Consider the following 47,339-nt stretch of genomic DNA (forward strand, 5'->3'; position numbering starts at 1 on the left):
CTGCAGTGGCACGCTTAGACGGGCACGGCCACGAGTCCCGCCTCTCGCGGCTCCAAGTGATTCACGGCGGTACGACCGACGGTATCAGACGGACTCGGGCGTCCGGTGGACCTCGAGGTCGACCTCGCGTGGCTCGCCTTCGAGGTCCGCGACGATCCGCTCGACGATGCGTTCTGCCTCCTCCTCGACCTTCGGCTTGACCTTCTCGATCACCCAGCCCAGCGAGACGAACGCCGGGAGGTCGATCGCACTCGAACTGGCCGAGTCGGGGTCGAACCCGATGTGGAGGTAGACCCGCGAGGCGGTCTCCTCGCCTTCGGGGGCCTCCTCGGGCACCTCCTCGACGCGCCAGTGGCCGCGGGCGTGGATGTCCTTGACCAGTCGCCAGTCGATCCGCGTGGGGGGATCGACCTCCGTGACCTCCGAACGCGCGGTGTACGAGAGCTTCCACCACTCGAGTCGGAGGTCGTACTCGGTGCCGGGCGAGCCGTCGCCGTGCTGGCGGACCTCCGTGAGGTACTTCGAGTAGTTCGCGTACCGGGGAAAGTCGATGAGGAACTCGTAGACCTCCTCGGGCGGCAGGTAGACGACCGTGCTCAGTTCGACTTCGTCCACGGGGTGGGTTGCGACGACCGCGCCCTAAGTGTTTGGATACGGGGTGGCTCGGCGACCGAATACGGGCGGCTGACGGAGTTATGCCCTCGGACGGCGTACGTTCTCGACATGAGTACGGGAGAACTCGAGCCGTTTCACGGGATTCAGGTGCCGGGCGTCTGTTTCGAGTCGGGCCACTGCGTCTGGCTGCTTCGCTTCACCGAGACGCCGACGGATCTACCTAGCTACACCGAGGTGTGGCTGATCACGCCCGACGGCGGGACGACGCTGTTCGTCGACCCCGAGGAGGCCGCCGCGACGGTCGAGGAGTACCACGCGTTCGACGAGGTGCGCGGGGCGGAGATCGACGTCGCGCTCCCCGATCAGGAGACGATTCGGGTTACGGTGGCCGGCGACACCGACCTCGAGTTCGACCTCACACACGAGCTAACGCCGCGGGCGCGCGCCCTGAGCGCGATGCTGAACGCGACGCCCGAGCGGGTCGCCCGGAGCCGGATCGGGGCCGCCGTCGGCACGGCGACGCTGAACACGCTGTTGCCCGCCAACGGGCTTCGCGTGGCCGGCACGACCGACACGGGGCGGCGCTACCGGAACGAACCGGTGCGGGTGACGCTCGGTACCGACGCCTCGGCGACCCTCGACGGGGAGGACCTCGGGGGGCTCGCCCCACCCACTCGGCCGATTGCGTTCGGCGACCTCCACGTTCCCGACCGGCCGGTCGTCACGTTCGGCGATCTCTTCCTCGAATATCCGGTGAAGTGACGCCTCCAGACCGGGGCGGTCTGGGCATCGGCGATAGACACCCTTACGGCCGGGTCCCTGCTCCCGTTCGACATGGAACCGGACACGGACGCGGATGCGGACGTACTGATCGTCGGCGGTGGGGTCGCCGGACTCACGGCGGGGACCTTCACCGCCCGCGCCGGACTGGAGACGCTGGTCGTCACGGCGGGCGAGTCGATCCTGCGGCGTAATGCCCACCTCGAGAACTACCCCGGGTTCCCCGCGGGCGTCGACTCGCGGCTGTTCGTCGACATGACGCGCGCGCAGGCGGAACGCGCGGGCTGTGGGTTCGTAGACGGGGAGGTCACGCAGGTCACGCACGCCAACGGGAACGAGGAGGGCTTCGAGGTCGCGACCGCCGGGGGCGACGTGCATCGAGCAGCGCGGGTGATCGCCGCCTCGTGGTCGGATTCGAGCTACCTCGAATCGCTCGACGTGGACCTCGATCGCCGGGGGAGCAAGCAGTACATCGGTATCGACGACGAGGGCCGCACCGCGGTCGAGGGTCTGTATGCCGCCGGGCGGATCGCCCGCCGGTACCACCAGGCGGTGATCGCGGCGGGCCACGGCGCGGAGGTCGCCCTGACGCTGATCCACGATTCCGACCTGCATTTCTACAACGACTGGGTCGTTCCGGAGGGGTATTTCACCGACCGGGGTCGGGAGGTCCCGCCGGGCTGTGAGGAGATCGACGCCGAGGAACGCGAGCGCCGGGCGGCCGAGAGCCGCGAGGCCATGCGCGAGTGGTTCGCGGAGCCACACGGGGACGAGCCGACGCCGCATCCGAGCCTCGTGGAAGAGTGATCGCGGTCCTCAGGGAAGCGTCTCGCAGGCCACGCCGTCGCCGTCAGCGTCGAGCCGGTGTGGATCGCTCGGATCGTCGTCGTAGACGGCCTGGGCCTGTGCCTGCGTCTCGAAGTCCGAACAGTCGAGGTCGCCGTCGGTCCCGGCGGGTGGACTCTCGTTCCCACTCCCGTCGTCCGCGGGCGGGTCGTCCGTCGAGCCCTCGAAGCCCCACAGGCCGACCCCTTCGCGCTGGGCGTCGGCCTCGGCGCCCTTGAAGGCGGGGCGCTCGGAGAACTGCGAGTCGTACATCCGGGCGAGGCCCTCGTCGATCAGCGCGCGGTTGAACGAGTCCCCGTCGTCGGTGTAGACGTAGACGAGCAGCCGACCGAACGATCCGCGCCGGTCGGCCTCGGGGTCGACCGCGATGCGGACCTCCTTCCCGTCGAGTTCATCGGTGGCGTACGCCGTCGCGCGGTCGCCCCACTCGGCGAGCCAGTCCGCTCCAGCAGTGGTGTCGGGAATCCCCTCGAAGTCGTCGGGATCGCTCTGACCGTATGTCTCGGGGGTGTCGACCCCGAGCAGCCTGATGGTGTCGACCTCGCCGTTCGGGAACGTGACCTCCATCGTGTCGCCGTCGATCACCCGATCGACCGTGACAATCCACTCCGTGCCGTCGGCCGGCCCGCGTGTGGACGCCGGCTCGTCGGTCCCGTCGCCATCGGAATCGTCCGAGTCGCTCGATGGACCGTCCCCATCGTCCTCCGATCCGGCGTCCGAGGACCCATCCGTCGAGTCGTCGGAGTCGGACCCGCTCGACGGGTCGCTCCCCGCGTCGTCCTCGGGCGCGTCCGACTCCGTCCCGTCAGAGTCGTTTCCATCGCTGGTGCTATCGCCGTCGTCCCCGTTGGAGTCGTCCGCCTCGTCGGACGTATCGGAGGCCGGTTCGTCCGAGTCGGCCGAACCGGAGTCGTCCGGCGGATCCGTGCCGTTCGAGTCGTCGCTCCCCTCGGGGTCGGACTCGTCGTCGCCGTCGTCAGCCCCGTCCTCGCCGCCTCCGCCGTCGGTCCCTTCGGGGTCGCCGTCCCCGCTTTCGACCGGTTCGCCGTCTCCGGGACCGGGGTCGTCGGTTCCGACACCGGCACAGCCGGCGAGCACGACGACGAGACAGAGGACGGCGATGCTACAGAGTCGACGCGAACGTCCGCTCATGCACGTTCCTCGTCGATCCGTTATGTGAGTGTTTGGACTGGTACGATCTAGCTAGGTTATTTGGGCGCTGGACCGCCGGCGATCCCGGAGCGACCGGCTACGTTTAACCCCTCGGGTCGAAAAGGGCGGATAGATGCTCTCGGGAGTGAACGTCGCGCTCGGAATCACGGGGTCGATCGCCGCGGTCAAGACGGTGGAGATCGCCCACGAACTGCGCCGGCGCGGTGCGAACGTCAGAGGGGTGATGAGCGAGAGCGCACGGGGGATCGTCCACCCCTGGAGCGTCGAGTTCGCCACCGACGAGGAGGTGGTCACGGAGATCACGGGGCGAGTCGAACACGTCGACCTCTGTGGCTGGGAGGGGTGGGCCGACGTGCTGTTGATCGCGCCGGCGACGGCGAACACGGTGGGGAAGATCGCGGGCGCGATCGACGACACGCCCGTCACGACCTGTGCGACGACCGCCCTCGGGGCGGACCTGCCGGTCGTGATCGCCCCCGCGATGCACGAACCGATGTACGACCACCCAGGGGTGCTCGATTCGATCGAGCGCGTCGAGGGGTGGGGCGTCGAGTTCGTTTCACCGCGCATCGAGGAGGGCAAGGCGAAGATCGCCGCCGCCGACGCCATCGCGCTCGCGACCGCGCGGGCGGCGACGCCCTCGGCGCTCGCGGGCGAGCACGTCGTCGTGACGGCCGGAGCGACCGCCGAATCGGTCGACCCCGTGCGCGTGTTGACCAACCGCTCGTCGGGCAAGACCGGGCGGGCGGTCGCGCGGGCCTGCTACGTCGCCGGCGCGGACGTGACGCTGATCCACGCGCTCGTCGGCCCCCACCCGGTGACCGCGGGCGAGGAGGCGGACCCGGCGACCTACGCCGAGTTCGTGAGCGTCGAGAGCAGCGCCGAACTCTCGGAGGCGGCACTCGCGGCCGCCGCGGACGCCGACGCGTACGTCTCGGTCGCGGCGATCAGCGACTACACCGTCGAACCCGAGGAGGAGAAGATCCGCTCGGGCGAGGACGTCTCGCTCGACCTGCTCCCGAGCCCGAAGGTGGTCGACGCCGTCCGGGAGGCCAATCCGGACCTCCCGATCGTCGGGTTCAAGACCGAGACGGGCGGCGACGACGATGCGATGGTCGAGGCCGCACGCGCGATCGCCGAGCGCGTCGGCATGAGCTTCGTCGTCGCCAACGACGCGAGCGTGATGGGCGCGGAGGAGACGCGCACCCTGTTCGTCGACGGCGAGGTCACCGAACGCGTCGGGACGAAGGCGGAGATCGGCGAGGCGGTCGCGGCCGAACTCGGCGACCGGATCGGCGGAACCGCCACGCGACACGAGGAATAACGAAATCGTTTTCCTTGGCCTACCGTTTGATTCGGGTAGCATGGACCCCAGCTATGAGTAGGGACAGTCCACCACAGGGAGGGGCCGTTCGTGGCGACTGAGCGGGTTCTCGTGCCGGTCGAGCGATCCCTGACGCTCAGGCGGACCGTCGGCTACGCCGTCGAATCGGCGCGCACGGCCGAGGGAAGCGTCGAACTCCACTTCGTCGTCGCGGTGACCGACGACGAGCGGACGCCGGGCGGCCGCGAGTCGATCGAGGCGGCCGAGTCGCTGCTGGATCGGGTCCGCGCCTGGACCGACGAGGACCTCGGGGAGGAGCGGGTGCCCGTCGAGACGGCCGTCGTCGGGACCGATCGGTACCTGTTCAGCCCGCGGGACTACGCCGACCGCCTCGCGGAGTACGTCCGGGAGCACGACGTCGACCGCGTGCTGATCGACCCGGAGTACCGCCCCGGGTCCAGCGCGCCGATGCTCCGCCCGCTCGAACACCGCCTCCGGGAACACGGCATCGCGTACGAGGAGGCCCCGGTCGAGCCGAGGACGCGCCGTGGACGGCTCGTCACGCCCGGCGGCGCGAGCCGGTTCGTCGCGCTGTTCGCCCTCTCCTTTGGCTTCTATCTCCTCATGGGCGATCCGACCTACTGGTTCGACCTCGTAACGGGGGCGACCACGGGACTGATCGTCGCGTTCACCCTCGATCACGTGGCGTTCTCGCGTCCGCCGTCGGTCCGCCGGACGCCCCGGCGCGCGCTCCGGTTCGCCGTCTACGTCCCGTACCTCCTGTTCGAGATCGTCAAGGCGAACGTGGCGGTCTCGCTCGTGATCCTGCGGCCGTCGATGCCGATCCAGCCGCGGCTGACCCGCGTTCGGTCGGCCGTCCGCGGCGGCCTCCCGCTGACGACGCTCGCCAACAGCATCACGCTCACGCCGGGGACGCTGACCGTCCGGGCGGACGACCGGGACCTCGTGGTCCACACCCTGATCACGGACGCCCGCGAGGACCTCTTCGACGGAGGGCTCGAACGCGCGGTTCGCTTCGTCTTCTACGGGCGTAGCGCCGCCGGGATCCCCAGCCCCGAGGAGCGCGGCGACACCGAGATCATCGGGGGGAACGACTCGTGAGCCTCGTCGAGGACGTCTTCATCTGGGGGGCCGTCGCGTTCGTCGTTCTCGCGATCGCGATGCTCTATCGCGCCGTCAAGGGCCCGACGATGCAGGACCGCGTGCTCGCGGTGAACGTCCTGGGGACGAACACCGTGGTGATCCTCGCGCTGCTCGCGGTCGGGCTCGACGAGCCGTGGTTCCTCGACATCGCGCTGGTGTACGCGCTGCTCAACTTCCTGATGTCGATCGCCATCTCGAAGTTCACCGTCGAGCGCGGGGGGATCATATGATCGAGACCCTGCGGGTGGGGCTGATCGTCGTCCTCGTCGCCGGCGGCGTCTTCTTCACGTTCGTCTCGGCGATGGGCGTGTTGCGCCTGCCGGACGTCTACGCGCGCGCCCACACCGCCTCCCAGACGGACACGCTGGGGGCCGGACTGGCGCTCGCGGCGGTCGCGCTCGGGTTGGGCTGGCAGTCGGCGACGGTCTTCACCGTCCTGCTGTTGATCTTCATCTTCATCACCAACCCGACGGCGGCCCACGCGATCGCACGGGCGGCCTACGAGTCGGGGATCGAACCCTGGACGGAGGAGGAGCGATGATCACGCCGATCGAGGCGACGCTGCTGGCGTTCGTCCTGGCGACGGCGCTGGCGACGGCGCTGTTCTGCGACGTGCTCTCGTCGATCATCGTCTTCGCCGCCTACAGCCTGGGGATGGCGCTCGTCTACACCTACCTCCTCGCGCCCGACGTGGCGCTCACCGAGGCGGCGATCGGCGCGGGCGTGACGACGATCCTCCTCCTGTTGACGATCGCCAAGACGGTGCGCCCGCCGACGGACGCGCTGTTCGAGTCGGTACACGTCCCCGGCGCCGTCGTTATGGGGGCGTTCGCGCTCGTCCTCGGGGCGGCGGTCCTGCCCGCGATGCCCGCGATCGGTGCGGAGAGCGCGCCGGTGTGGGCGAACCCCGAGGTCACCCAGTACTACCTCGAGAACACCTACGCCGAGACCGGCGTTCAGAACTCCGTCGCGGCGGTGCTGGCCGCCTACCGGGGGTTCGATACGTTCGGCGAGGCGGTCGTCGTCTTCGGGGCCGCCGTCGCCGTCCTGTTGGTCCTCGACCGGGAGGTGTTCGCGTGAGTTCACTCGCGGCGAAGCCGCTCCCTACTCACACTCGCCACCGGAGGTGGCTCGCGTGAGTAGCGACGACTCCTACGTCGAGAGCCAGGTGATCATGACGACGGTGAAGGTCGTCACGCCGTTCGTCCTGACCTACGGCCTCTTTATCACGTTCCACGGGGCCGACGCGCCCGGCGGGGGCTTTCAGGGCGGGGCGGTCATCGGGACGGTGGTCCTCATGATCGCCTTCGCGTTCGGGATCGAACCCACCCGCGAGTGGCTCAGCAACGCCGCGGTCGTCGGGCTGATCGCCGGCGGCGTCGTCGCGTTCGGGGCGATCGGGCTGGCGTCGATGGCGCTCGGCGGTGCCTTCCTCCAGTACGACCTGCTGCCGATCCACCACCCGGTTCGCTACGGCATCGAGGGCGTCGAGATCCTCGGGATCGCCGCGATCGTCTCGGGGACCGTGATCGGGCTGTTCTTCGTCACGGCCGCCGGCTTCACCGCCGAGACGCTCGCGCGACCCGAGCGCTCGCGGGTCGGGACGGACCAGCAACGGGGCGAGACGGGGGGCGAGGAGTGATGCTCGAACTGCTCGCCACCCGATACGCCTACGTCGTCTTCATCGTCCTGCTGTCGGTGGGGCTGTACATGGTGATCGCGAGTCAGAACCTCGTGAAGAAGGTCATCGGGGTCAACCTCTTTCAGACCGCGATCTTCCTGTTTTTCGTCGCCGCGGCCTACGTCGAGGGTGGCTCCGCACCGGTGGTGCCGAAGGACCCCGCGGGCCCGACCGGGCTGCTGGTCAGCCCGCTGCCCCACGTGATCGTGCTGACCGCCATCGTCGTCGGGGTCGCGCTCACCGCCGTCGGGTTGGCGCTCATCATCCGGATCTACACCGAGTACGGCACGCTCCGCGAGGACGTTCTCCGGGAGGTGCGTGCGGATGATTGAGGGCGTCCCCGCCCTGCTGGTCGTCGTCCCGATCCTCGCGGCGACCCTGCCGCTCTTCCTCGGGGTGCGCTACGACCGGGCGGGCTGGTCGATCGGCGCGCTGACGACGACGGCGCTGTTCGCGCTGGCGCTGTGGCTCGCCGTCGGCGTCTACACGGGCGGGACGGTGATCCACCAGCTCGGCGGCTTCCCCCGCCCGATCGGGATCGAACTCGTCGCCGACCGGCTCTCGGCGCTCGTGGTCGTGCTCGTGGCCGGAATTTCGGCCGGCGTCCTCGCGTACACCCGCCGGGGCGGCCCACGGGGCAACAGCTTCTACAGCGCCTACCTCCTGCTCGTGGGCGGGCTGCTCGGCCTCTCGCTGACGGGCGACGTCTTCAACATGTTCGTCTTCCTCGAGATCACGGGGCTGACGACGTACGCGCTGATCGCCAAGGGGAACTCGGGAGAGTCGGCCGTCGCCGCGCTCAAGTACCTCATCATCGGGACCGTCGGGGCCTCGCTGTACCTGATCGGCGTGGGCTTTCTCTTCCTCGCGACGGGCACCCTGAACATGATCGATCTGGCGACGGCGATCCCCGCCGCCGAGGGCGGGTACGCGAACCCGCTGGTCCTCGCGGCGTTCGCGTTCGTCTTCGTCGGCTTCGCGATCAAGGTCGCGCTCTTTCCCCTCCATACGTGGCAGCCCGACGCCTACCAGCGCGCGCCCGACGGCGTGACGCCGATGATCTCGGCGCTCGTCTCGACCGTCTCGGCGTACGCGCTGTTCCGGCTGCTCTACACCGTGTTCACCGTCGAGTTCCTCGTGGCGACCCCCTACGTCACCGAGATCGTCGTCGCGTTCGGCTCGGTCAGCGTGCTCGCGGGGACCACCCTCGCGGTGATCCAGACGGAGATCAAGCGAACGCTCGCGTACTCGTCGGTCTCGCAGTTCGGCCTCGTGGTGCTGGCGTACGGGCTCGCGAACGAGACGGCGCTGATCGGCGCGATCGTCCACCTGCTGGGTCACGCGATCATGAAGGGCGGGCTGTTTCTCGCCTTCGGCGTCGTCGCCGCCAAAACGGGCGCCCGAACCGTCGACGAGTACGCCGGCCTCGCCGACCGCGCCCCGGTCGCGGCGGGCACGTTCGCGGTGCTCGGCCTCGCGCTGGTCGGCGTCCCGCCGTCGATCGGCTTCGTCGGAAAGTGGTTCATCGCCGTCGGCGCGGTCGAGGCGGGGATCTGGCCCGTCGCGGGCGTGGTCTTCCTGAGCACGATGCTGACGCTCGCGTACGTCGCACGCCTGTTGGAGAAGATGTACTTCACGCCCTCGCCCGCGCGGGGCGCGTACACGCCCGAGAGCCCGCTCGCGACCGACGGGGGCGGGGACGACACGGCCGATCCGGCCCCGAACGCGGTCTCCGCGGGGATGCTCGGCGTGGCGGTGCTCGCGGCGCTGCTGGCCGTCGCGCTCGGCTTCGCCGGGGGCGTCTTCCAGTCGATGCTCGGTCCGTTCGTAGAGGTGGTTCTCAATGGTTGACGTAGCTAGCATCAGACCGCTCGCGGCCGTCCTCGTCTCGTTTCTCGCGGCGGGGGCGATCGTCGCGTCGTATCGCTACCCCAACGTCCGAGATGGCTGGTCGGTGATCGCCGCGCTGGCGAAGTTCGGGATCGTCGCCAGCATGCTTCCCGGCGTGATGGACGGGCGGATCTACGTCTGGAGCCTCGGGACGTTCGTCCCCGGCGTCGAGTTCGCGCTCAGAGCAGATCCCTTGGGAATGTTCTTCGCCCTGCTCGCGTCGTTCCTCTGGATCTTCACCGCCTTCTACGCGACGGGCTACATGCGCGGGCTCGACGAGCCCAATCAAACGAGGTTCTTCGCCGCGTTCGCGATGAGCCTCTCGACCGCGCTCGGCATCGCCTTCGCGCAAAACCTCGTGACGATCTTCGTCTTCTACGAACTGCTGTCGATCGCGACCTACCCGCTGGTCGCGCACGACGAGGACGCGGAGGCCCGCATCGCCGGCCGGAAGTACCTCGCGTACACCTTCTTCGGCGGCGGCGTGTTCGTGCTCGCGGGCACGGTGCTGGTCTTTCAGATGGCCGGCACCGTCGACTTCGCGGCGGGCGGCATCCCCGCACTGGCCGAAGCCGCGAGCGCGGACCCGTGGTTCGCCCGCCTCGCGTTCGGCCTGCTGGTCGCCGGCTTCGGCGTGAAGGCGGCGCTCATGCCGATCCACTCGTGGCTCGCCGACGCGATGGTCGCGCCGACGCCCGTCTCGGGGCTGTTGCACGCGGTGGCGGTCGTCAAAAGCGGCGCGTTCGGCATCGCGCGCGTGATCCTCGACGTCTACGGGCCCGACGTCGTCGCGGACCTCGGGGTCCACATCCCGCTTGCGATCGTCGCCGCGTTCACGCTCACGGCGGCCTCGATCATCGCGCTGCGAAAAGATCACTTGAAACGCCGGCTCGCCTACTCGACGACCGCACAGCTCTCGTACATCGTGCTGGGGCTCTCGATGCTCCACCCGTACGCGATCCTCGGCGGGCTGTTTCACATCCCGGCCCACGCGTTCGGGAAGCTCACCCTCTTCTTCTGCGCGGGGGCGATCCACGTCGAGACCCACACCGACTACATCAGCGAGATGGCCGGCATCGGCAAGCGGATGCCGTTCACGATGGCCGCCTTCACCGTGGGCGCGGCCGGGATGGCCGGCATCCCGCTGATCGCGGGCTTCGTCAGCAAGTACTACATGCTGATCGGGGGGCTCGGCGCCGGGGGCATCGGCGTGATCGGCGCCGAGGGCGCGACGATGAGCCCGCTGATGGGGACGATATTCTCGGGCTCGCTGATCCTGAGCGGCCTCCTGAACATCGCGTACTTCTGGCCGATCGTCTACACCGCCTACTTCGAGAGCGAGAACCGCCACGACGCCAAGCCCCTCCTCGAGTTCCCGATGGGCGGGAAACCCGAGTCCTACGGCGTCACGGTGGGGCGGTTGACCGACGGGGGTGAGCGGATCGAGGACCCCGAACACGAAAACGGCTACGCTGTCGATCGGTTCCCGAGTGATCACGCGGCGGAGGACCACGAACCCGACGAGCACGACGAGCACGACGACCACACGGACCACGGCGGCGGGCCGCCCGCCGAGGGCTGGGAGCGCCGGACGCCCTGGACGGAAAGCACCTGGCTGATGCTGGCCCCCATCGCCGTCATCGCGACCGGCGCGGTCGTCCTCGGGGTCGTTCCGGGGTACGCGGTGTTCTTCGAACTGGCCGGCTACATCGTCGAGGAGGTCACCGGGGTGGTGGTGCCATGAGCCCCGTCGACCTGCTCACGAGCGTCCCGCCCGTGGTTCCGATCGTTCTGGCGGCCCTCGTCGTGGCGGTCGTCCCCCGTACGGCGGGCTACGCCGTCGGCGCGCTCGCGACGATCTACCTGTTCGCCGTCTCGCTGCTCACGCCGCCCGGGGAGTACCTCTCGGTGCTCTTTTTGGGCTTCGACGCCCAGCTGTTCGTCGCCGACGACTTCTCCCGGCTGCTGGGACTGGGCTTCGGCTTCCTGGGGACCGCCGCGGTGGCGTACGCCGCCTCGAGCGACCTCCCGCGGACGACGCTGGCGTTCGTCCTCTCGTACATCGCCTCGGTGGCGGGCGTGATCTTCGCGGGCGACTGGCTCACCCTCCTCTTTTTCTGGGAGCTGATGGCCGTCACGAGTACGGTCGTCGTCTGGGCCTACGGCGGCGACGCCGTCCGGGCGGGCTTCCGGTACGCCATCGCACACGGCACCGGGGGCGTGCTGTTGATCTGGGCGGTCGCCTGGCACTACGTCGAGACGGGCAGTCTCGCGCTCGAGGGTGGCATCGCCCCCGGCGCGCCCGCGTTGCTCGCGGTTCTCGGGATCGGCATCAACTGTGCCTTCATCGGGCTGCACACCTGGCTGCCCGACACCTACAAGCGCCCCCACATCGCCGCCTCGGTGTTCCTCTCGGTGTTCACCACGAAGAGTTCGGCGTACGTCCTCTATCAGGCGTTCCCCGACGGCCACCTCTACATCGCCTACATGGGCGGGCTGATGGCAGTCTACGGCGCGACCTTCGCGCTGCTCCAACACGACATGCGCGCGCTGCTGTCCTACCACATCCAGGCCCAGCTGGGCTACATCGTCGCGGGAATCGGGATCGGCAGCGCCATCGGGATCGCCGGCGCGATGGCCCACCTGTTCAACAACGTCCTGTTCAAGGCGCTGCTGTTCATGGCCGTCGGCGTCATCATCTATCGAACGGGAGAGGAGGACCTCTACGAACTGGGCGGGCTGTGGCGCGAGATGCCACTGACGGCGCTCGGCTACCTGTTCGGGGCGCTCTCGATCACGGCGATCCCGGGCTTCAACGGGTTCATCAGCAAGGGGATGATCCTCGACGCCGCCGATCCGCACTACTACGGCGCGCCCGAGTACGAGGCGCTGTACTGGCTGCTCATGGCCGGGGCGGTCGGCACCCTGCTGTCGTTCATCAAACTGGGCTACTACGCCTTCCTCCACGGGCCGGCGACGACCGACGTGAGGGACGCCAAACCCGGCCAGACGGTGGGGATGCTCTCGGTCGGTCTCGTCTGTCTCGGGGTCGGGGTCTTCTGGCCGGCGTTCGTCGACATCCTGCCGTTCTCGTCGGGGCTCGATCTGCACCCCTACAGTCCGGGCCACCTGACCGACTCCGCGTTGCTGGTGGCCGTCTCGGTGGTCGGCTTCGCGATCATCAGAAAACCCCTCTCGGCGCTCGGACACGTCCCCGACGTCGACCGGGTCCTCAACCCGCTGGTCTTCTACACCGGCCGGGTGAGCGTGCTCGCGATCACGGGGGCGTTCGCCGCGGTCGATCGAGTAGGGGTGGCGTTCGTCCGCGGGTGCTACTGGGTCGGCAACAACCCCGTGCTGGCGGTCGGGCGCGTCACCCGGCGGCTCCCGGCGTGGCTCGTCGGCGAACGAAGCCCCGCCAACGGGGGTTCGAGGGCGTCCTCGGACCGCCGATTCGACGGCGGCGAGGGCGTCGAACCCTCGCGGCTCTACCTGCGAACGACCATCGGCGGGACGATCATGCTGATCGTGCTGGCGCTCACGGTCGTGCTGTTCGTGCTGGTCTTCCTCTAGAGCCTCTTTGTTCTCGGGTTTCCTCGCTCCTGTTAGTCGCTCGCCCACCTCTCCTCGAAAAAGACCGACACGGCTCCGCCGCGCCAATCCGTTTCCCGCAACTGGCCGCCCCCCACTACCGCTTCCCGGCGCTTTATCCTTCACCGGATCGACAGTGGGTCCAATGCCAACGGAGCCACCCGCCGAGGGCGACACCCACACCCACGAGCGCACGTTCACCCCCGAGGACGTCCGGCGCTTCGGGGAGCTATCGGGCGACACCCAGCCCATCCACACCGATCCCGACGAGGAGGGGCGGCTGGTCGTTCAAGGGCTGCTGACGGCGACCATACCTACAAAAATCGGCGGCGACCTGGAGTTCCTCGCGCGGACGATGGAGTACGACTTCCGGCGGCCGGTCTACACGGGCGAGCGGATCACCTGCGAGTGGACGACCGAGTCGGTCGAAGAGCGCGAGGACCGCTACGAGGCGAGCGGGACGGCGGTCTGTCGCAACGAGGAGGGTACGATGGTGATGTCCGGGTACTTCGAGGGGCTGGTCTGGAAGTAGGCGGGACGGATCGGCAGGTTTTACTGGCGGATCGAGTAGATACGACATGGATCAGTTGCGCCGGTCGCTGCAGGAGGCGCCGATCATCGAGAAGGACGGCTACCACTACTTCGTCCACCCGATCAGCGACGGGGTGCCGATGCTCGAACCGAGCCTCCTGCGCGAGATCGTCATCAGGATCATCCGCAAGGCGAGCCTCGAGGACGTCGACAAGATCGTCACGCCCGCGGCGATGGGCATCCACATCTCGACGGCCGTCTCGCTGATGACCGACATTCCCCTCGTCGTGATCCGCAAGCGCCAGTACGGCCTCGAGGGGGAGGTCGCGCTCTTCCAGGAGACCGGCTACTCGGAGAACCAGATGTACATCAACGACGTGGAGGCGGGCGACCGCGTCCTCGTCCTCGACGACGTGCTCAGCACGGGCGGCACCCTCAAGGCGATCACCGAGGCGCTCGAGGAGATCGGCGCGGAGGTCGAGGACGTCGTCGCGGTGATCAAGAAGGTCGGCGGCGAGAACAGACTGGACGACTCCCCGTACTCGGTCAAGACCCTGATCAACGTCGACGTCGTCGACGGCGAGGTGTGCGTCGTCGACGGGACCGGCGACGACTGATCCGCGTGCCCGAAAGCCCGCGATCCGACGGGTTCGGTTTCGTCTCGATCCGAGTTCCCGCACCACCCCGTTCCGGGCGACCGGCACCGCCACGCCGCGACCGAACCACCACGTTTCGAGGGCTGGAGAGCGTCCCACGCCCGGGGACGTCACCGAGTATTTAAAACGGGACCGCCGAGGGGCGTTCGCGATATACGATATGAATGAAGAGAAGCGATCGATTCGGTTCGTTTGTCCACGCTCGTCGCGCTTCTACTCGTATACCCGGATTTTTCTACGCCAGAGGACGGGTCGAAACGGACGCAAATGTTGCATATAACGAAAAATCGACACACATATACGTGTATAATTTAAATAAAAACAGTATGGCAGAAGGTCACAATCTATCGGGTCGAGGCGTCGACCGGCGACGCCTGTTGCGGGGGCTGGGCGTCGCCGGCATCACGGGCGTTGCCGGCTGTCTCGGCGGTAACGGCGACGACGACGAGGACTCCAGCGGTCCGGAGGTCAGCGACCGCGAGGAGGTGGATTTCGCGAATCTACGGGAAGGCGGGACCCTGCGTGGGGCGGTCGGCGCGAACGTGGCCTCGTTCGATCCGCCCTACAGCACGGACACGACCTCGACGCAGGCACAGAACTTCATCTTCGAGCAGTTGATCACGTCCGACAGAAAGGGCAATTACTACCCATGGCTCGCAGAGAGCTACGAGTTGGTCGAGACTCAGGACATCGACCGGACGGCCTACGCCGACTACATGACCAGCGTCGCCACCGGCGAGGAGGGCGCCCTCGAAACCGACGAGCAGGTGATCCTCCAGCACCCCGAGGACGATCCCTTAGAGAGCGACGAGGTCCGGGTCATTACGCCCGAGCAGGCGGCGGCGGCCGTCGACGACGGTACCTTCGGGATGCAGTATCGCTACCGGCTCCGACAGGGTGTCCAGTTCCACAACGGCGAGGAGTTGACCGCCGAGAACGTGGTCGCGAGCGTCGCCCGCTACGAGAACTCCGACGTCTCGGCCCAGACGTTCGACTCGCTTCTGCACGCGCGGGCGGTCGACGAGTACACGGTCGACCTGTTCGCGCAGGTCCCCGACGCCGAGGCCGAGGGACAGCTTCCGGGAGTCTACATCTTCACGACCGAGCAGGCCGGCCTCGAGGACGGCGCGATCGACCCCCGACAGGGCAACGAGCCCATCGGGACCGGTCCCTACGTCTTCGAGGACTTCTCCGACGAGCAGTACTACGAACTCTCGAAGTTCGAGGACTACTGGGTCGAGGCCATGGGCGTCGACTCCATCGACTGGTTCGACGGCCCCGAGGAGTTCCCCGACGGCCCGCTCGTCGACGCGGTCGAGATGGAGATCGTCCCCGACGCCGCGAACCGGGCGGCCGCGCTCCGAAACGACGAGATCGACATCACGACCGGGCTGGCGACCGACACCCTCGACGAGTTCAACGCCGACGACGGGTTTACCGTCACCGGCATCGAAACCGGCGGGTACGAGTACATCCAGTATCCCGTTGGCATCGAACCGTGGGGCGACCAGCGCCTGCGCACCGCGGTCAACCACCTCGTCCCCCGCGAGAACATCGTCCAGAACGTCCTCAACGGGTGGGCGCGTCCGGCGTGGACGCCCATCCCCGAACTCGCGGAGGAATCGGGCACGACCGATCCCGAAGCCCTCGCGGAGGAGCTTCGCCCGTACAACGAGTACGACCCCGAGCGCGCGGGGGAGCTTCTGGACGAGGTCGGCGAGGACCTCGGGCTGGAGTACCCCCTCGAGGTCACCCTCGAAACCAACGCCGACAACCCCGACCGCGTGCAGATGGTCGAGTTGATCGCCGAGTCGATGGCCCAGACGGAGTACTTCGAGACGTCGGTCGAGACCTACGAGTGGAACGCCTACATCGCGCGGGTGCTCGATCCCGAGTACCCCGACGGCGGGATCATCCCGTGTATCGGCCTCTCGGGGACGTTCAACCCCGAGAGCTTCTGCGATGCACTCCACGGCTCGGCGAACATCGGGCAGTGTTGTAACCTGACGGGAATCAGCGACCCCGAGTTCGACCGGCTGGTCGACGCCGCACGCTTCGACATCGCCGTCGTCGAGGACGAACGGCTCCGCGCCGAGCGCTACGACGAGATCTGGCGGCTGCTCGCCGACCGGCGCTACAGCTCGCTGACCCACTTCGACCTGATGACGGCCGTGAGCAACACCGACGTCATCGGCTTCGGCATCTACCCCTTCGACGAGGGGATCTACAGCTTCGGGCTGTACAGTCCGGCCGAGAGCCAGGCGATGTGGCTCGACCGCGAGTGATCGCGCCGACACACCGGTACGTGGCGACCGTGCCGACCAGTACAGCTACGACGACCGACCCCCAACGAACGACCAACGATACGATGACCGTGATATGAGTTTGCGACGTTTCGTACTGAATCGAGTGCTGTCGATCGTCCCGATCCTCTTCGGCGTCTCGGTGATCACCTTCGGGCTGGTTCACCTCACGCCGGGGGATCCGATCAGCCAGATGGTCGCGCTGAACCCCGAGGTGACGGCGAGCCAGGAGGCCCAGCTCCGGGCGCGCTACGGGCTCGACGGCCCGGTCTGGCAGCAGTACCTGACGTGGATGGGCAACGTCCTGACGGGCGATTTCGGTACCGTCATCAGGACCAACCGCGAGGTCTCGGCGATCGTGCTGGCGCGCCTGCCCGAGACGATCGCGCTCGGGCTGTTCGGCTGGGTCTTCGCGCTGGTCATCGCGATCCCGACCGGGATCTACGCGGCGGTCAACAAGGACGCGTTCGGCGACACCCTCAGCCGATTCATCGCGCTGTCGGGCATCTCGATCCCGAACTTCTGGCTCGGGCTGATGTTGATTCTCGTGGGGGCGCTCTGGCTCGGCTGGTGGCCGGTGCTCGCACCCTCCCGACTCCCGCTGTACCACCCCGAGATGCTGTGGTACCTGATCCTGCCCGGACTCACCATTGGGACCGCCGCGGCGGCCTCGATCATGCGGGTGATGCGCACCTCGATGACCGAGGAGATGAACAAGGAGTACGTCACCGCCGCCCGCGCGAAGGGGCTTCCCGAGCGACAGGTCGTGCTCAAACACGTCCTGCGGAACTCGCTGATCTCGGTGGTGACGCTCGCGGCGACGCTGACGGCGGGGATCGTCGCCGGCTCGGTCGTCGTCGAGGTCGTCTTCAACTGGCCGGGGCTCGGCCGGGAGTTCGTTCAGGCGATCACCACCCGCGAGGTGAACCTCATCATGGCGATCACGCTGTTTACGGGCGTGTTCATCATCCTGGCGAACCTGCTTGCGGACGTCCTCTACGCGGTGCTCGACCCGCGGATCAGATACGATTAACCATGGCTACGGAACGAGGCCGAATTCGGATCACCGGGTTCGACGCGGAGCGCGTCGAGGAGCGCGACCGCCTCTCGGACTGGGAAGCGGAGAGTGGAACGGGCACGCAAAGCCGGTGGCGCCGAGGGTTGCGCCGGTTCAAGCGCAACCGCTCGGCGATGCTCGGCGTCGCGATCGTCGTCGTCATGTCGTTGCTCGCGATCCTCTCGCGGCCGATCACCGTCGGGGGAGTGCTCGTCCAACCGATCTCGCTGGCCCCCCACGCGCCGACGGACATCCTCTACCTGCAGGACCCCTCGGCCGGGGTCTACGACCCGCCGTCGCTCGCCTACCCCATGGGGACCGACGGCTCGGGGCGCGACCTGTTCTCCCGACTGCTGTACGGCGGGCGTTTCAGCATCTCGATCGGGTTCATCGTGGTCGCGCTGACCGCCAGTTTCGGGGCGGTCTACGGCGCCGTCTCGGGCTACTACGGCGGCTGGGTCGACGAGGTCATGATGCGGATCGTCGACACCATCTTCGCGTTCCCCGGCCTGGTCCTGGCGCTGATCATCGTCGCCATCCTCGGCGGGGGCTACTGGCAACTCGTGCTCGCCTTTACCCTGTTCGGGTGGGCGGGCTACGGGCGACTCGTCCGAGGAGAGGTGCTCTCGATCAAGGAAAACGAGTACGTGCTGGCGGCCAAGGCGCTGGGGGCGAAGGACCGGTCGGTGATCCTCAGACACGTCATCCCGAACGCGATGCCGCCGCTGCTCGTGTTGGCCTCGCTCAACATCGGGACGGTCGTCATCGGGGTCGCCGCGCTCGGCTTCCTCGGTCTCGGACTGCCGCCGGGCACCGCCGAGTGGGGGACGATGCTGGACGCGACCCGCGCGACGCTGATCCAGGGACCGGGCGGTGCGATTCCGTGGTGGGCGACGGTCTATCCGGGCCTTGCGATCTTCCTGTTCGTGATGTCGATGAACATGATCGGGGACGGCATCAACGACGCGCTCGACGCCCAGGAGACCGGCGTCGGACGCGGGGGTGAGGAGTGATGGCGCTGCTCGAGGTCGAGGACCTGACCGTCGAGTTCTACACCGAGGAGGGCGTCGTCACCGCGGTCGAGGACCTCAGCTATCGGATCGAGCGCGGCGAGAAGTTCGGCGTCGTCGGCGAATCGGGGGCCGGAAAGAGCGTCACCGCCCTGTCGGTAATGCGCCTCATCGAGAGTCCCGGCCGGATCGCAAGCGGCGAGATCCGCTTCAAGGGCGAGGACGTCCTCGAAATGAGCGAGCGGGAGGTCAGGGACCTCCGGGGAACGGAGATGGCGATGGTCTTTCAGGACGCCCAGACCGCGCTCAATCCCGTCTACACCGTCGGCGAGCAGATCGCCGAGGCGATCCGCCACCACCTCGACTACGACGACGAGGAGGCGAGAGAGCGAACCATCCAGTTGCTCGACGAGGTCGGCATTCCCGAGGCCGAGACCCGGTATTCGGACTATCCACACGAGTTCTCCGGCGGGATGCAACAGCGCGCGATCATCGCGATGGCACTGTCCTGTGATCCGGACCTGCTGATCGCCGACGAGCCGACGACGGCGCTGGACGTGACCATCGAGGCCCAGATCCTCGATCTCATCGAGGAACTCGCCGACGAGTTCGACGTGGCGGTCCAGCTCATCACCCACGATCTGGGCGTCATCGCGAAGGTCTGTGACCGCGTGATGGTGATGTACGCGGGCAAACCCGTCGAGAAGGCGCCCGTCGAGGAGCTGTACTACGACCCCAAACACCCCTACACGGTCGGGCTGATGAGTTCGATCCCGCGAGTGGGCGACGAGCGCGAGCGCCTCCGGACGATCCCGGGGACGATGCCCGACCTCGTCGAACTGCCCCCTGGCTGTAGCTTCCACCCCCGGTGTCCGTACGCCGAGGAGGTCTGCACCCTCGAGGAGCCGCCGTTGCTCGACCCCGAGACGGGGGCGGAGGCGACCGAGACGACCGCCCACTCGGCGGCCTGTCTGGAGTGGGCCGACAAACTGGAGGACGGCCTCGACTACGAGGTCGAGGTACAGGAACGGGACGACGAGAGCGGTCCCCGAAACCCCGCACGCGCGGAGGGAAACGATGACTGAGCGGGGCAAGGAGCCGATCCTCCGGGTCGAGAACCTGAAGAAGTACTACGACACCTCCGGCGGGTTCGTCGACACCCTGCTCGGCCGCGGCGGGACGGTGAAGGCGGTCGACGGGGTCGACCTCGAACTCCACGGGGGCGAAACCCTCGGGATCGTCGGCGAGAGCGGCTGTGGCAAGACCACGCTGGGCCGGGCGCTCCTCAGGCTGATCGAGCCGACCGGAGGGGCGGTGTACTACCGCGGCGAGGAGGTCACTGCCCTGTCGAGCGGGCGCCTGCGCGAACTCCGGACGGACCTCCAGTACGTCTTTCAGGACCCGTTTTCGAGCCTCAACCCCCGGCTGACCGTCGGCGACATCGTCGGCGAACCGCTCGACATCCACGGCATCGCCTCGGACGCGGATCGAACCGAGCGGATCTACGAGCTGCTCGAAACCGTCGGGTTGAACCCGAGCCACGCGAACCGCTACCCGCACGAGTTCTCCGGGGGTCAGCGCCAGCGGATCGGCATCGCCCGCGCGCTCGCGGTCGACCCGGAGGTCATCGTCTGTGACGAACCGGTCAGCGCGCTCGACGTCTCGGTGCAGGCCCAGATCCTCAACCTGCTCGAGGACCTCCAGAAGGAGTTCGGGCTTTCCTATATTTTCATCGCCCACGACCTGAGCGTCGTCGAGCACATCTCGGATCGGGTCGCGGTGATGTACCTCGGGAGGGTCGCCGAAACCGGGACGACCGAGGAGGTGTTCTCGCCGCCGCACCACCCCTACACCGAGGCGTTGCTCTCGGCGATCCCCGAACCCGACCCCCTCTGGGAGGGCGAGCAGGTTCTCCTCCCGGGGACGGTCCCCTCGCCGACCGACCCCCCCTCGGGCTGTCGGTTCCACACGCGCTGTCCCCGCGTCATCCGGCCCGCCGAGTACGACCTCGACGGGGACGAGTGGCGCTCGCTGCTCGATCTCAAACTGCGCGTCGCGGACGCGGAGGGTCTCGAATCGCTCACCGCGACCGACGGTCCGAGCGGGGAGCGGACGGACCCGAGCGAGGCGTCGAGGGAACGGCTGAACGAACTGGTTCGATCGGAGTTCGACCTCCCGCGAGGGCTTTCCGATCCACACGCGGAGGGGGCGCTCTCGGGGGCGATCGACGCGCTCCACGCCGGGGACGTCGACGGGGCGTCCGACCGCCTCGAATCGGCGTTCGTCTCGCCCTGCGAGCGGGACGAACCGGAACCCATCCGAACCGGCGAGAGCCACCGGATCGCGTGTCACCTCTACGACGAGCGCTACGACGCCGGCCGGCCCGAGTCGTTCGCGGCGGGGACGGACGCCTCCGCGGACGACTGACCGCGACCCAACGTTTTAGTCGGTCTACCGCCTGTCGGCGACAATGCGCCGGATCTACGAGTCCGAGGCCCTCCATCGCGACGACGACCGGTTCACCCCGGCCGAGCGGCGGAGCGGCGAACTACAGGCGATGCGGTCGGTGAACGGGACCGCGCTGAGCCGTCGGCTGGTCCCGTACTGGCTTCGACACCGAGCGGTCTCGGTCGAGGTCTCGACGCCGCGGACCGAGTACGCCCTCGGCGATCCGGTGCCGTTCCGCGTCACGATGCGGAACTCGATGCCGTTCCCGATCGCGCTCCGGACGCGCTCGCCGCGCGTATGGACGTGGAGCGTCTACGGAGTGACGGACGCCTCGCGCGTTTCGCTGCGCGATCCGCCGGACGAACCGGGGGAGTTCCGGTTCGATCGCGGCGAGCGCAAACGCTTCACCAAACGCTGGGAACAGGCGTTTCGCGTCTCCGCGAGCGAGTGGGAGCGGGCCGGCCCCGGGGAGTTCACGATCGGTGCGGGCCTCAACGTCGACGACGCGAAAGGAAAAGGGCTGTACGACGAGGTGGCGGTACGGATCGTCCCGAAGGACTGTGGGCGGGCTGATCGGACTGCGGAGACGGCTTAGGACCGAACGCCAGACCCGTGTTCCGCCACGGCGAGGTCCTCGGGGTCGAACTCGAGGAGGGGCTGTTCGCAGTCGACACAGCCGATGGTGAGGACCTCGTAGCTCCGACAGCAGGACTCGTAGGTGTCCTCGCCGAGGAACACCTCGCCACCGCAGTTCGGGCAGGTCTCGTGGAACGACCGGAGCGATTCGAGGATGCCGAGGCGCTGTTCGAGGGGGACCTCGGACCAGCGGTCGGTCAGTTCACGGAGGGCGTCGTCGGTGAGGAGGTCGGCGACCAGCGCGGCCTCCGAGGGCCACTTCCTGACACGGCGATCGATCTCGACGGCGGGATACGCCCGATCGAGGGCGGCGATCGAACCGGGATCGGTATCGAACAGGGCGGCCATCGTCCCGGGATCGAACGGGTCCTCGAACGCGCCCCGCCGGCGATCGATCAGCCGGGCGAACCCGTCGGTCAGACAGAGGTCGTCCTCGCGCTGACACGGTTCGACCGCGTCCACGTCGAGGAGGAAGCGCTCGGGATCGACGGCGTTCTCGCGGTGGTCGTCGAGCGTTTCGACCGTCTCCCACTCCTCGGTTCGCCTCCCCTCGCCGGGGTGTGTATCGAACAGTGCGAGGGCCCGATCCGGCAGGTAGCGTTTCGTGAGGCGGGGCGTTCCTGGGACGAGGTAGCCACGCAGGTAGATCGCGGCCAGCGAGAGGGCGAACACGAGGGCGGCGAGGGCGGGCGCGACGGTGGCGAGGAGACCGCTCGCGACGAGGGCGATCACCACGTTGAGGACGGTACACGGGGTACAGCGGTTCTCGCCGGTGTACTCGGGTTTCCGTAGCCGGTCGAGAAGCGAGGAGGACGGAACGCTCATGGCGACTAGGCGGGGTGCAGCGGTAAAACCGTACTGCCGATCGCGCGTCGGCGTCCCGGTGGGTCGGTATCGCCAAGCGGTGCCGGACGACGGGGGACTGACGTCGCGGCCTTCGGCGGGCGCCGAGCCGGCAAGCCCGAGGGGCGGCGCGCCGTTTATCGGGGTCGGTCGTCAAGGGCGGGTATGGCACGCGCACTGTTCGTCGTCAGCGAGGAGGGCTACTGGGGAGAGGAGTGTATCGAGCCGCTCACGACGCTTTCCGATGCCGGGGTCGAGGTCACCGTCGCGACGCCCAGCGGGTCGCCGCCGGTGATCGACGAGCGATCGCTGGATCCCGAGATGGTCGGCGAGGGAACCGCCGATCGGGTCCGCGAGGTCCACGAGACCGACGAGCGACTGAACGACCCAGAACCGCTCGCGGCGGTCGATGCGGACGGGTTCGACGCCGTCGTCTATCCGGGCGGGCACGGCACCGTCTGGGACGTCAATCAGGACCGCGACGCCCGCCGGATCCTCGCGGAGACGGTCGAATCGGGCGGGACGGCGCTCGTGGTCTGTCACGCGGTGGGCATCCTCGCGTTCACGCGCGGGAGTGACGGCTCGTTCCTCGTCGACGGGCGGCGGGTCACCGGCTTCCCCAACGAGTGGGAGGAGGACACCGTCGAGGCGAACGACGTCATGCCCGACGGCCGGAAGCTCCCCTACTGGGTCGAGGACGAAGTGGTCGCCGCTGGCGGGGACTGGGACGCCGAACTCGACTCCGAGACGAGCGTGACCGTCGACGGCGGCCTGCTCACCGCACGCGGGCCCGAGTCGTCGGCCGAGGCCGCTCGGACGCTCCTCGAGGAACTGGGAATCGAGCGACCGGCGTAGGCCGCCACTCCGGGAATCCTGTCAGAACCGCAGTACAGGACCGAGCAAGCGCCTAGTTCATCATCGTTCGTGACCTACTCTTCGCTATGGCAATCGACATGAGAGCGGTGGTGTACGGCTTCATCGTGAGCCTGCTCATCGGACTGATCGGCGGAGCGGTGATTCCGGGGACGGATATGGCGGTCCCGGTCCTCGGGTGGGGACTGGCGGGGATCGTCGCGGGGGCGGTCGCGGGCTACGTCGCCGGAGGAACGGCGGGTAACGGGGCGATCCACGGGGGGCTGGCGACCGTCATCGGGGCGCTCGTCCTGCTGGTCGCGGTGACGTTCGTCGAAACGCTCTTCGGGGGGCTCGTCCCCGCGTTCGGCCTGCTCACCGTCGGGGTGACGCTGCTCGTGATCTACGCGATTCCGGGCGCGATCGGCGGGGCGGTCGGCTCGTGGGGGAAAAAGCGCCGGACCACGCGTCGGGCCCGTCCGGCGGCCTGACCCCCTTCCGGATCGAACGACGACCGCGGGCGGTGAGGGCGGTGCTTTTCGACGACCGCGAGATGCAAGCCGTCGGCTTATCCTCGACCGTCGTACAGTCCTCGTATGGACAAGGATAAGCGGGGAATGATCATCTACGCCCTCATCGGCGTCGTGGTGCTGTTGTTCCTCGGATACGTGGTGCTCCGGGCCGTGATGGGGGCGTAGGACGTTCGGGCAGTTCCCCTTCGGTTCGGCCGACTATCCCCGACCCGCGACCCGGAGAAAAAGCGGGAGGTAGAGTTGAACTACGTCCGAGAACCTGCGCTTCGCGCAGAACCTCGGTTTCGTTCAAACTACTACATGCGATTCTCGACGCTCACGAGAATTGTTCGCCGAGAAGTAGCGGGAGGTAGATTTGAACCACGGTCGTTCCGTTCGCTATCGCTCACTTCACTCCTTGATTCAAATCTACTCGTCGTATTTCGTTGCACTCAGGGACTCGCTCGGCTACGCCTCGCTCGCCGTTGAGTGCAACAGAAGTAGCGGGAGGTAGATTTGAACCTCGGTCACTCCACTTCGTTTCGCTCCCTGCTTCAAATCTACTACGTGCTAATTTTGGCGCTTCTGACGCTCGTCGCTTCGCTCCTCGCGTGTAGTCGCGCCAAAATATAGCGGGAGGTAGATTTGAACTACCGATCTGCGGGTTATGAGCCCGCCGGAATCTCCTGGCTATCCCATCCCGCTACCAGTTCATACCGGGGTGCCGTAGTTAAGGGTTGTGATTCAGAAATCGCCCACCGGCGGCGAGGTGATCGCGGGACAAACACCTTTGAACCCGGCCCACCCACGGGGGGTATGACGCGTCTCGCGCTGATCGCCCACGACGAGAAGAAACCCGACCTGATCCGGTTCGTCCACGAGCACGAGGGGCGGCTTTCGGAGTGTGACCTCATCGGGACCGGCACCACGGGAAAGCGGATCAACGAACAGACCGGCCTGACCGTCGAGCGGATGGCGTCGGGCCCCCTCGGCGGCGACATGATGATCGGCGCGGAGGTCGCAAAGGACGCGGTAGACGGCGTGATCTTCCTGCGCGATCCCCTCCGTGCCCAGCCACACGAACCCGACATCACCGCGTTGTTGCGGATCTGTGACGTCCACGACACGGCGCTGGCGACGAACCTCGCGAGCGCGGCGTGCTTGATCGAGGGGGTCTGATAGGGATTCTCGTTTCCGATCATCGTCTCTTCGCCGGTTAGCTGAACCACGATGGCCGGTTCGCCCAGCCGAATTCTATGGCTTCTAGCGAGAATCCCTATGAGGCGTTACGCGGAGGGCTTGCCCCGCTTCCGGACGATGTCGACGGCCTCGGCGTCGATGGTCTCGACGGTGAGGAAGTGGGGGACGTAGTTGCGCCTCTCGAAGTCCTCGCGTTCGTCCTCGGTGCCGATGACGCACCACAGCTGCGGGCGGTCGGGGCCGTGCCACTCGCCGTTTCGCGAGATCGAAAAGAGGACCATCTCCTGGTCGTCGTAGTCGATGATCCCGTCCTTTCGGACGCCGGGATCCCCGTGGATGATCAGGCGCTTCATGCGCCCGGGTTCGACGGATGGACGATTAAGCGCTTCGAATGATCGACAGCCCTTTCTTCGCCACCGTGGTAGCCGAGGGAAATGAATCGCTTTCTGCGTGCGATCAGCGCCGGTGTCGCCGCGACGACCGTGATGATGCTCGTCTTTCTGTTCAGTCAGGTGCAGACGCGATCACAGCTCGGCGCGCCCGAGGCGATCGCCCGCTTCGTCGGGATGCCCGAACACCACGTCGTGGGATTCGCGGTCTTCTCGGCGGTCGGAATCCTCGTCTGGCCGGTCGTCTTCGTGGCCGTCAGGGACCGGGTCGCGGACCGGCGGGGACCCCGGGATCCGACCGTTCAGGGGCTCGTCTTCGGCGGGGTCCTCTGGGTCCTCTTTCTCGTCCTCGGGACGGGGCAGGTGTCGTGGCCGTTCGTCATCCTCTATCTCTTTTTCACCCTCACGGGCCACCTCGCCTACGGGTTCGTGCTGGGGTACGTCTACGAGCGACTGGCGTAGATCGATCGCCACGGCACTGATACCGGGATACGCTACGTTCTACGTTTCGGCCTCGGCGCGCTGTGTTTCGTCGGCGTTCTCGTCGGTCGCCTGGACCTCTCGAAGGCGGCTCTCGAACCACTCCCACTCCTTGGTGAACTGGCCGTACTCCTTCAATCCCCAGACGTCGGCGTCCATCACGATCCGTCCCGACCGGTAGGACTGGACCATGTTGTACAGCCAGATGACCTGTCCGATGGCGATCAGCGCGGCCCCGACGGAGGCGGTCACCTGTAGCGGCACGAACTCGACGGGGTAGGTCGCCGACCGCCGCGGGAGGCCGAGCATCCCGAGGATCAGCATCCCGAACGAGAGCAGGTTCACCCCGATGAAGGAGAACCAGAAGTGCGCCGCCGCGAGTGGCCTGCTGTACATCCGTCGGCTCATCAGCGGGAACCAGTAGTAGACGCCCGCGAAGACGGCGAATGTGATGATCCCGGCGACGATGAAGTGGAAGTGACCCACCACGTAGTAGGTGCCGTGATACAACAGGTCGACGGGTATCGACCCGAGGAACACGCCGGTGACGCCGCCGACGATGAACGTCGAGATGCCGCCGAGACAGAACAGCATCGGCGCTTCCAGCCGGATGTCCCCGGTCCACAGCGTGGTGGTCCAGTTGAACACCTTCACCGCGCTCGGCACCGCGATGGCGATCGTCACCGCCATGAACGCCCCGCGGATCCGGGGATCGATCCCGGTCGTGAACATGTGGTGGGCCCACACCCCGAACGAGAGCACGCCGATCGCCATCGTCGAGTAGACGACGAACTTGTAGCCGAACAGTTTGCGGCCCGCGAACTTCGGCAGGATCAGGCTGACCAGGCCGAACGGCGGCAGCACGAGGATGTAGACCTCGGGGTGGCCGAAGAACCAGAAGAGGTGCTGATAGAGGAGGTGACCCCCGTGTTCGATGGCGAAAAACGAGGTCCCGACGTTGCGATCCAGGAGCAACATGAGTAGGGTCGCGCCCAGAAGCGGGAAGGCGAAGAGGACCAACCCGGCCTGGACGAGCAGCGTCCACGAGAAGATGTCGAGGCGCTCCCAGCCGACGTCGGGCGATCGCTCGACGAAGACCGTGGCGATGATGTTGATCGCCCCCAGCGTGGTTCCGATCCCCGAGAGGTGCAAGCCCAACAGCGCCATGTCGATCTGCGGGTTCGTCGTCTGCGTCGAGAGCGGCGGGTAGAACGTCCACGCCACGTCGACCGGTTCGAACCCCAGAAACAGCGTGGACATCACCGGCACGACCGGCGCGAGGATCGTCGCCATCGCGTCGCTGATGATGCCGAAACGGATCAACACCGCGGCGGGCGGCAGCACCCAGAAGGCGATGGCGTTGATCCGGGGATACGCCATGTCGTCGGCCCCGATCAGTAGCGGGAGAAAGTAGTTCGCCAACCCGAAGAGGATCGGCGTCGCGAAGAGGAACAGCATCGTGATCGCGTGGGTCGTGAACAGTTCGTTGTACGTCTGGACGCCGAACACCTCGGCGTTCGGCGTCAGCAGTTCGGTGCGGGCCATCATCGCGTCGGTCCCGCCCCAGAGGAACATGAACACCCCGAAGGTGAGATAGAGGATGCCGATGTCGCGGTGGTCGACGGTCGTGAGCCACCGGAACAGCCCCGTCGGCTTCGCGGTGTCGAACCCGTAGCCGGTGGCGACGCCCCCATCCGAACGTGGGTCGGATGTACCGCGCGATCCGTCGGAGTCGGAACGCGGTTCCGACGAGGAGCGAGGGTCGTCGATCCCCTCGCCCCCGTCCGTCCGGAAGGCTCCCCCGGTGTCCCTCGGTCGTCTGGATCGGTTCAGTCGGTAGACGATGCCCCCACAGAGCGCGAGAAGGACGACACCGAGCAGTGCCCCTCCGAGGATGTCAGTGTACATGGCTCAGTTTACCCGGCCTGCTTCGCGCGGTACCGCCCGCCCGATCGGTTGCGAGTCGTGTGGTTTCGGACGCGAGTTGCGGCACCGATTCACGTCTCGACCTCGGGGTGGTACCCACATCAACCTTTGCAGGTGCGGCGAGCAACCAAACGGGTTTTAAGCCGCCACCGCCAAGCCGTCGGCAAGGCTATGGAGATCCCACGACGATTCAACACCTACTGTCCGTACTGTAACGAACACCACGAACACGAACTCGAGAAGACGCGGACCGGCCGCCAGACCGGCATGAAGTGGATCGACCGCCAGCGCGAGCGCCAGAGCGGCATCGGCAACGACGGCAAGTTCTCGAAGGTCCCCAGCGGGGGGAAACCGACGAGCAAGACCGACTTCAAGTACCGCTGTGGCGAGTGTGGCAAGGCCCACCTGCGCGAGGGATGGCGCGCCGGCCGCGTCGACTTCCAGGAGTGAGCATGGCGGGGAACTTCTACGCCGTCGAGTGTCCGGACTGCGAGAACGAACAGATCGTCTTCGATAAGGCCTCCTCGGAGGTCGCGTGTGCGGTCTGCGGGCACACGCTCGCGCGCCCGACCGGCGGGAAGGCCGACATCGACGGCGAGATCGTCGAGACCGTCGAGCGTCGCTCCGCGGACGCCGGCGACACCGTCGAGGCACGATAATGAAGTACAGCGGCTGGCCCACCCCCGGCGAACTCGTCGTCGGCAAGGTCGAGGAGATCGAGGAGTTCGGCGTCTTCGTCGACCTCCAGGAGTACGAGGGTAAACAAGGATTGATCCACATCAGCGAGGTCGCCTCGGGCTGGATCAAGAACGTCCGCGACCACGTCCGCGAGGGTCAGACCGTCGTCTGTAAGGTCCTCGAGGTCGACAAGGGCTCCCAGCAGATCGACCTCTCGCTGAAGGACGTCAACGAACACCAGCGAAAGGAGACGATCCAGCGCTGGAAGAACGACCAGAAGGCCGACAAGTGGATGACGATCGCGTTCGGCGAGGACGTCGACGACGCGACCTACACCGCGGTCGCGAACGAACTCATCGAGGTCCACGGCGGGCTCTACGAGGGGTTCGAACAGGCCGCGATCCACGGCCCCGAGGCGCTCTCCGAGACCGACCTCGACGAGGAACGGGTCGATGCGATCGTCGAGACCGCCCGGGAGAACGTCTCCGTACCGTACGTGACGGTCACGGGCTACGTCGATCTCGTCTGCTCCTCGGAGGCGGGCGTCGACGCCGTCAAGGAGGCGCTACAGGCCGCCGAGGGCAACGGAGAGGTGAGCGAGGAGATCGACCTCGAAGTCACCTACGTCGGCTCGCCGGAGTACCGAATCCGGGTGCAGGCGCCGAACTACAAGACCGCCGAGTCCGAACTCGAACGGAGCGCCGAGCGCGCGAGCGCGGCCATCGCCGAGTTCGGCGGCAGCGGGAGCTTCCACCGCGAGCGACGGACCGACGACGAGTAGCGATGAAATCGGACATCCGGGTGTGTAGCGAGTGGCGCGACCGCCACGACCGCCCGGTGTACACCCTTTCTTCGAACTGTCCCGAGTGTGGCGCCGACGCCGTAAACAGCGCGCCCGCGCCGTTCGATCCCGAGGACCCCTATGGTGAGTACCGACGCGCTCTTAAGCGGCGGAGCCGCGAATGAGTGTATGAACGACGTAGAGGTCGAGGTACTCGCGGAGCCCGAACTCGCGGAGCCGGTCCTGGTCGAGGGGCTGCCGGGCGTGGGTCACGTCGGGACGCTCGTCGCAGAACACCTGATCGAGGAGGGCGAGGGCGAACTCGTCGGGCGGATCTACTCCGAACACCTCCCGCCGCAGGTCTCCGTCTCCGAGTCCGGCCTCGCCGAACTCGTCTGCGTCGAGTGTCACCACGTGGTCCTCGGGGATCGGGACCTGCTCGTCGTGACCGGCGACCAGCAGGCCGCGAGCGGCGTCGGCCACTACCGGATCGCCGAGGCCGTCCTCGACGTCGCGACCGATTTCGGGGTCGAAACCGTCCTCGCGCTGGGGGGCGTCCCGACCGGGGAACTCGTCGAGGACCACGCGGTCCTCGGGGCGGCGGCGAACGAGTCGCTGATCGAGACGCTCGAATCCTCGGGCGTCGAGTTCCGCGAGAACGAACCCGAGGGCGGGATCGTCGGGATCAGTGGCCTGCTCGTGGGGCTGGGCCGGCGCCGCGACCTCGACGCGGCCTGCCTGATGGGCGAGACCAGCGGCTACCTCGTCGACCCCAAGAGCGCACAGGCGCTGTTGGCCGTCCTCCAGGACCTCCTCGACTTCGAGGTCGACCTCACCGAACTCGAGGAGCGCGCCGACGAGATGGAGGAAGTCGTCGAACGGATGGAGGAGATCGAAAACCAGAACGTCCCCACCGAGGACGACCTGCGCTACATCGGGTGACCGGTCGGGGCCTATCACCGGGTATCACGAATCTTCTTTGCCTCTCCATCCCTACCGGTGAGCGTGCAGTCCGACCTCGTGTGGTTCCTCCCGCGGTGGCTGGTCGTCGGGGTCCTCGTCGGCCTCGCGGTCGGCCTCGTGATCGCCGGGGTGTTCGCCGTCGGCTCCCGTCTGTTCCCCGACGAGCGGCGCGAACCGATCGCGAGCGGGGAGAACAGGAAGCGCACGGAGATACGGCGCTACCTCCGGGCCATCGACGAGGGATTCGTCGAGAACCACGAAATCGCGGGCGAGGTCGTCGAGTTCTACCTCCCCGAGCGCGACGTGGCGATCACGTTCGACGCGCGGGCCTTCTTCCGTATCGAGGCGACCGACACCCACGGGGTGCTCGTCGAACACGAGATGCCGGGGATCCACCTCGGCCGGCGACTCCCCTTCGAGACGCCGGCGTTGGCCGCCGGGAGGGGGACCGACGAGGCCGCGATGGCCGCCTTCGCCACCCTCGGCCTGCCGACCGACGCGAGCGAGGCCGAGGTCAGGGCCGCCTACCGGGAGAAGATAAAACGCGTCCACCCCGACCAGGGCGGGAGCCGCGAGTCGTTCGAGCGGGTCCGGGAGGCCTACGCCACCGCCCGCGCGCACGCGGCCGAGACCGACGCCGACACCGCCCCGGCGACCGCCGCGTAGTCCCCACCGCCGGGAGTCGATAGGCTCATGGGCGGGGCGACGAACCCACGGACGTGTTCGAGGAGTGCGTCCTCCGGGATCGGGCCGTCTACCTCCCCGGCGAGCGGGCACTCGTGCTCGCGGACGTCCACCTCGGCAGGGACCGGGCCTCGAACGTCGAGTTCCCGCTCGGCGAGCGCGAGGACCTGCTCTCGCGTCTCGACGCGCTCCTCTCGGGGTTCGAGCCCCGCGAAGTCGTCGTCGCGGGCGACCTGCTCCACAGTTTCGATCGCCTCCCCCACGGGGTCGAACGGAGCCTCCGGGCGTTCGAACGGCGGATCGAGGACGCGGGCGCGCGACTCGTCGTGACCCGCGGGAACCACGACACGATGCTCGACTCGGTGCTAGAAGGAACGGTCGCGGATCACCGCGTGGGCGAGACGACCGTCTGTCACGGCCACGAGCGGCCCGACCCCGCCGCGGGGTACGTCCTCGGCCACGTCCACCCGGCGATCACCATCGAGGGACGAAAGCGCCCCTGTTACCTCCGGGGACCGGCCACCGGCGGCACCGAGGCGCTCGTGTTGCCGGCCTTTACGCGACTGGCCGGCGGCGTCGACGTCTCCAGAGCGAGGGCGCTTCGCTCGCCGCTGCTCGGCGCTCCCGGGACGTATCGGCCGATCGTCCGCGACGAGGACGGCGACGAGACCCTCGAGTTCCCGCCGCTGGGGAGGTTCCGGGCGCACCTCTGAACGCGAAATCCCTCGCTCGGTCCCGAGAAACGCGACACGGTTCTCGTGTGCCATCGAAATCGCTCTGCGATTTTGTGACGGCCCTCGCAGGCCTGGCTCAGGACACCGGCCTCCCCCCCGCCCCGCGAACGCGACCGGCCAGTCGCGTTCACGCCGCTTCCGGGACGCGAAGCGTCCCGTTCGCCAGCGGGATCGCTTTGCGATCTCGCGCTGGCCACCGCGCCGTGGATCGATCCCCTGCTATTCGAGATCGGCGAGGACGGCCCCCGCGGCGACCCGTCCGCTCTCCATCGCGCCCTGGATCGAGGACCACCGGGTGTACTCGCCCGCGAGGTAGACCGCTCCCTCGGGGTCGCGGACGTCGGGCAGGTCGGTGTAGAAGCCCGGCGGCTGGGCGAACTGCGCGAAGGGGATCCGGTCGGTGTGCAGGAGCGACAGCGAGTCGACCGACCGCTCGGGGTACCACGAGTCGAGCGCATCCCGGGTGCGTTCGGCGAGGTCGGCGTCCGACCCGTCGGGATTCCCGAGGAACGTCGCGCTCAGGAGCGTCTCGCCCGCGGGCGCGTACTCCGGGGCGACCGCGGCCTGGGGGACGACGTGGTTCGGCGCGTCCCCGTCGAGGTTGAGCACGAGGCGCTTCCCGCAGTCGAGGTCGCCCGAGAGCGTGTACCACTGGGTGACACAGCCGCGCGCCTCGGTCGGGATCGACCCGACGCCCGTCAACTCGCGGGCGCGCTTCGGGTCGGTCGCGACGACCACCGCGTCCGCCCCGAGCGACTCGCCGCCCAGCGAGACGGTCGTATCCCCGACGGCCTCGACCTCGCGTCCGGTCTCGACGGTCGCGCCCGCCTCGCGCGCCGACCGCGCCAGTTGTTCGGGGATCGCGCCCATCCCCGCCGCCGGAACGGCGATCCGGCCGCGCGAGAGCATCGCGAAGGTGTAGGCGAAGGTGGCGGCCGAACTCGACAGCGTGCGATCCAGCGTGATCCCGCCGTAGAAGGGCGCGGCGAAGCGCTCGACGAACTCTTCCGAGAACCCGCGTTCGAGCAGCGCCGCGCGGACGGTCTGGTCGCCCCCCGAGAACAGGTCCTCGGGATCGACCGAGGAGAGCCGCCGGCGCAGCGCGAGTGTCCGGAGTTTGTCGCCCAGCGTGACCTCCGCGTTGAACGCCGACTCGACGAGCGAACCGGGGTCCCGAATCGGGTCCGAGAGCACCGAGCGCTGGCCGGAACGGGCGAGGCAGGCCCCGGGCGTGAAATAGCGGAGGTCGAGCGCGTCGTAGTCGAGTTCGCGCCTCGCGGCGGGGTACGCCGTGAAGAGCACCTGAAATCCCCGGTCGAACGTGTAGCCGTTCTCCCGGACGGACCGGACCCGGCCGCCGACCTCGGTGTCGTGCTCGAACAGCGTTACCTCCGCCCCTTCGCGTGCGAGCCGGCGGGCACAGACCAGTCCCGCGAGCCCGCCGCCGACGACCACGACGTCCATGTCCCCGGGTTCGGCGGCCGCTTACTAAGTCCCTGTCACCCGCCCCGAACCGGGGTCGACGAGGGGACGCACGACGCGAGCCCCCACGGGCGGGGGGACAAACCTTAATCCCCGGCCCACGAGCGCCCCGTATGGAGACGACCGCGGCGTTCGTCGGGCTTTCGTGTATCGACTGCGGCGAGCGCTTCGACGCCGACACCCAGCGCTGTCCGGAGTGTGGCGGGATCCTCGATCCGGCCTACGACTACGAGGCGATCGATCTCACCCGCGAGGAGCTCGACCGACGGCCCTTCGAGACGATGTGGCGATACGAGGAACTGCTTCCCTTCCCCCGCGAGTCGGCGATCACGATGGACGAGGGCGCGACGCCGCTGGTCGAGTGCGAGAAACTCGCCGACGAACTGGGCGTCGGGCGCGTCCTGGTGAAGGACGAGGGGCGCAACCCCACCGGGAGTTTCAAGGACCGCGGCCAGACGGTGGCGATGACCGCCGCCGCTCAATCGGAAGCGAGCGACGTCGCGCTCGCCTCGGCGGGCAACGCCGGACAGGCCGCCGCCGCCTACGCGGGCCGGGCCGACATCGACTCGCACGTCTTCCTCCCCTCGCGGGCGGGCTTCACCAACAAGGCGATGGTGAACGTCCATGGAGGTGATATGACCGTCGTCGGCGGGCGGATCACCGACGCGGGCGCGGCCTACGCCGACGCGATGGCCGAGGAGGAGTGGTACTCGGTCGGAACGTTCGTTACACCCTACCGCCACGAGGGCAAGAAGACGATGACCTACGAGGTCGTCGAGCAGTTGGGGTGGGAGGCGCCCGACGCGGTCGTCTACCCCACGGGCGGTGGCGTCGGCCTCGTCGGGATGCACAAGGCCGCAAAGGAGCTCCGCGAGTTGGGGTTGATCGAGGAACTGCCGGCGATGTACGCCGCCCAGTCGACGGGCTGTGCGCCGATCGTCGAGGCGTTCGAGGAGGACAGGGACCGACACGACCCCGTCGAGCACCCGGACACGATCTGTGGCGGGATCGAGATCCCCGACCCCGGCGCGAGCCCGTGGATCCTCGAGTGTCTGCGCGAATCGGGCGGCGGGGCGGTCGCGACGAGCGACGAGGAGATCCTCGAGAGCGCCATCGCGGTCGCGAAGGGCGGGGGGTTGGAGATGGGCGCGACCTGTGCGGCCGCGGCCAGCGGCGCGTGGGAACTCGCCGAGCGCGGCGAGTTCGACTCGGATTCGACGGTCGTCCTGCTCAACACCGCGAGCGCGAACAAGGACAGCGACGTGCTCCGAAGCCACCTGATGGGCAAGGGGATCTGAGTGCTCGGAGCGGCGGTCGCCGGCCTCCTCCTCGGCCTGTCGCTCGCGGCCCCGCCGGGCCCGATGAACGCCGTCATCGCCGAGGAGAGCGTCGCCCGCGGGTTCCGTTCCGGCGTGAGCGCCGGACTGGGGGCGATGAGCGCCGACGCCTGCTTTCTCGGTCTCGCGTGGGTCGGCGCGGCGACGGTCCTCCGGGACGCCCCGCGCCTGCAGGGTGCGATCCTCGGGATCGGCGGGCTGTTGTTGCTCGCGTTCGCGTTCGACGCCGTCCGCGACGTCCGGGGCTTCACCGACGGGAGCGATTCGACCGACGGACGCGGGTTCACGAAGGCGTTCGTCCTCGCGCTGACCAACCCCTTCCAGTTGCTCTGGTGGCTCACCGTCGGCGTCGCCCTGCTCGATCCGGGCCGCGTGACGGTCGAGTTCGGGCCCCTCGCGACGACGATCGCGACCGGAACGCCGGTGATCGTCCTCGGCTTCTTCGCCGGGATCGGCCTGTGGATCACGGCGTTTCCGCTCGCCCTGATCGGGATCGGCCGGCGGATCGACGGGTTCGCGCCGCTGGTCGCGGCCGCGAGCGCCCTCGTCCTCGCGGGCTTCGGGCTGACGTTCCTCTACCGGGCGGCCGGGCTACTCTGACTCCGCGATCTCGGGATCGGGTTCCATCTCGGGGACCTCCAGTTCGAGCCACTCGCGGAACCAGCGCACGCGTTTGAGCCGTTCGTGGGCGATGCTCCGGCCGGTGTCGCTCTCGATGCGCTTGCAGGCCTCCTTTCCACGCTCGTAGACCCGGTCGACCATCGTCGCCGCGTCCATGTGGGTGCGCGCCTCGTAGCCCATCCGCAGCAGCATCAACACCGTTCCGTTCGCGCCGACCTTATCGAGCAGGTCGGCCTCGATCAGACACTGGCCCTCGAGCGAGAGTTCGTCGACCTCGCCCGAGTGAGTGTGGGCCGTGATCGCCCGGCAGACCCGGTCGACGAAGGAGGTCGGAAACGACCCACGGGAGGCGAGGTACTCGCGGGCGACGCGCGCGCCCTCCTCGGCGTGGACCTCCTGGTCGGCGTCGAGTTTGGCGACGTCGTGAAAGAGCGCGGCCACCCGCACGACGTCGACGTCGGCACCCTCCTTTCTGGCGATCTCCTCGGCGATCTGGAGGACGTTCAGGGTGTGGTTGAACCGGTACTCGGCGGAGTGCCACGGGTACCAGCGCATGCGGCCGCCCTCGTCCTCGTTTTTGACGCTCGCGTCGAGATACTCGTAGACGAAACGCTTCATCGACTCGAACTCGGTTCCGGAGACGGGCGTCTCCTTTATTTCAACGCCCATAGAACCGCCTCCAACGGGTCCGGCTATCGTTCATTGTTACCTACAAAAAGGCGTGTTTTACTCTTTAGCGTTACGACGGAGACGGGAGCGCTCGGGAGGCCACGCGAACGACGACGGGAGCGTTTATTCCGACCGGGCGAGTAACGACGACGTGACCGAACGGCGATACCTCGACGACTCGACGGTACGGGAGTTCGAAGCGCGCGTCGAGCGCGTCATCGACGACGGCGACACGGCGCGGGTCGTCCTCGACGCCACCCACTTCTACCCCGAGGGCGGCGGCCAACCCGCCGACCGCGGAACGCTTTCCGGGACCGCGAGGTGGCCCGTCCTCGACGTCCAGAAGACCGACGAGGTCTACCACACCGTCGAGGGCGACGGCCCGGCGGTCGGCGAGCGCGTGATCGGGGAGGTCGACTGGGACCGCCGACAGTCCCACATGCGCTATCACACCGCCCAGCACCTGCTCTCGGCGCTCCTCCTCGAGGAGTACGACGCGCCCACGACCGGCAACCAGCTCTACGCCGATCACGCCCGCCTCGACTGTGCGTACGAGCGGTTCACCGACGAGGACCTCGCGGACATCGAGACCCGGATGAACGAACTGGTCGAGGAGGCCCGCACCGTGCGGTGGTACACGCTCGACCGCGGGCAAGCGGAGGCGGAACTCGACCCCGAACGCACCCGCCTCGACCTCCTGCCCGACAGCATCACTGAGGTGCGGATCGTCGAGATCGGCGACCCACGAACGGTCTTCGACCGGGTGGCGTGCGCGGGCACGCACGTCTCGAACACCGGGGAGATCGGCCACGTCGAGGTCACGGGCCGCGAGACGCGGGGCCCGGACGAGGAGCGAGTCGGGTTCGTGCTCGGAGACGAATAGGTTATCTCGCTGGCCCGCCGACCTTGCGCTCGTGCGCGTAGAGAACTGCTTCATCGCCGCCGACGGCGTGGGCGAGCGAACCGAGCGAAAACTCTGGGAGGCGGGACTCACCGACTGGGACGCGTTCTCCGCGGCGCGGTCGGTTCCCGTCGGGGACGCCCGAAGCGCCGCCATCGAGTCGTTCATCCGGGACGCGAGGGCCGAACTCGACCGACGGAACGCCGCCTTCTTCGCCGAGCGCCTTCCCTCGGCGAGCCACTGGCGCTTCTACGAGAACTTCCGGCCCGAGGCGTGTTTCTTCGACATCGAGACGACCGGCCTCAGCAAGGATCGCGACCGGGTAACGACCGTGAGTTTCCATCGGGGAGGCGAGACGGAGACGCTGATCGCCGGCGACGGCCTCTCCCGCGAGGCGCTGGCTCGCGAACTGGGGGCGGCCGACCTGCTCGTCTCCTTCAACGGCGCGCGCTTCGACGTGCCCTTCCTCGAGAGTGCCTTCGACCTCTCGATCGAGACGCCCCACCTGGATCTCATGTACCCCTGTCGGAAGGCGGAGCTGACGGGCGGGCTGAAGGCGATCGAGCGCGAACTGGGGATCGACCGCGAGGAAAGCGGCGTCGACGGCCGGGAGGCGGTCAGGCTGTGGCACGCCTACGAACGCGGCGACGAGGCGGCCCTCGACAAACTGGTCAGGTACAACCGCGACGACGCCCGCAACCTCGCGACCCTGGCCGACCGGGTGTCGTCGCGCCTCGACGGCGAGGTCTTCGGGGCGTTTCGCTAGAGTTCCGTCAGCCGTACCCGCGTCCCGTTTTCGGATCCCGACAGCGCCGTCGTATCGTCGATCCGGGCGATCAGGTTCACCGGCGAGGCCGCCCGCGGTTCGGCACACCGGCTGACGGGCGTCGGCCCCCAGAACAGGCAGATGGCGTTGCCCTGCGGCCAGTAGGCGACCGCACCGGGAGGCACCTCCGTGCGTTCGTTCTCCGTTCCCACGTCGACCTCGGTTCGGAAGTACAGTTCGTCGCCCCATCGCTGCCCGTCGCCGGCGAGCGGGAGCGCCGCCTCGATCGCCGCTCGCGTCTCCGGGCAGTGATCGGTCCAGTCGGCCGTACACTCGTGTTCGCCGACCTGAATGAGAATATCTGGCATACTATACGTGTACGTTCGAATGATATAAACGATGCCCCCACGATCACGCCGGTTTTGTCGCTCGGGCGGGATGGAGCGGTATGGAGTTTCCCGACACGCGAACGGTCGAGGCGACGCTCGACCCCGTCGAGTTCCCCCGGTTCGCCGCCGTCGAGTACGATCCACCGACGCCCGAGGTCGCCGACCCCGTAGCCGCCGCCCGCGAGGCGCTCGACGCGCTCCCCCTCGGCCCCCCGAAGACGGGGAAACGGATCGCGGTCGGCGTCGGCAGTCGCGGGATCCACGACCTCGTTCCCGTCACGCGAGCGGTCGTCTCCGAACTCGAAGAGCGGGGATTCGATCCCGTGATCGTCCCGGCGATGGGGAGCCACGGCGGGGCGACCGCCGAGGGGCAGCGCGAGACGCTCGCGGCGCTCGGCGTCACCGAGCAGGGGGTCGAATGCCGGATCGACGCGCGGATGGACGTGATGGAGGTCGGCGAGACCGAGCGCGAACCGGTCTACCTCTCGCGGGCCGCCCACGAGGCCGACGCCGTCCTCGTCGTCAATCGGGTCAAGCCCCACACCAACTTCACCGGCGAGATAGAGAGCGGCCTCTGTAAGATGCTCGCGGTCGGCCTCGGGAAGCATCGCGGCGCGCAGGCGGTCCACCGCGACGCGCTCTCGCGGGGCTACGTCCCCGCGATCACCGAGGCGCTCGACGAGATCCGCGAGGAGGTCCGCGTCCTCGGGGGGATCGCCCTCGTCGAGAACTCCGAGGACCGAACGGAACATATCGAGGGGGTCCCCGCTGAGGCACTCCCTAACCGCGAGGGGGAACTGCTCGAACGCGCCCGCGAGTACATGCCGACGCTCCCCTTCTCCGACCTCGACGTGCTGGTGGTCGACCGGATCGGCAAGGACGTCTCGGGGACGGGCATGGACACCAACGTCATCGGACGTTACGAGGTGCTTAACGCCGACGATCCGTCCGAACCCGACATCGACCGGATCGTCGTCCGCGGACTGACGGAGGCGACCCACGGAAACGGCCAGGGAATCGGACTGGCCGACCTCACCACCACCTCGGTGATCGAATCGCTCGACCTCGGGCAGGTGTACACGAACGCGCTCACGAGCGGGTCGCTCTCGAAGGCCCGCCTCCCGGTCGCGCTGCCGACGGACGAACTCGCGCTCACGGCGGCGCTGTCGTCGATCGGCTCGTACGACCCCGAGACCGTCAGGGTGGCGTGGATCCGCGACACCGGCCACCTCTCGTCGTTCAGGGTCTCGAAAGCGCTCGTCGAGGACCAGGTCGAGCACCTCTCGGTGACGGGCGACGAACGCCTCCGGTTCGAGGAGGGGACGCCACGATTCGATCCGGTCGAAGGGTGAGACAACCTATCATATAGGACACTAGTAACGATATGGTTGACATGACTCCGACTTCACATGAACGGGAGTCGGAAGCCCCTGACCAAGCGGGCGTTTCTCGCGGCCGTCGGCGCGTCGTGTCTCGCCGGCTGTCTCGGGAGTGCGGAGCCGAGCGGGAACGAGACGGACGAAAACACGACGGACGGGAATACGACGATACCCGATCCGGAGCCTGACGTCGAACCCGAACCGGAGCCCGAAGAGCCGACGCTGTTTCTCGACGGCGACCCCCGCGAGGAGTTCTGGGATCGCGGCGAGAGCTGGCAGGACTGCGAATCGGTCGATGGCTGGGAACTGCTCGCGGGATCGCTCGAAGCGTCGACGAAACACGTCTACCGTGGCTCGCGGTCGGCCCACCTGACGGGCGCGGGCGACGGTCGGAGCGCCGTCCGGATCCCACTCGACGGGTTCGACCTCACCGAGACGTCGTTCTCGCTCGCGATGTACATCGACACGCCCGGACGGCACTACTCGCCGTCGTTCGACGTCAACGCCCCGGAGTGCGGCCGGACGCTTCACTTCCGGACCCGACACAAGATCGACGAACCGGGCTGGATCCGCTACGACCTCGGCATCAGTCACACCTCACGCCTCGAATCGACCGAGGAGGCATACATGACGGTCTCGTGGGCCGGGAGCGACGTCGACTGGTACCTCGACGACGTCCGGGCGGTGCCCGTCACGGGAGAGCCCCGCCTGTTCGTCCAGTTCGACGACTCGCTGCGGACGACCTACGACACCGCGTTCCCGATCATGCGCCAGTACGACGTCCCCGCGACCGTCTACACGATCACGGGACGGATCGGCAACGGCGGGAGCCTCACACTCGATCAGATGGAGGAGATGCAGGAAGCCGGCTGGGAGTTCGCGAGCCACACGCACACCCATCGGCGAACCGGCGAACTCCCGCTGGACGAACAGCGAGCGGAGCTCGAGACGTCGAAACGGTGGCTGCTCGATCACGGGTTCGGGGAGGCGGCCTCGATGCTCGCCTACCCGTTCGGTTCGTTCACCACCGACACCATGGACATCGCCGCCGACTACTACGACTTCGCGACCCACGGCCAGCGCGGCGCGATGAACCGCACGATCAGCTCGCCGCTGTCGGTCAACCGCCATCCCGGCGACGATCCCGAGCGGTCGATGGCCCTGATCGACATCCTCCTCGACGAGCGACTGCCGACGGACACGCTCGTCCTCTACTACCACGACGTGATCGAGAACCACGAGACGTACATCGACCCGGAGGGCTTCGCGGAGACGATGGCCTACATCGACGCCCGCGACGTGCCCTGTCTCCTGACCAGCGAACTCCGCGACCAGCAGTTCGACTGACACTGCCGTTCCGATACAGTTATCCGCCGATCAGTGTTTCATTCAGTATGAATCGTAGAAAATTTATTATTGCATCGGGTTCGATGGTCGCGGTCGCGGGCTGTACCGGCGACGAAGGCGACGGAAACGGTGCTCCAGCGAACGGCGACGAGGACGAACCGACCGAGAGCGCGCCCGGGTCGAGCGAGGAAGGAAACGGAACGGACGAGTCGAACGGCGACGACGGCGGAACGGCGGGCGATGGAGACGCGGGGAACGAATCGGAGGACGAAGAACGGCAGGACGAGGAGACGGAGGAACGAGAGGAAGACGAAGAGCGGGGACCGCACGAGTTCAGCGGCGACGGCGACGAGGAGACGGAGCCGTTCGAGTTGGCGGCCGGATTCACCGCCGTCGAGTTCGAGCACTCGGGTAGCGGGCGGTTCGCGGTCGACCTCGAGTCGGAGGAAGGGAGCGGTGAACTGCTCGTCAACACGAGCGGAGCGATAGACGGATCGACCGCACGCGGGATCGGTTCCGGTACGTACTCCCTCTCGGTCGAGGCCGACGGCGGGTGGTCGCTGGTCGTCTCCCAGCCGAGTGCGGACGCTCCGGAGGCGCTTCCCGTCTCGGTGGACGGCGACACGCCCGCCTACTTCGGTCCCCTCGCGTTCGACGGCGAGGTGTCGGTCACGGGACGCCACGGCGGCGAGGGTAACTTCCTCGTCGAGGCGCTCGCCGAGAACGGGGACCTGATCGATCAGATCGTAAACGAGGTCGGCGAGGTCGAGACCAGCAGTTCGTTCGGATACGACGGCGCCGGTTGGATCGTCGTCGGGGCCGACGGCGAGTGGTCGCTGTCGATCGAATGAGGACGTAGGGTACCGTATCGACGGTTACAGCGATCGGTTCGGGACGGAGAGGCGGATCACGCCGTCGTCGGTCGAGTCGACGAGGTCGCCCGTGAGGGGGATGTGATCCGACTTCGGGCGAGCGAGGCCGAACACCGACCGGATCTCGTCGGCGATCGTCGGGTTCGGGTCGAGCATCGCGGTCCCGTTCTCGACGAGGCTCACGATGCCGATCTCGAGCCCGGTGGCGTCGAGAACGGGCGTTCCAATCTCCGAATCGGTAATCTCGATCGACATTCGGCGATGAATTCGGATACCATCGATGATAATCTTGCGGAACACGCTCGAGATCCCAAGCGTCGATGGGGCACGAATCCTTCACGTGGCTACGAGGCCATGGTTAGTGCTAGCTTATCACAGTCGGGCGCGTACGTTCGTCGGGGATACCATGACCACACCGGAGGAGAACACGGAGATCGTCCGGCGCTATTACGAAGAGGCGTTCAACGAGGAACGGACCGACCTTCTCGACGAGTTGATCGCAGAGGACGTCGTCAATCACGATCCGCTGTCGGACGAGACGCTCACGGCCGAGGAGGCGCGAGGGTTCGAGGGGTTCCGCCGCCACGTCGAGGTCGCTCACGAGGCGTTTCCAGACGCGACCGTAACGATCGAGGACACGATCGCCGAAGGGGACGAGGTCGCGGTTCGGTTCACGTTCGAAGGAACGCACGAGGGGCGATTCGGCGGGATCGAACCCACCGGCAACCGGATCTCGGGATCCAATATGGTCTTCATGCGGCTCGAAGACGGGAGGATAGTCGAACGGTGGGAGGAGTCCGACGATCTGGAGTTCCTTCGGCAGATCGGGGTTCGGGAGGTCCTCGCCGAGTGATCGCCGATAGCCGCGACGATCCCTTTCCCGCCTTCCCCTGGATGCTATCGGGATGTGATAGATGTTCCACGCGAGGACATTACCGACCGAACCGATCGGCGATCCGATGGGAGACGTCGGTGAGGTAGACCGACCCCCAGGCCGCGACGACGACGGCGCCGACGAAGTCGAACACGAGATCGACGATCGTGTCGTCGATGCCGTGCTGGCTGAGCACCGCCTCGATCCCGAACCGCTGGGCGCTCAGGTCGAGGGCGAACTCGCCGAGTTCCCAGACGACGCCGAACGCCAGTACGAACAGCAGGATGAACACGAACAGTAGCTTCGGCGGGAGGTAGATCTCGTCGGTGTGGAGGTCGATCGCCCGGACGACCGCGTATCCGGCGGCGGCGACGATCGTCGCCGAGAGCGTGTGCGTCAGGGTGTCCCACGGGCCGACGAGGTCGTAGAGCCCGGCCGACCCGAGCGAGTGAAGGAACACCGCGGTCGTGAGCCAGAGGGCCAGTTCCGGTTCGAGGGGGAGTCGGGAGTCGTGTTCCAACACGGCCGGGAGGAACGTGATCCCCAGCGCGAGACCGGCGTTGACGATCATCGTGGGATCGTGGGTGACGAGTCCGTAGAGTAGTATCCCCCCGAGCGCGATCTGCATGGCCCGCGAGAGGGTCCGGACGTACGACTCGGGGACGTCCAGCCGATCGCGGACCAGCGACGGGGCCGGGGTCCGTTCCTCCGGTGGAGGTGCGGGGATCGGGGTCTCGGATCGGGCGGTCGCTCGTCCCGCCCCGTTCGACCCCGGCTGGAGCCGGAAGTAGCGGTCGAAGACGACGCCGGCGAGGAGGCCGGCGACCAGCGCGTAGGCGAAGTCGACCATCATCCCGTGGTTGGCCGCGTCCTGAGAGCGTCCCCCGACGATGTAGCTCGTCCCGAGCGCGGCGTCGGAGGCCCACTGCGCGACGTTCCATGTCGCAGCGACCGCGAGTGTCGCGATCACGACCAGCCCGACGGCGAACACGTGGTTCATCCGCGCGGGCGTAAAGCGGTGGATCTCGACGGCGACGACGAGCGCGACCGCCGCGACGGCGACGTAGACGGCGATGGCGGTCAGGAACGACCGGCCGAACACCGTCGCGTCGACGACGGGGACCGCAATCACCAGCAACAGCTCCGAGGGGGGCATCACCCGCGGGTCCCGGAACGCGACCGCCGGGGCGACGACGACCGCGAGCGCGACGCAGGTAAAGGCGAACCAGCGATACGACCCGTCGAGCGCGTGGCCCGCCGCCAGCACGCAGAGGACCACCGTGATCGACCACGCGAGCGTCGCATTCCGGGACGTCCCGTCGAACAGGCCGCCGAGCCGGTCGTCGTCCATCACGTGGGACTACGGCCGTAGCCACAAAACCAGTGTCCATCCCGACCCAGCGTGCCCGCGGGATCGAACCGGAACGTACTCCGGTCGATTTCCGCAGGGATCGGTCGACGAATACCAAGGAGGGCTTCGCCACCGAACGGGACGTTCGCGTGTCTGGCGCGTTACGGGCGCGGGACAGCACCGAGACGCCGGGCGACTGGCCGACTCGGCGAGAACACCACGGAGTCGATGAAGCCACGAGGCCACCGAAACCGGAGGCGGTGGCCGGTTCACACGTTGTGCTGGGGGACGCCGATGGCCGAGTGGAGAACGTAGCCCAGCGTCGTCCCGTAGATCCAGTGGGAGACGAGCGAGATGACGACGAAGAGCGCCTCCGTCAGGACGCTCCCGCCGGGCCAGAACGCGAAGAGGAAGCCGATCCAGAAGATGGTCGCGTAGGTCGCCCCCCGGAGGTAGCGGGGCTCCTCGGGGGGCAGGAACGCCCCCGCGACGAGAAAGAGCAGCGGCAGGACGGTGGTTCCGCCGAGGAGAAACAGCACGATGCCGGTCGTCAACGACGGTTCGAGGCCGATGTACAGCCCGAAGCTCGAGAACTCCACGATGGACTCCGTCTGGAACAGGTCGAGCGCCAACGGGACGCCCGCGAGGAGCGGGAGCATCAACACCATCCCCACCAGCCCGCCAGCCATCGCCACGGCGACGACGCGAAGCGTAATCAGGATCCCCATCTCGTCCAAGGCCGGTTCCTCGGCCGTGATCGGACTGGCCGAGTTCGATTCTTTGCTCATCGTCCTTCCTACAGGGGTTGGAACCCGAACGTGTTAAAAGTTAACATCCAACGTGTCGAGGGACTGGCCGACGGCCTATATCGGTGGGTCGCTGAAGCCCGAAGTCGTGGACTATAGGAGAATTTCGAGTAGTCCCGGGCGGATTCGAACCGCCGTCAATGGCTCCAAAGGCCATTATGATTGGCCACTACACCACGGGACTGCGCGCGTCTTCGACGTGCTTGTCCCGTGTACCTCGAAAATCCTTCGGATTTTCTCACCACCACGGGACTTCGCTCACTTCGTTCAGTCCCGTGAGCCTCGCCTCACTACGTTCGGCGAGACACCGCGGGACTTCGTCTGGGAATTCCGTGTCACGCACCATCGCGGGACGCCACGGGACTCCTCGCCGTACCTACCCCCGGCGATCACTTGAACGCTTCGAGAGTCAGTCCGCCGCCCCCTCGATACAGAACTCGAGGTACTCACAGGCGTCGCTCTCGGGATCGAAACACTCCGGACAGTCCGCCCGGCGGTCGATGATCGTGTCCAGTCGCTCGGCGACCGTCTCGTCGATGACGCTCTCGAGTTCGCGGGCCTCCGCCCGGAACTCCTCGACCTCGAGGACGTTCACGAGGAATCGTTCGATGATGCAGTACGTTTGGAGGGCCTCGCGCGCCCGGACGATCCCCTCGTCGGTCAGCGACGCACCCTTGTACTTCTCGTGGTCGACCAGCCCCCGCTTCTCGAGTTTTCCGATCATCTCGTTGACGCTCGCGGGGCTGACCTCGAGGCGCTCTGCGAGCGCGCCGGTCGCCGCCGGGCCGTTCTTCGCACGCTGTACGACGTAGATCGCCTTGAGATACTGATCGGCTGTGTTCATGCGAGTCCCTCCGGGACGAACGGCGCGGAACTCCGTTCACGGTTTCGAGCGGCCCGTATCCGCTCGAAACCGTGGGCGACGAACCGCTCTGCTGTGGGCGAGTTCATTCACGTTCCTCCATGATCTCGGTGACCTCCCGGACGCCCTCTTCTTCCTCGGCGCGGATCCCCCGAAGCGTCTCGAGGAGTCGTTCGCGTTCGATCCCGAACTCCGCGTCGCTGCCCTCGATCGCCCCGATGAGGTCGTCGTAGAACTTGTAGGCGGTCTCCTCGCTGTGGAGTTGGTCGTAGAGGATTCCGTCGAAGTCCTCGGGTTTGGTCTGGCCGTACTGGCCGTCGACGAGCGCCTCGATCTCCTCGAAGGCGATGCTCTCGGCGTCGAGGTCGTCGATCAGCGATTCGAGGCGTTTGCGGTGATCGGCCGACTCCTCGGCGGCGTGTTCGAGCAGGTGTTCGATACCGTCGTCGAGTTCGGCCTGCTCCTCGGCCGAGAGCGACTGGTGGTGGTGGTACGCGCGGGCCTCGACGACCTCCTCGAGGACGACGCCGATCTGGAGCAGCCGCGCGAGCTGTCGGTCGGAGCCGACGCGGGTCGCGAGGCTCATGAATACCCCCCGGGCGATTCGAGAACGCGGCCGGCGTGCATATCTCCTATCGGAGCCGCTCTTTGATACGTCCTTCGAGGTCCTCGCGGAGCTCGTCGACCGCGATCTCGTCGAGGACCGGCACGAAAAAGCCCTCGACGAGCATGTTCTTCGCGGACTGGGGGTCGACGCCGCGCGAGGTCATGTAGAACAGGTCCTCCTTATCGACCTGTCCGACGGTGGCGGAGTGGCTCGCCTCGGTGTCGTGGTTGTTGATGATGAGCTTCGGGGAGGCGTCGGCCTCGCTCTCGTCGCTCAGCATGAGGGTGTTCTCGCGCTGGTAGGAGTTGGTGTCCCACGCCTCGCTGCCGACGTCCTGGACGCCCTCGTAGACCGATCGGGCCCGGTCGTCGAGCACGCCGCGGGTCACGAGGTCGGCGGTGGTGTGCTGGCTGCGGTGCCAGACCCGCGAGTTGATGTCGAAGTGCTGATCGTCGTGGCCGAAAAAGGCCCCGACGATCTTCGTCTCCGAGCCCTCGCCCGCGAGCGTGGTCTCGACGCCCGACTTCGTCAGCCGCGAGCCGAGGTTGCCCTCGATCCAGTCGATCGTCGCGTACTGGTCGGTGATACCGTGCTTGAGCGTGTAGTTGTACGTCTCCTCGTCCAGATCCTGCAGGCTGCCGTACTGGACGTGGCTGTTCTCGCCCGCCGCGATCTCGACGATGCCGCTGTAGTAGCGGCCCTCCTCGCTGTCGACCGACTCGCCAGAAGACTGCCGTTCGAGGATCGTCACCGAACTCGACTGCTCGGTCACGACGAGCGTGTAGTTGAAGAGCGACCGGGAGTTCATCGTCGTCCGGATCGTCACGTCCTCGGCGTCGACGTTCCGCGGGACGTAGACGACCGTCCCCGTGGTAAAGAGCGCCGTCGACAGCGCCGTCAGGTAGTTCTCCCGGGGGTCGATGGCGGAGCCGAAGTGCTCGCGGACGAGCCCCTCGTGTTCGCGTGCGGCCTCCGCGAACGAAAGCACTTCGACGTCCTCGGGGCCGACCTGGTCCTTCTCCTCCGCGGCGTCGAGTGGGTCGACCAGCGCGTCGAAGTCCAGGTCCTTGAGGTTCGTCCACCGTCGACCCGGCGTCTGGATGACGCTCGGGAGATCGAGCGAATCGAGCGCCTCCAGGGCCTCCAATCGCGTCTCGAGGAGCCACTCGGGCTCGTCGAGGCGCTCGGAGATCTTCTCTACCGTCTCCTCCGAGATGTTCGCGTGCTGGATGCCGGCGCTCATCCGAGGCTCCCCTCCATTTCGAGTTCGATCAGCCGGTTGAGCTCGACCGCGTACTCGATCGGCAGCTCCTCCGTGATCGGTTCGAT

General features: G+C 67.5%; 52 protein-coding genes, 2 tRNA genes and 1 pseudogene. 39 read left to right on the forward strand and 16 right to left on the reverse strand.

Translation table 11 applies throughout. The features are described from left to right. Positions 1-84 precede the first annotated feature (84 nt). On the reverse strand, positions 85-615 hold the full coding sequence (locus QRT08_RS17355) for an SRPBCC family protein (RefSeq protein WP_286047242.1): 531 nt from the start codon (positions 613-615) through the stop codon (positions 85-87). Positions 616-723: 108 nt separating this feature from the next. Between QRT08_RS17355 and QRT08_RS17360 the strand changes: the two genes are divergently transcribed. Further along, on the forward strand, positions 724-1,377 hold the full coding sequence (locus QRT08_RS17360; protein WP_286047243.1) for a hypothetical protein: 654 nt from the start codon (positions 724-726) through the stop codon (positions 1,375-1,377). A 72-nt stretch (positions 1,378-1,449) separates the two neighbouring features. Beyond that, complete coding sequence (locus QRT08_RS17365) at positions 1,450-2,202, forward strand: NAD(P)/FAD-dependent oxidoreductase (protein ID WP_286047244.1); 753 nt, start codon at positions 1,450-1,452, stop codon at positions 2,200-2,202. 9 nt (positions 2,203-2,211) lie between these two features. Here the strand turns inward: QRT08_RS17365 and QRT08_RS17370 are convergent, their stop codons facing one another. Then, a complete protein-coding gene (locus tag QRT08_RS17370; protein WP_286047245.1) occupies positions 2,212-3,393 on the reverse strand; it encodes a thermonuclease family protein in 1,182 nt (393 codons plus the stop codon). Positions 3,394-3,526: 133 nt separating this feature from the next. Here QRT08_RS17370 and coaBC point away from each other — a divergent pair, with 133 nt between their 5' ends. From coaBC to QRT08_RS17460, 18 genes are all read left to right on the forward strand, one after another. After that, the gene (gene coaBC / locus QRT08_RS17375; RefSeq protein WP_286047246.1) at positions 3,527-4,738 is read left to right on the forward strand and encodes a bifunctional phosphopantothenoylcysteine decarboxylase/phosphopantothenate--cysteine ligase CoaBC; all 1,212 of its coding nucleotides are present in this window, start codon (positions 3,527-3,529) and stop codon (positions 4,736-4,738) included. 90 nt (positions 4,739-4,828) lie between these two features. After that, on the forward strand, positions 4,829-5,860 hold the full coding sequence (locus QRT08_RS17380; RefSeq protein WP_286047247.1) for a monovalent cation/H+ antiporter subunit E: 1,032 nt from the start codon (positions 4,829-4,831) through the stop codon (positions 5,858-5,860). Next, positions 5,857-6,132, forward strand: coding sequence for a cation:proton antiporter (locus QRT08_RS17385; protein ID WP_286047248.1), 276 nt, complete (start codon positions 5,857-5,859; stop codon positions 6,130-6,132). Before QRT08_RS17380 ends, QRT08_RS17385 begins: the two co-directional genes overlap by 4 nt. Continuing rightward, a complete protein-coding gene (mnhG, locus tag QRT08_RS17390) occupies positions 6,129-6,443 on the forward strand; it encodes a monovalent cation/H(+) antiporter subunit G (RefSeq protein WP_286047249.1) in 315 nt (104 codons plus the stop codon). Before QRT08_RS17385 ends, mnhG begins: the two co-directional genes overlap by 4 nt. Beyond that, positions 6,440-6,982, forward strand: coding sequence for a DUF4040 domain-containing protein (locus tag QRT08_RS17395; RefSeq protein WP_286047250.1), 543 nt, complete (start codon positions 6,440-6,442; stop codon positions 6,980-6,982). Before mnhG ends, QRT08_RS17395 begins: the two co-directional genes overlap by 4 nt. A 94-nt stretch (positions 6,983-7,076) precedes the next feature. Next, positions 7,077-7,544 carry an MnhB domain-containing protein gene (locus QRT08_RS17400; protein ID WP_483299977.1) on the forward strand — a complete coding sequence of 156 codons (468 nt, stop codon included), beginning with the start codon at positions 7,077-7,079 and terminating at the stop codon, positions 7,542-7,544. Beyond that, positions 7,544-7,915: a cation:proton antiporter subunit C gene (locus QRT08_RS17405; protein WP_286047252.1), complete on the forward strand. Its 372-nt coding sequence runs from the start codon at positions 7,544-7,546 to the stop codon at positions 7,913-7,915. Before QRT08_RS17400 ends, QRT08_RS17405 begins: the two co-directional genes overlap by 1 nt. After that, entirely contained in the window at positions 7,908-9,434 is a 1,527-nt protein-coding gene (locus QRT08_RS17410; RefSeq protein WP_286047253.1) for a monovalent cation/H+ antiporter subunit D family protein, read from the forward strand. Before QRT08_RS17405 ends, QRT08_RS17410 begins: the two co-directional genes overlap by 8 nt. Further along, positions 9,427-11,217: a proton-conducting transporter transmembrane domain-containing protein gene (locus QRT08_RS17415; RefSeq protein ID WP_286047254.1), complete on the forward strand. Its 1,791-nt coding sequence runs from the start codon at positions 9,427-9,429 to the stop codon at positions 11,215-11,217. Before QRT08_RS17410 ends, QRT08_RS17415 begins: the two co-directional genes overlap by 8 nt. Beyond that, positions 11,214-13,046, forward strand: a complete 1,833-nt coding sequence (locus QRT08_RS17420; protein ID WP_286047255.1) for a Na(+)/H(+) antiporter subunit D — start codon at positions 11,214-11,216, stop codon at positions 13,044-13,046. The genes QRT08_RS17415 and QRT08_RS17420 overlap by 4 nt, the downstream gene beginning before the upstream one ends. Positions 13,047-13,209: 163 nt before the next feature. Then, a complete protein-coding gene (locus QRT08_RS17425; protein ID WP_286047256.1) occupies positions 13,210-13,596 on the forward strand; it encodes a MaoC/PaaZ C-terminal domain-containing protein in 387 nt (128 codons plus the stop codon). Between the two features lie 46 nt (positions 13,597-13,642). After that, positions 13,643-14,212: a hypoxanthine/guanine phosphoribosyltransferase gene (gene hpt, locus QRT08_RS17430; protein WP_286047257.1), complete on the forward strand. Its 570-nt coding sequence runs from the start codon at positions 13,643-13,645 to the stop codon at positions 14,210-14,212. 365 nt (positions 14,213-14,577) lie between these two features. After that, complete coding sequence (locus tag QRT08_RS17435) at positions 14,578-16,536, forward strand: ABC transporter substrate-binding protein (protein WP_286047258.1); 1,959 nt, start codon at positions 14,578-14,580, stop codon at positions 16,534-16,536. A gap of 94 nt (positions 16,537-16,630) precedes the next feature. Then, positions 16,631-17,587, forward strand: coding sequence for an ABC transporter permease (locus QRT08_RS17440; RefSeq protein WP_286047259.1), 957 nt, complete (start codon positions 16,631-16,633; stop codon positions 17,585-17,587). 2 nt (positions 17,588-17,589) lie between these two features. Next, positions 17,590-18,624 (forward strand): ABC transporter permease, encoded by a 1,035-nt coding sequence (locus tag QRT08_RS17445; RefSeq protein WP_286047260.1) that lies wholly within the window; start codon positions 17,590-17,592, stop codon positions 18,622-18,624. Further along, entirely contained in the window at positions 18,624-19,706 is a 1,083-nt protein-coding gene (locus tag QRT08_RS17450; RefSeq protein ID WP_286047261.1) for an ABC transporter ATP-binding protein, read from the forward strand. Before QRT08_RS17445 ends, QRT08_RS17450 begins: the two co-directional genes overlap by 1 nt. Beyond that, a complete protein-coding gene (locus QRT08_RS17455) occupies positions 19,699-21,048 on the forward strand; it encodes an ABC transporter ATP-binding protein (RefSeq protein WP_286047262.1) in 1,350 nt (449 codons plus the stop codon). The genes QRT08_RS17450 and QRT08_RS17455 overlap by 8 nt, the downstream gene beginning before the upstream one ends. 43 nt (positions 21,049-21,091) lie before the next feature. After that, entirely contained in the window at positions 21,092-21,664 is a 573-nt protein-coding gene (locus QRT08_RS17460) for a DUF7974 family protein (RefSeq protein WP_286047263.1), read from the forward strand. On the opposite strand, the gene QRT08_RS17465 is transcribed toward QRT08_RS17460, so the two are convergent. Continuing rightward, positions 21,661-22,530: a DUF8054 domain-containing protein gene (locus tag QRT08_RS17465; protein ID WP_286047264.1), complete on the reverse strand. Its 870-nt coding sequence runs from the start codon at positions 22,528-22,530 to the stop codon at positions 21,661-21,663. The two genes, QRT08_RS17460 and QRT08_RS17465, sit on opposite strands and share 4 nt — an antisense overlap. A 183-nt stretch (positions 22,531-22,713) precedes the next feature. Between QRT08_RS17465 and QRT08_RS17470 the strand changes: the two genes are divergently transcribed. Both QRT08_RS17470 and QRT08_RS17475 read left to right on the forward strand, forming a co-directional pair. Next, positions 22,714-23,403 carry a type 1 glutamine amidotransferase domain-containing protein gene (locus tag QRT08_RS17470; protein ID WP_286047265.1) on the forward strand — a complete coding sequence of 230 codons (690 nt, stop codon included), beginning with the start codon at positions 22,714-22,716 and terminating at the stop codon, positions 23,401-23,403. 86 nt (positions 23,404-23,489) lie between these two features. Next, positions 23,490-23,891 (forward strand): DUF5518 domain-containing protein, encoded by a 402-nt coding sequence (locus QRT08_RS17475; protein WP_286047266.1) that lies wholly within the window; start codon positions 23,490-23,492, stop codon positions 23,889-23,891. Between the two features lie 651 nt (positions 23,892-24,542). On the opposite strand, the gene QRT08_RS17480 is transcribed toward QRT08_RS17475, so the two are convergent. Then, positions 24,543-24,617, reverse strand: a tRNA-Met gene (locus tag QRT08_RS17480). A 111-nt stretch (positions 24,618-24,728) separates the two neighbouring features. Here QRT08_RS17480 and QRT08_RS17485 point away from each other — a divergent pair. Then, on the forward strand, positions 24,729-25,091 hold the full coding sequence (locus QRT08_RS17485; protein WP_286047267.1) for a methylglyoxal synthase: 363 nt from the start codon (positions 24,729-24,731) through the stop codon (positions 25,089-25,091). Between the two features lie 107 nt (positions 25,092-25,198). Here QRT08_RS17485 and QRT08_RS17490 read toward each other — a convergent pair whose 3' ends face one another. Further along, positions 25,199-25,465, reverse strand: coding sequence for an HAH_0734 family protein (locus tag QRT08_RS17490; RefSeq protein ID WP_286047268.1), 267 nt, complete (start codon positions 25,463-25,465; stop codon positions 25,199-25,201). 81 nt (positions 25,466-25,546) lie between these two features. On the opposite strand from QRT08_RS17490, the gene QRT08_RS17495 reads away from it, so the two are divergent. Next, the gene (locus QRT08_RS17495) at positions 25,547-25,963 is read left to right on the forward strand and encodes a DUF6789 family protein (protein ID WP_286047269.1); all 417 of its coding nucleotides are present in this window, start codon (positions 25,547-25,549) and stop codon (positions 25,961-25,963) included. A 39-nt stretch (positions 25,964-26,002) separates the two neighbouring features. Here QRT08_RS17495 and QRT08_RS17500 read toward each other — a convergent pair whose 3' ends face one another. After that, on the reverse strand, positions 26,003-27,889 hold the full coding sequence (locus QRT08_RS17500) for a cbb3-type cytochrome c oxidase subunit I (RefSeq protein ID WP_286047270.1): 1,887 nt from the start codon (positions 27,887-27,889) through the stop codon (positions 26,003-26,005). 189 nt (positions 27,890-28,078) lie between these two features. Here QRT08_RS17500 and QRT08_RS17505 point away from each other — a divergent pair, with 189 nt between their 5' ends. From QRT08_RS17505 to QRT08_RS17535, 7 genes are all read left to right on the forward strand, one after another. Beyond that, a complete protein-coding gene (locus tag QRT08_RS17505) occupies positions 28,079-28,357 on the forward strand; it encodes a 50S ribosomal protein L44e (protein ID WP_008416575.1) in 279 nt (92 codons plus the stop codon). A 2-nt stretch (positions 28,358-28,359) separates the two neighbouring features. Next, a complete protein-coding gene (locus QRT08_RS17510; protein ID WP_286047271.1) occupies positions 28,360-28,566 on the forward strand; it encodes a 30S ribosomal protein S27e in 207 nt (68 codons plus the stop codon). Then, positions 28,566-29,366, forward strand: a complete 801-nt coding sequence (locus QRT08_RS17515) for a translation initiation factor IF-2 subunit alpha (RefSeq protein ID WP_286047272.1) — start codon at positions 28,566-28,568, stop codon at positions 29,364-29,366. Before QRT08_RS17510 ends, QRT08_RS17515 begins: the two co-directional genes overlap by 1 nt. A gap of 2 nt (positions 29,367-29,368) precedes the next feature. Further along, on the forward strand, positions 29,369-29,551 hold the full coding sequence (locus tag QRT08_RS17520; protein ID WP_286047273.1) for an RNA-protein complex protein Nop10: 183 nt from the start codon (positions 29,369-29,371) through the stop codon (positions 29,549-29,551). Between the two features lie 4 nt (positions 29,552-29,555). Then, the gene (locus QRT08_RS17525) at positions 29,556-30,308 is read left to right on the forward strand and encodes a proteasome assembly chaperone family protein (protein ID WP_286047274.1); all 753 of its coding nucleotides are present in this window, start codon (positions 29,556-29,558) and stop codon (positions 30,306-30,308) included. 63 nt (positions 30,309-30,371) lie between these two features. Continuing rightward, on the forward strand, positions 30,372-30,995 hold the full coding sequence (locus QRT08_RS17530; protein WP_286047275.1) for a J domain-containing protein: 624 nt from the start codon (positions 30,372-30,374) through the stop codon (positions 30,993-30,995). Between the two features lie 53 nt (positions 30,996-31,048). After that, the gene (locus tag QRT08_RS17535) at positions 31,049-31,726 is read left to right on the forward strand and encodes a metallophosphoesterase (protein WP_286047276.1); all 678 of its coding nucleotides are present in this window, start codon (positions 31,049-31,051) and stop codon (positions 31,724-31,726) included. Positions 31,727-31,966: 240 nt separating this feature from the next. Here QRT08_RS17535 and QRT08_RS17540 read toward each other — a convergent pair whose 3' ends face one another. Beyond that, positions 31,967-33,211 (reverse strand): NAD(P)/FAD-dependent oxidoreductase, encoded by a 1,245-nt coding sequence (locus QRT08_RS17540; RefSeq protein ID WP_286047277.1) that lies wholly within the window; start codon positions 33,209-33,211, stop codon positions 31,967-31,969. Between the two features lie 131 nt (positions 33,212-33,342). On the opposite strand from QRT08_RS17540, the gene QRT08_RS17545 reads away from it, so the two are divergent. Both QRT08_RS17545 and QRT08_RS17550 read left to right on the forward strand, forming a co-directional pair. Continuing rightward, positions 33,343-34,527, forward strand: a complete 1,185-nt coding sequence (locus tag QRT08_RS17545) for a threonine synthase (protein WP_286047278.1) — start codon at positions 33,343-33,345, stop codon at positions 34,525-34,527. Beyond that, on the forward strand, positions 34,528-35,166 hold the full coding sequence (locus tag QRT08_RS17550; protein WP_286047279.1) for a LysE family transporter: 639 nt from the start codon (positions 34,528-34,530) through the stop codon (positions 35,164-35,166). On the opposite strand, the gene QRT08_RS17555 is transcribed toward QRT08_RS17550, so the two are convergent. Continuing rightward, the gene (locus QRT08_RS17555; protein ID WP_286047280.1) at positions 35,158-35,856 is read right to left on the reverse strand and encodes an HD domain-containing protein; all 699 of its coding nucleotides are present in this window, start codon (positions 35,854-35,856) and stop codon (positions 35,158-35,160) included. The genes QRT08_RS17550 and QRT08_RS17555 overlap by 9 nt on opposite strands. Before the next feature lie 115 nt (positions 35,857-35,971). Here QRT08_RS17555 and QRT08_RS18950 point away from each other — a divergent pair. Together QRT08_RS18950 and QRT08_RS17565 are read left to right on the forward strand one after the other, a co-directional pair. Further along, a pseudogene (locus QRT08_RS18950) lies at positions 35,972-36,739 on the forward strand (alanyl-tRNA editing protein); the annotation flags it as partial. 31 nt (positions 36,740-36,770) lie between these two features. Then, positions 36,771-37,523 (forward strand): ribonuclease H-like domain-containing protein, encoded by a 753-nt coding sequence (locus tag QRT08_RS17565; RefSeq protein ID WP_286047282.1) that lies wholly within the window; start codon positions 36,771-36,773, stop codon positions 37,521-37,523. Here QRT08_RS17565 and QRT08_RS17570 read toward each other — a convergent pair. Then, complete coding sequence (locus QRT08_RS17570; RefSeq protein ID WP_286047283.1) at positions 37,520-37,891, reverse strand: cyclophilin-like family protein; 372 nt, start codon at positions 37,889-37,891, stop codon at positions 37,520-37,522. The two genes, QRT08_RS17565 and QRT08_RS17570, sit on opposite strands and share 4 nt — an antisense overlap. An 80-nt stretch (positions 37,892-37,971) precedes the next feature. Between QRT08_RS17570 and QRT08_RS17575 the strand changes: the two genes are divergently transcribed. From QRT08_RS17575 to QRT08_RS17585, 3 genes are read left to right on the forward strand one after another with little or no spacing between them, the layout of a single operon-like run. After that, positions 37,972-39,264, forward strand: a complete 1,293-nt coding sequence (locus QRT08_RS17575) for a nickel pincer cofactor-dependent isomerase, group 22 (RefSeq protein ID WP_286047284.1) — start codon at positions 37,972-37,974, stop codon at positions 39,262-39,264. A 57-nt stretch (positions 39,265-39,321) separates the two neighbouring features. Next, positions 39,322-40,638, forward strand: a complete 1,317-nt coding sequence (locus QRT08_RS17580) for a polysaccharide deacetylase family protein (RefSeq protein WP_286047285.1) — start codon at positions 39,322-39,324, stop codon at positions 40,636-40,638. Positions 40,639-40,685: 47 nt separating this feature from the next. Beyond that, entirely contained in the window at positions 40,686-41,489 is an 804-nt protein-coding gene (locus QRT08_RS17585; RefSeq protein WP_286047286.1) for a hypothetical protein, read from the forward strand. Between the two features lie 24 nt (positions 41,490-41,513). Here the strand turns inward: QRT08_RS17585 and QRT08_RS17590 are convergent, their stop codons facing one another. Further along, positions 41,514-41,765 carry a PRC-barrel domain containing protein gene (locus QRT08_RS17590; protein ID WP_286047287.1) on the reverse strand — a complete coding sequence of 84 codons (252 nt, stop codon included), beginning with the start codon at positions 41,763-41,765 and terminating at the stop codon, positions 41,514-41,516. Between the two features lie 151 nt (positions 41,766-41,916). On the opposite strand from QRT08_RS17590, the gene QRT08_RS17595 reads away from it, so the two are divergent. Beyond that, positions 41,917-42,363 carry an ester cyclase gene (locus QRT08_RS17595; protein WP_286047288.1) on the forward strand — a complete coding sequence of 149 codons (447 nt, stop codon included), beginning with the start codon at positions 41,917-41,919 and terminating at the stop codon, positions 42,361-42,363. A gap of 79 nt (positions 42,364-42,442) precedes the next feature. On the opposite strand, the gene QRT08_RS17600 is transcribed toward QRT08_RS17595, so the two are convergent. The 6 genes from QRT08_RS17600 to sufD form a co-directional block, all read right to left on the reverse strand. Then, the gene (locus QRT08_RS17600) at positions 42,443-43,735 is read right to left on the reverse strand and encodes a DUF2238 domain-containing protein (RefSeq protein WP_286047289.1); all 1,293 of its coding nucleotides are present in this window, start codon (positions 43,733-43,735) and stop codon (positions 42,443-42,445) included. 269 nt (positions 43,736-44,004) lie between these two features. Next, a complete protein-coding gene (locus QRT08_RS17605) occupies positions 44,005-44,523 on the reverse strand; it encodes a DUF6789 family protein (protein ID WP_286047290.1) in 519 nt (172 codons plus the stop codon). A 129-nt stretch (positions 44,524-44,652) separates the two neighbouring features. Further along, a tRNA-Gln gene (locus QRT08_RS17610) sits at positions 44,653-44,725 on the reverse strand. A gap of 225 nt (positions 44,726-44,950) precedes the next feature. Beyond that, complete coding sequence (locus tag QRT08_RS17615; RefSeq protein ID WP_286047291.1) at positions 44,951-45,385, reverse strand: metal-dependent transcriptional regulator; 435 nt, start codon at positions 45,383-45,385, stop codon at positions 44,951-44,953. Between the two features lie 103 nt (positions 45,386-45,488). Continuing rightward, positions 45,489-45,989, reverse strand: a complete 501-nt coding sequence (locus tag QRT08_RS17620) for a ferritin-like domain-containing protein (protein ID WP_286047292.1) — start codon at positions 45,987-45,989, stop codon at positions 45,489-45,491. A 46-nt stretch (positions 45,990-46,035) separates the two neighbouring features. After that, positions 46,036-47,253 (reverse strand): Fe-S cluster assembly protein SufD, encoded by a 1,218-nt coding sequence (sufD, locus tag QRT08_RS17625; RefSeq protein ID WP_286047293.1) that lies wholly within the window; start codon positions 47,251-47,253, stop codon positions 46,036-46,038. Positions 47,254-47,339: the final 86 nt, after the last annotated feature.

This window comes from Halalkalicoccus sp. NIPERK01, from assembly GCF_030287405.1.
Lineage (GTDB): Archaea > Halobacteriota > Halobacteria > Halobacteriales > Halalkalicoccaceae > Halalkalicoccus.

What these genes read in the sequence shown, in the direction of transcription:
- QRT08_RS17360 (WP_286047243.1), top strand. Translation starts at nt 724, where the DNA reads ATGAGTACGGGAGAACTCGAGCCGTTTCACGGGATTCAGGTGCCGGGC.
- QRT08_RS17365 (WP_286047244.1), top strand. Translation starts at nt 1,450, where the DNA reads ATGGAACCGGACACGGACGCGGATGCGGACGTACTGATCGTCGGCGGT.
- QRT08_RS17370 (WP_286047245.1), bottom strand. Translation starts at nt 3,393, where the DNA reads ATGAGCGGACGTTCGCGTCGACTCTGTAGCATCGCCGTCCTCTGTCTC.
- coaBC (WP_286047246.1), top strand. Translation starts at nt 3,527, where the DNA reads ATGCTCTCGGGAGTGAACGTCGCGCTCGGAATCACGGGGTCGATCGCC.
- mnhG (WP_286047249.1), top strand. Translation starts at nt 6,129, where the DNA reads ATGATCGAGACCCTGCGGGTGGGGCTGATCGTCGTCCTCGTCGCCGGC.
- QRT08_RS17395 (WP_286047250.1), top strand. Translation starts at nt 6,440, where the DNA reads ATGATCACGCCGATCGAGGCGACGCTGCTGGCGTTCGTCCTGGCGACG.
- QRT08_RS17400 (WP_483299977.1), top strand. Translation starts at nt 7,077, where the DNA reads ATGACGACGGTGAAGGTCGTCACGCCGTTCGTCCTGACCTACGGCCTC.
- QRT08_RS17405 (WP_286047252.1), top strand. Translation starts at nt 7,544, where the DNA reads ATGCTCGAACTGCTCGCCACCCGATACGCCTACGTCGTCTTCATCGTC.
- QRT08_RS17410 (WP_286047253.1), top strand. Translation starts at nt 7,908, where the DNA reads ATGATTGAGGGCGTCCCCGCCCTGCTGGTCGTCGTCCCGATCCTCGCG.
- QRT08_RS17415 (WP_286047254.1), top strand. Translation starts at nt 9,427, where the DNA reads ATGGTTGACGTAGCTAGCATCAGACCGCTCGCGGCCGTCCTCGTCTCG.
- QRT08_RS17420 (WP_286047255.1), top strand. Translation starts at nt 11,214, where the DNA reads ATGAGCCCCGTCGACCTGCTCACGAGCGTCCCGCCCGTGGTTCCGATC.
- QRT08_RS17425 (WP_286047256.1), top strand. Translation starts at nt 13,210, where the DNA reads ATGCCAACGGAGCCACCCGCCGAGGGCGACACCCACACCCACGAGCGC.
- hpt (WP_286047257.1), top strand. Translation starts at nt 13,643, where the DNA reads ATGGATCAGTTGCGCCGGTCGCTGCAGGAGGCGCCGATCATCGAGAAG.
- QRT08_RS17435 (WP_286047258.1), top strand. Translation starts at nt 14,578, where the DNA reads ATGGCAGAAGGTCACAATCTATCGGGTCGAGGCGTCGACCGGCGACGC.
- QRT08_RS17440 (WP_286047259.1), top strand. Translation starts at nt 16,631, where the DNA reads ATGAGTTTGCGACGTTTCGTACTGAATCGAGTGCTGTCGATCGTCCCG.
- QRT08_RS17445 (WP_286047260.1), top strand. Translation starts at nt 17,590, where the DNA reads ATGGCTACGGAACGAGGCCGAATTCGGATCACCGGGTTCGACGCGGAG.
- QRT08_RS17450 (WP_286047261.1), top strand. Translation starts at nt 18,624, where the DNA reads ATGGCGCTGCTCGAGGTCGAGGACCTGACCGTCGAGTTCTACACCGAG.
- QRT08_RS17455 (WP_286047262.1), top strand. Translation starts at nt 19,699, where the DNA reads ATGACTGAGCGGGGCAAGGAGCCGATCCTCCGGGTCGAGAACCTGAAG.
- QRT08_RS17460 (WP_286047263.1), top strand. Translation starts at nt 21,092, where the DNA reads ATGCGCCGGATCTACGAGTCCGAGGCCCTCCATCGCGACGACGACCGG.
- QRT08_RS17465 (WP_286047264.1), bottom strand. Translation starts at nt 22,530, where the DNA reads ATGAGCGTTCCGTCCTCCTCGCTTCTCGACCGGCTACGGAAACCCGAG.
- QRT08_RS17470 (WP_286047265.1), top strand. Translation starts at nt 22,714, where the DNA reads ATGGCACGCGCACTGTTCGTCGTCAGCGAGGAGGGCTACTGGGGAGAG.
- QRT08_RS17475 (WP_286047266.1), top strand. Translation starts at nt 23,490, where the DNA reads ATGGCAATCGACATGAGAGCGGTGGTGTACGGCTTCATCGTGAGCCTG.
- QRT08_RS17485 (WP_286047267.1), top strand. Translation starts at nt 24,729, where the DNA reads ATGACGCGTCTCGCGCTGATCGCCCACGACGAGAAGAAACCCGACCTG.
- QRT08_RS17490 (WP_286047268.1), bottom strand. Translation starts at nt 25,465, where the DNA reads ATGAAGCGCCTGATCATCCACGGGGATCCCGGCGTCCGAAAGGACGGG.
- QRT08_RS17495 (WP_286047269.1), top strand. Translation starts at nt 25,547, where the DNA reads ATGAATCGCTTTCTGCGTGCGATCAGCGCCGGTGTCGCCGCGACGACC.
- QRT08_RS17500 (WP_286047270.1), bottom strand. Translation starts at nt 27,889, where the DNA reads ATGTACACTGACATCCTCGGAGGGGCACTGCTCGGTGTCGTCCTTCTC.
- QRT08_RS17505 (WP_008416575.1), top strand. Translation starts at nt 28,079, where the DNA reads ATGGAGATCCCACGACGATTCAACACCTACTGTCCGTACTGTAACGAA.
- QRT08_RS17510 (WP_286047271.1), top strand. Translation starts at nt 28,360, where the DNA reads ATGGCGGGGAACTTCTACGCCGTCGAGTGTCCGGACTGCGAGAACGAA.
- QRT08_RS17515 (WP_286047272.1), top strand. Translation starts at nt 28,566, where the DNA reads ATGAAGTACAGCGGCTGGCCCACCCCCGGCGAACTCGTCGTCGGCAAG.
- QRT08_RS17520 (WP_286047273.1), top strand. Translation starts at nt 29,369, where the DNA reads ATGAAATCGGACATCCGGGTGTGTAGCGAGTGGCGCGACCGCCACGAC.
- QRT08_RS17525 (WP_286047274.1), top strand. Translation starts at nt 29,556, where the DNA reads ATGAACGACGTAGAGGTCGAGGTACTCGCGGAGCCCGAACTCGCGGAG.
- QRT08_RS17540 (WP_286047277.1), bottom strand. Translation starts at nt 33,211, where the DNA reads ATGGACGTCGTGGTCGTCGGCGGCGGGCTCGCGGGACTGGTCTGTGCC.
- QRT08_RS17545 (WP_286047278.1), top strand. Translation starts at nt 33,343, where the DNA reads ATGGAGACGACCGCGGCGTTCGTCGGGCTTTCGTGTATCGACTGCGGC.
- QRT08_RS17555 (WP_286047280.1), bottom strand. Translation starts at nt 35,856, where the DNA reads ATGGGCGTTGAAATAAAGGAGACGCCCGTCTCCGGAACCGAGTTCGAG.
- QRT08_RS17570 (WP_286047283.1), bottom strand. Translation starts at nt 37,891, where the DNA reads ATGCCAGATATTCTCATTCAGGTCGGCGAACACGAGTGTACGGCCGAC.
- QRT08_RS17575 (WP_286047284.1), top strand. Translation starts at nt 37,972, where the DNA reads ATGGAGTTTCCCGACACGCGAACGGTCGAGGCGACGCTCGACCCCGTC.
- QRT08_RS17580 (WP_286047285.1), top strand. Translation starts at nt 39,322, where the DNA reads ATGAACGGGAGTCGGAAGCCCCTGACCAAGCGGGCGTTTCTCGCGGCC.
- QRT08_RS17585 (WP_286047286.1), top strand. Translation starts at nt 40,686, where the DNA reads ATGAATCGTAGAAAATTTATTATTGCATCGGGTTCGATGGTCGCGGTC.
- QRT08_RS17590 (WP_286047287.1), bottom strand. Translation starts at nt 41,765, where the DNA reads ATGTCGATCGAGATTACCGATTCGGAGATTGGAACGCCCGTTCTCGAC.
- QRT08_RS17595 (WP_286047288.1), top strand. Translation starts at nt 41,917, where the DNA reads ATGACCACACCGGAGGAGAACACGGAGATCGTCCGGCGCTATTACGAA.
- QRT08_RS17600 (WP_286047289.1), bottom strand. Translation starts at nt 43,735, where the DNA reads ATGGACGACGACCGGCTCGGCGGCCTGTTCGACGGGACGTCCCGGAAT.
- QRT08_RS17605 (WP_286047290.1), bottom strand. Translation starts at nt 44,523, where the DNA reads ATGAGCAAAGAATCGAACTCGGCCAGTCCGATCACGGCCGAGGAACCG.
- QRT08_RS17615 (WP_286047291.1), bottom strand. Translation starts at nt 45,385, where the DNA reads ATGAACACAGCCGATCAGTATCTCAAGGCGATCTACGTCGTACAGCGT.
- QRT08_RS17620 (WP_286047292.1), bottom strand. Translation starts at nt 45,989, where the DNA reads ATGAGCCTCGCGACCCGCGTCGGCTCCGACCGACAGCTCGCGCGGCTG.
- sufD (WP_286047293.1), bottom strand. Translation starts at nt 47,253, where the DNA reads ATGAGCGCCGGCATCCAGCACGCGAACATCTCGGAGGAGACGGTAGAG.